At 54.9% G+C, this 55,536-nt stretch carries 60 protein-coding genes, 3 tRNA genes and 2 pseudogenes (2 of these 65 cut by a window edge); 35 read left to right on the top strand and 30 right to left on the bottom strand.

Features of this window, described 5'->3' with window-relative positions; all coding sequences use genetic code 11:
• Window positions 1-464: the end of an MFS transporter gene (locus tag SK54_RS10650; RefSeq protein ID WP_017384426.1), read on the top strand. It extends 955 nt beyond the left edge of the window; only the last 464 of its 1,419 coding nucleotides appear in the window; its start codon lies beyond the left edge, outside the window; its stop codon occupies window positions 462-464.
• Between the two features lie 42 nt (window positions 465-506).
• Here SK54_RS10650 and SK54_RS10645 read toward each other — a convergent pair whose 3' ends face one another.
• Window positions 507-1,145, bottom strand: coding sequence for an RpiB/LacA/LacB family sugar-phosphate isomerase (locus tag SK54_RS10645; protein ID WP_003859680.1), 639 nt, complete (start codon window positions 1,143-1,145; stop codon window positions 507-509).
• Between the two features lie 245 nt (window positions 1,146-1,390).
• Between SK54_RS10645 and yecR the strand changes: the two genes are divergently transcribed.
• Window positions 1,391-1,729: a YecR family lipoprotein gene (gene yecR / locus SK54_RS10640; RefSeq protein ID WP_047365526.1), complete on the top strand. Its 339-nt coding sequence runs from the start codon at window positions 1,391-1,393 to the stop codon at window positions 1,727-1,729.
• A gap of 200 nt (window positions 1,730-1,929) precedes the next feature.
• Window positions 1,930-2,427 carry a non-heme ferritin gene (gene ftnA, locus SK54_RS10635; protein WP_003859676.1) on the top strand — a complete coding sequence of 166 codons (498 nt, stop codon included), beginning with the start codon at window positions 1,930-1,932 and terminating at the stop codon, window positions 2,425-2,427.
• Window positions 2,428-2,463: 36 nt separating this feature from the next.
• Here the strand turns inward: ftnA and SK54_RS10630 are convergent, their stop codons facing one another.
• Window positions 2,464-2,700, bottom strand: coding sequence for a YecH family metal-binding protein (locus SK54_RS10630; RefSeq protein WP_015570248.1), 237 nt, complete (start codon window positions 2,698-2,700; stop codon window positions 2,464-2,466).
• Between the two features lie 191 nt (window positions 2,701-2,891).
• Here SK54_RS10630 and tyrP point away from each other — a divergent pair, with 191 nt between their 5' ends.
• Entirely contained in the window at window positions 2,892-4,103 is a 1,212-nt protein-coding gene (tyrP, locus tag SK54_RS10625) for a tyrosine transporter TyrP (RefSeq protein ID WP_026080699.1), read from the top strand.
• A 316-nt stretch (window positions 4,104-4,419) separates the two neighbouring features.
• Here tyrP and SK54_RS10620 read toward each other — a convergent pair whose 3' ends face one another.
• Window positions 4,420-5,088, bottom strand: a complete 669-nt coding sequence (locus SK54_RS10620) for a YecA/YgfB family protein (RefSeq protein WP_003859671.1) — start codon at window positions 5,086-5,088, stop codon at window positions 4,420-4,422.
• Window positions 5,089-5,499: 411 nt separating this feature from the next.
• On the opposite strand from SK54_RS10620, the gene SK54_RS10615 reads away from it, so the two are divergent.
• The 6 genes from SK54_RS10615 (at window position 5,500) to SK54_RS10590 (ending at window position 11,111) form a co-directional block, all read left to right on the top strand.
• Entirely contained in the window at window positions 5,500-6,621 is a 1,122-nt protein-coding gene (locus tag SK54_RS10615) for a branched-chain amino acid ABC transporter substrate-binding protein (RefSeq protein WP_017693225.1), read from the top strand.
• A gap of 68 nt (window positions 6,622-6,689) precedes the next feature.
• Window positions 6,690-7,604: an ABC transporter permease subunit gene (locus SK54_RS10610; RefSeq protein ID WP_017693224.1), complete on the top strand. Its 915-nt coding sequence runs from the start codon at window positions 6,690-6,692 to the stop codon at window positions 7,602-7,604.
• A gap of 11 nt (window positions 7,605-7,615) precedes the next feature.
• Window positions 7,616-8,890 (top strand): high-affinity branched-chain amino acid ABC transporter permease LivM, encoded by a 1,275-nt coding sequence (gene livM / locus SK54_RS10605; protein ID WP_017693223.1) that lies wholly within the window; start codon window positions 7,616-7,618, stop codon window positions 8,888-8,890.
• Window positions 8,887-9,762: an ABC transporter ATP-binding protein gene (locus SK54_RS10600; RefSeq protein WP_015570244.1), complete on the top strand. Its 876-nt coding sequence runs from the start codon at window positions 8,887-8,889 to the stop codon at window positions 9,760-9,762. The genes livM and SK54_RS10600 overlap by 4 nt, the downstream gene beginning before the upstream one ends.
• Entirely contained in the window at window positions 9,759-10,475 is a 717-nt protein-coding gene (locus SK54_RS10595) for an ABC transporter ATP-binding protein (protein ID WP_017384431.1), read from the top strand. Before SK54_RS10600 ends, SK54_RS10595 begins: the two co-directional genes overlap by 4 nt.
• A gap of 165 nt (window positions 10,476-10,640) precedes the next feature.
• Complete coding sequence (locus SK54_RS10590) at window positions 10,641-11,111, top strand: hypothetical protein (RefSeq protein WP_048247149.1); 471 nt, start codon at window positions 10,641-10,643, stop codon at window positions 11,109-11,111.
• 5 nt (window positions 11,112-11,116) lie between these two features.
• Here SK54_RS10590 and SK54_RS10585 read toward each other — a convergent pair whose 3' ends face one another.
• From SK54_RS10585 to uvrY, 7 genes are all read right to left on the bottom strand, one after another.
• Window positions 11,117-12,043, bottom strand: coding sequence for a LysR substrate-binding domain-containing protein (locus SK54_RS10585; protein ID WP_048247146.1), 927 nt, complete (start codon window positions 12,041-12,043; stop codon window positions 11,117-11,119).
• Window positions 12,044-12,293: 250 nt separating this feature from the next.
• Window positions 12,294-12,380 (bottom strand) — tRNA-Leu (locus SK54_RS10580).
• Window positions 12,381-12,391: 11 nt separating this feature from the next.
• Window positions 12,392-12,465 (bottom strand) — tRNA-Cys (locus tag SK54_RS10575).
• A gap of 51 nt (window positions 12,466-12,516) precedes the next feature.
• A tRNA-Gly gene (locus tag SK54_RS10570) sits at window positions 12,517-12,592 on the bottom strand.
• A gap of 163 nt (window positions 12,593-12,755) precedes the next feature.
• Window positions 12,756-13,304 carry a CDP-diacylglycerol--glycerol-3-phosphate 3-phosphatidyltransferase gene (pgsA, locus tag SK54_RS10565; protein WP_003859652.1) on the bottom strand — a complete coding sequence of 183 codons (549 nt, stop codon included), beginning with the start codon at window positions 13,302-13,304 and terminating at the stop codon, window positions 12,756-12,758.
• 56 nt (window positions 13,305-13,360) lie between these two features.
• Complete coding sequence (gene uvrC, locus SK54_RS10560; protein ID WP_017384477.1) at window positions 13,361-15,193, bottom strand: excinuclease ABC subunit UvrC; 1,833 nt, start codon at window positions 15,191-15,193, stop codon at window positions 13,361-13,363.
• Entirely contained in the window at window positions 15,190-15,846 is a 657-nt protein-coding gene (gene uvrY / locus SK54_RS10555; RefSeq protein ID WP_017384478.1) for a UvrY/SirA/GacA family response regulator transcription factor, read from the bottom strand. The genes uvrC and uvrY overlap by 4 nt, the downstream gene beginning before the upstream one ends.
• Window positions 15,847-16,310: 464 nt before the next feature.
• Between uvrY and SK54_RS10550 the strand changes: the two genes are divergently transcribed.
• The gene (locus tag SK54_RS10550; RefSeq protein ID WP_003859644.1) at window positions 16,311-16,535 is read left to right on the top strand and encodes a DUF2594 family protein; all 225 of its coding nucleotides are present in this window, start codon (window positions 16,311-16,313) and stop codon (window positions 16,533-16,535) included.
• 64 nt (window positions 16,536-16,599) lie between these two features.
• Here the strand turns inward: SK54_RS10550 and sdiA are convergent, their stop codons facing one another.
• The 8 genes from sdiA to SK54_RS10510 form a co-directional block, all read right to left on the bottom strand.
• Window positions 16,600-17,322, bottom strand: coding sequence for a transcriptional regulator SdiA (sdiA, locus tag SK54_RS10545; RefSeq protein ID WP_017384479.1), 723 nt, complete (start codon window positions 17,320-17,322; stop codon window positions 16,600-16,602).
• A 223-nt stretch (window positions 17,323-17,545) separates the two neighbouring features.
• Window positions 17,546-18,298, bottom strand: coding sequence for an L-cystine ABC transporter ATP-binding protein TcyN (gene tcyN, locus SK54_RS10540; protein ID WP_003859634.1), 753 nt, complete (start codon window positions 18,296-18,298; stop codon window positions 17,546-17,548).
• Window positions 18,295-18,963, bottom strand: a complete 669-nt coding sequence (tcyL, locus tag SK54_RS10535) for a cystine ABC transporter permease (protein ID WP_003859632.1) — start codon at window positions 18,961-18,963, stop codon at window positions 18,295-18,297. The genes tcyN and tcyL overlap by 4 nt, the downstream gene beginning before the upstream one ends.
• A 21-nt stretch (window positions 18,964-18,984) precedes the next feature.
• Complete coding sequence (gene dcyD, locus SK54_RS10530; RefSeq protein WP_045338572.1) at window positions 18,985-19,971, bottom strand: D-cysteine desulfhydrase; 987 nt, start codon at window positions 19,969-19,971, stop codon at window positions 18,985-18,987.
• A 103-nt stretch (window positions 19,972-20,074) separates the two neighbouring features.
• On the bottom strand, window positions 20,075-20,875 hold the full coding sequence (gene tcyJ, locus SK54_RS10525; RefSeq protein ID WP_032669598.1) for a cystine ABC transporter substrate-binding protein: 801 nt from the start codon (window positions 20,873-20,875) through the stop codon (window positions 20,075-20,077).
• 86 nt (window positions 20,876-20,961) lie between these two features.
• Window positions 20,962-21,513 (bottom strand): flagella biosynthesis regulatory protein FliZ, encoded by a 552-nt coding sequence (gene fliZ / locus SK54_RS10520; RefSeq protein WP_015570235.1) that lies wholly within the window; start codon window positions 21,511-21,513, stop codon window positions 20,962-20,964.
• Window positions 21,514-21,567: 54 nt separating this feature from the next.
• On the bottom strand, window positions 21,568-22,287 hold the full coding sequence (locus SK54_RS10515; protein WP_003859623.1) for an RNA polymerase sigma factor FliA: 720 nt from the start codon (window positions 22,285-22,287) through the stop codon (window positions 21,568-21,570).
• 163 nt (window positions 22,288-22,450) lie between these two features.
• A complete protein-coding gene (locus SK54_RS10510; RefSeq protein WP_017693219.1) occupies window positions 22,451-23,797 on the bottom strand; it encodes a FliC/FljB family flagellin in 1,347 nt (448 codons plus the stop codon).
• A 269-nt stretch (window positions 23,798-24,066) separates the two neighbouring features.
• Between SK54_RS10510 and fliD the strand changes: the two genes are divergently transcribed.
• The 4 genes from fliD (at window position 24,067) to amyA (ending at window position 27,877) form a co-directional block, all read left to right on the top strand.
• Complete coding sequence (gene fliD, locus SK54_RS10505) at window positions 24,067-25,479, top strand: flagellar filament capping protein FliD (RefSeq protein WP_017693218.1); 1,413 nt, start codon at window positions 24,067-24,069, stop codon at window positions 25,477-25,479.
• 30 nt (window positions 25,480-25,509) lie between these two features.
• The gene (gene fliS / locus SK54_RS10500) at window positions 25,510-25,920 is read left to right on the top strand and encodes a flagellar export chaperone FliS (protein WP_003859616.1); all 411 of its coding nucleotides are present in this window, start codon (window positions 25,510-25,512) and stop codon (window positions 25,918-25,920) included.
• Entirely contained in the window at window positions 25,920-26,291 is a 372-nt protein-coding gene (gene fliT / locus SK54_RS10495; protein WP_006811148.1) for a flagella biosynthesis regulatory protein FliT, read from the top strand. The genes fliS and fliT overlap by 1 nt, the downstream gene beginning before the upstream one ends.
• 98 nt (window positions 26,292-26,389) lie before the next feature.
• Window positions 26,390-27,877 (top strand): alpha-amylase, encoded by a 1,488-nt coding sequence (gene amyA / locus SK54_RS10490; RefSeq protein ID WP_003859614.1) that lies wholly within the window; start codon window positions 26,390-26,392, stop codon window positions 27,875-27,877.
• Between the two features lie 102 nt (window positions 27,878-27,979).
• On the opposite strand, the gene yedD is transcribed toward amyA, so the two are convergent.
• Both yedD and fliE read right to left on the bottom strand, forming a co-directional pair.
• Complete coding sequence (yedD, locus tag SK54_RS10485) at window positions 27,980-28,393, bottom strand: lipoprotein YedD (protein ID WP_048247144.1); 414 nt, start codon at window positions 28,391-28,393, stop codon at window positions 27,980-27,982.
• 75 nt (window positions 28,394-28,468) lie between these two features.
• On the bottom strand, window positions 28,469-28,783 hold the full coding sequence (fliE, locus tag SK54_RS10480) for a flagellar hook-basal body complex protein FliE (RefSeq protein ID WP_003859612.1): 315 nt from the start codon (window positions 28,781-28,783) through the stop codon (window positions 28,469-28,471).
• A 228-nt stretch (window positions 28,784-29,011) separates the two neighbouring features.
• Here fliE and fliF point away from each other — a divergent pair, with 228 nt between their 5' ends.
• The 14 genes and pseudogenes from fliF to rcsA all read left to right on the top strand — a co-directional run bounded on the left by fliF (window position 29,012) and on the right by rcsA (window position 40,534).
• A complete protein-coding gene (gene fliF / locus SK54_RS10475; protein WP_048247139.1) occupies window positions 29,012-30,694 on the top strand; it encodes a flagellar basal-body MS-ring/collar protein FliF in 1,683 nt (560 codons plus the stop codon).
• The gene (gene fliG, locus SK54_RS10470) at window positions 30,687-31,685 is read left to right on the top strand and encodes a flagellar motor switch protein FliG (RefSeq protein WP_003859608.1); all 999 of its coding nucleotides are present in this window, start codon (window positions 30,687-30,689) and stop codon (window positions 31,683-31,685) included. The genes fliF and fliG overlap by 8 nt, the downstream gene beginning before the upstream one ends.
• A complete protein-coding gene (gene fliH / locus SK54_RS10465; RefSeq protein ID WP_045333365.1) occupies window positions 31,678-32,385 on the top strand; it encodes a flagellar assembly protein FliH in 708 nt (235 codons plus the stop codon). The genes fliG and fliH overlap by 8 nt, the downstream gene beginning before the upstream one ends.
• Window positions 32,385-33,755, top strand: a complete 1,371-nt coding sequence (gene fliI / locus SK54_RS10460) for a flagellar protein export ATPase FliI (protein WP_017693144.1) — start codon at window positions 32,385-32,387, stop codon at window positions 33,753-33,755. The genes fliH and fliI overlap by 1 nt, the downstream gene beginning before the upstream one ends.
• A 21-nt stretch (window positions 33,756-33,776) precedes the next feature.
• Window positions 33,777-34,220 (top strand): flagellar export protein FliJ, encoded by a 444-nt coding sequence (fliJ, locus tag SK54_RS10455; protein ID WP_006811155.1) that lies wholly within the window; start codon window positions 33,777-33,779, stop codon window positions 34,218-34,220.
• Complete coding sequence (fliK, locus tag SK54_RS10450) at window positions 34,217-35,431, top strand: flagellar hook length control protein FliK (protein WP_048247135.1); 1,215 nt, start codon at window positions 34,217-34,219, stop codon at window positions 35,429-35,431. Before fliJ ends, fliK begins: the two co-directional genes overlap by 4 nt.
• A gap of 106 nt (window positions 35,432-35,537) precedes the next feature.
• Window positions 35,538-36,008: a flagellar basal body-associated protein FliL gene (fliL, locus tag SK54_RS10445; protein ID WP_003859598.1), complete on the top strand. Its 471-nt coding sequence runs from the start codon at window positions 35,538-35,540 to the stop codon at window positions 36,006-36,008.
• A 4-nt stretch (window positions 36,009-36,012) separates the two neighbouring features.
• Window positions 36,013-37,017, top strand: coding sequence for a flagellar motor switch protein FliM (fliM, locus tag SK54_RS10440; RefSeq protein WP_003859594.1), 1,005 nt, complete (start codon window positions 36,013-36,015; stop codon window positions 37,015-37,017).
• Window positions 37,014-37,427: a flagellar motor switch protein FliN gene (gene fliN, locus SK54_RS10435; protein WP_003859592.1), complete on the top strand. Its 414-nt coding sequence runs from the start codon at window positions 37,014-37,016 to the stop codon at window positions 37,425-37,427. Before fliM ends, fliN begins: the two co-directional genes overlap by 4 nt.
• A 2-nt stretch (window positions 37,428-37,429) precedes the next feature.
• A complete protein-coding gene (gene fliO / locus SK54_RS10430; protein WP_017693142.1) occupies window positions 37,430-37,804 on the top strand; it encodes a flagellar biosynthetic protein FliO in 375 nt (124 codons plus the stop codon).
• Window positions 37,804-38,541, top strand: coding sequence for a flagellar type III secretion system pore protein FliP (gene fliP / locus SK54_RS10425; RefSeq protein WP_015572437.1), 738 nt, complete (start codon window positions 37,804-37,806; stop codon window positions 38,539-38,541). Before fliO ends, fliP begins: the two co-directional genes overlap by 1 nt.
• Window positions 38,542-38,551: 10 nt before the next feature.
• Window positions 38,552-38,821 carry a flagellar biosynthesis protein FliQ gene (gene fliQ / locus SK54_RS10420; protein WP_003859587.1) on the top strand — a complete coding sequence of 90 codons (270 nt, stop codon included), beginning with the start codon at window positions 38,552-38,554 and terminating at the stop codon, window positions 38,819-38,821.
• Window positions 38,822-38,827: 6 nt separating this feature from the next.
• Window positions 38,828-39,620 (top strand): annotated as a pseudogene (gene fliR, locus SK54_RS10415) (flagellar biosynthetic protein FliR); the annotation flags it as partial.
• A 290-nt stretch (window positions 39,621-39,910) separates the two neighbouring features.
• A complete protein-coding gene (gene rcsA, locus SK54_RS10410) occupies window positions 39,911-40,534 on the top strand; it encodes a transcriptional regulator RcsA (RefSeq protein WP_017383340.1) in 624 nt (207 codons plus the stop codon).
• A 99-nt stretch (window positions 40,535-40,633) separates the two neighbouring features.
• Here the strand turns inward: rcsA and dsrB are convergent, their stop codons facing one another.
• Window positions 40,634-40,822: a protein DsrB gene (gene dsrB / locus SK54_RS10405; RefSeq protein ID WP_003859583.1), complete on the bottom strand. Its 189-nt coding sequence runs from the start codon at window positions 40,820-40,822 to the stop codon at window positions 40,634-40,636.
• 128 nt (window positions 40,823-40,950) lie between these two features.
• Here dsrB and yodD point away from each other — a divergent pair, with 128 nt between their 5' ends.
• The gene (gene yodD, locus SK54_RS10400; RefSeq protein ID WP_017383339.1) at window positions 40,951-41,178 is read left to right on the top strand and encodes a YodD family peroxide/acid resistance protein; all 228 of its coding nucleotides are present in this window, start codon (window positions 40,951-40,953) and stop codon (window positions 41,176-41,178) included.
• A gap of 294 nt (window positions 41,179-41,472) precedes the next feature.
• Window positions 41,473-42,273 carry a mannosyl-3-phosphoglycerate phosphatase-related protein gene (locus tag SK54_RS10395; protein ID WP_048247133.1) on the top strand — a complete coding sequence of 267 codons (801 nt, stop codon included), beginning with the start codon at window positions 41,473-41,475 and terminating at the stop codon, window positions 42,271-42,273.
• Here SK54_RS10395 and dgcQ read toward each other — a convergent pair.
• The 3 genes and pseudogenes from dgcQ to SK54_RS10380 all read right to left on the bottom strand — a co-directional run bounded on the left by dgcQ (window position 42,258) and on the right by SK54_RS10380 (window position 45,214).
• Window positions 42,258-43,958 (bottom strand): annotated as a pseudogene (dgcQ, locus tag SK54_RS10390) (cellulose biosynthesis regulator diguanylate cyclase DgcQ). The gene SK54_RS10395 and the pseudogene dgcQ overlap by 16 nt on opposite strands.
• Before the next feature lie 84 nt (window positions 43,959-44,042).
• On the bottom strand, window positions 44,043-44,225 hold the full coding sequence (locus SK54_RS10385; RefSeq protein WP_003859574.1) for a YodC family protein: 183 nt from the start codon (window positions 44,223-44,225) through the stop codon (window positions 44,043-44,045).
• A 77-nt stretch (window positions 44,226-44,302) separates the two neighbouring features.
• Window positions 44,303-45,214, bottom strand: coding sequence for a DUF808 domain-containing protein (locus tag SK54_RS10380; RefSeq protein ID WP_017383336.1), 912 nt, complete (start codon window positions 45,212-45,214; stop codon window positions 44,303-44,305).
• A gap of 178 nt (window positions 45,215-45,392) precedes the next feature.
• Here SK54_RS10380 and yedA point away from each other — a divergent pair, with 178 nt between their 5' ends.
• A complete protein-coding gene (yedA, locus tag SK54_RS10375) occupies window positions 45,393-46,307 on the top strand; it encodes a drug/metabolite exporter YedA (RefSeq protein ID WP_017693141.1) in 915 nt (304 codons plus the stop codon).
• Here the strand turns inward: yedA and SK54_RS10370 are convergent.
• The 3 genes from SK54_RS10370 to SK54_RS10360 are packed head-to-tail and all read right to left on the bottom strand — an operon-like array spanning window position 46,279 to window position 48,929.
• Complete coding sequence (locus SK54_RS10370; protein WP_017383335.1) at window positions 46,279-46,770, bottom strand: very short patch repair endonuclease; 492 nt, start codon at window positions 46,768-46,770, stop codon at window positions 46,279-46,281. The two genes, yedA and SK54_RS10370, sit on opposite strands and share 29 nt — an antisense overlap.
• Window positions 46,751-48,184, bottom strand: a complete 1,434-nt coding sequence (locus tag SK54_RS10365) for a DNA cytosine methyltransferase (RefSeq protein WP_096947182.1) — start codon at window positions 48,182-48,184, stop codon at window positions 46,751-46,753. Before SK54_RS10365 ends, SK54_RS10370 begins: the two co-directional genes overlap by 20 nt.
• A gap of 43 nt (window positions 48,185-48,227) precedes the next feature.
• Window positions 48,228-48,929 carry a phosphohydrolase gene (locus SK54_RS10360; protein ID WP_017693138.1) on the bottom strand — a complete coding sequence of 234 codons (702 nt, stop codon included), beginning with the start codon at window positions 48,927-48,929 and terminating at the stop codon, window positions 48,228-48,230.
• Between the two features lie 284 nt (window positions 48,930-49,213).
• Between SK54_RS10360 and ompC the strand changes: the two genes are divergently transcribed.
• Window positions 49,214-50,377, top strand: a complete 1,164-nt coding sequence (ompC, locus tag SK54_RS10355; protein ID WP_017693137.1) for a porin OmpC — start codon at window positions 49,214-49,216, stop codon at window positions 50,375-50,377.
• A 55-nt stretch (window positions 50,378-50,432) separates the two neighbouring features.
• Here ompC and SK54_RS10350 read toward each other — a convergent pair whose 3' ends face one another.
• Complete coding sequence (locus SK54_RS10350; RefSeq protein ID WP_047735592.1) at window positions 50,433-51,296, bottom strand: N-acetylmuramic acid 6-phosphate etherase; 864 nt, start codon at window positions 51,294-51,296, stop codon at window positions 50,433-50,435.
• Window positions 51,297-51,449: 153 nt separating this feature from the next.
• On the opposite strand from SK54_RS10350, the gene SK54_RS10345 reads away from it, so the two are divergent.
• Both SK54_RS10345 and dcuR read left to right on the top strand, forming a co-directional pair.
• Window positions 51,450-53,066, top strand: a complete 1,617-nt coding sequence (locus SK54_RS10345; protein ID WP_023294962.1) for a sensor histidine kinase — start codon at window positions 51,450-51,452, stop codon at window positions 53,064-53,066.
• Complete coding sequence (gene dcuR, locus SK54_RS10340) at window positions 53,063-53,782, top strand: two-component system response regulator DcuR (protein ID WP_003859556.1); 720 nt, start codon at window positions 53,063-53,065, stop codon at window positions 53,780-53,782. The genes SK54_RS10345 and dcuR overlap by 4 nt, the downstream gene beginning before the upstream one ends.
• Here the strand turns inward: dcuR and SK54_RS10335 are convergent.
• The gene (locus tag SK54_RS10335; RefSeq protein WP_017383329.1) at window positions 53,763-54,725 is read right to left on the bottom strand and encodes an FAD:protein FMN transferase; all 963 of its coding nucleotides are present in this window, start codon (window positions 54,723-54,725) and stop codon (window positions 53,763-53,765) included. The two genes, dcuR and SK54_RS10335, sit on opposite strands and share 20 nt — an antisense overlap.
• Window positions 54,726-54,783: 58 nt before the next feature.
• Window positions 54,784-55,536, bottom strand: partial view of a flavocytochrome c gene (locus SK54_RS10330; RefSeq protein WP_048247131.1) — the 3' end only. It continues 2,028 nt past the right edge of the window; 753 of the gene's 2,781 nt are visible here — the last part of the coding sequence; its start codon lies off the right edge, out of view; the stop codon is at window positions 54,784-54,786.

Genomic DNA, 55,536 nt, shown 5'->3' with positions numbered 1-55,536 from the left:
TTAAACCGGCGACGACGCCGCTTATCCGCAGCCTGGGGTTTAAGCGGCTGTTGCTGATTAACGGTGCGTTGAATGTCCTGGCGTTGCTGGCCTGCGCGTTTCTTACGCCGCAGACGCCCGCGTGGCTCATCATGCTGATCCTTTATCTGGGCGGCGTTTTCCGTTCGATTCAGTTTACAGCCATCAGTACGCTGGCTTTTGCGGATGTGCCATCGGCGCAGATGAGCTATGCCAATACCCTGTTTTCAACCGCAACGCAGCTTGCCGTGGGGCTTGGGATCACGCTCGGGGCGATTGGTATTCGTATCGGGGAAAAAGTCAGTGAGGCGATGGGGATTGCCGGTATGCCGGGAATGAGCTTCCGGCTGGCATTTGTGGCAATCGCGCTGATCTGCCTGGTGGGAATGGTTGACACGCTGCGTCTGACCAAAGATGCGGGCAGCGCGGTCTCATCGAAAAAGTAACGCTATCTGCCGGGCAGGCAACGCACCGCCCGGCAAAGTAAATCAGCCAACAATACCGCGCACGAAGGCTTCAATCTCTTTGTCCTGGCAGTTCTCGAAGAAGCACTGCTGGAAGCGCTGGCCTGATACGGCGGTTTTAACCAGCTCAGGATCGATTGCTCGCAGGGTATCCAGATAGTTTTCTTTCACCACCGCCGCTTTCACCTGGTTCAGAATCCCGGCGTTACGCACCTGCGGCTCTTTACGCTCTGGTGGATAGCCTTCGCCATTGCGTCCGGTAAACGCTTTCTCAAAGATAAAGCGTACGTTCAGTTCTGCCCCCCAGCCGAAGCCCTTCGCAAACGGCAGAGAAAGCGCGTTACCGTTGTTGATTTGCGCAAACAGGAAAGCATCCGCAGGATCGATGCAGTAACCGCAAATCACACCCGGATGGATGTTCAGGGACATCAGCGCGCCCTGCCCGGTACCGCAGCCGGTAACAACAAAATCAACGGCTTTAGCGTTAAGCAGAATGCTCGCCATGATGCCCAGGTGAATATAGGTGAGATGATGATCGTTCTCATCACTCATACCGACGTTATAGACCGGAAAACCTTTCTCATCAGCAACGGCTTTCAGCTCATTAAGGATGATGGGATTCTTAGCGGCCTGGCTGTTTTCCATCATCAGTGCAATTTTCATCTTGTCTCTCCTGAATGCATGGCGGGCGATCCCGCTGTGGATACCTTTTCAACTTAACCTTACTATCAAACAAACGCACTTTCAAATTAAGTGAAAACTTGTTTTAAAAAACAAAGATGCGCTCACAATTTCGCGCGGTGGCCCGGCTCGTTGCACAGTGAGAGGGCAGATCCTCCGGCTATTCCAGCCATTGCGTACCATCGCGTTGGTTACAATGGCGTATTTCCCGTCACGCAGAGTGAACCATGAAACGTGTAATCATAGCCGGAACGATCCTGTTGCTCGCCGGGTGCAGTATCAACCGTCAGGCAGAAGTCAGCAGTACGGATGCCCCAAACGGAATTGTGCGCCTCGACTATGGCCAGGCCATGCTGCAAAACGCCTGGTCTGATGACTATGTTAATAACGGTACGGCAACCAAAGCCTGCCAACACATGGGCTATGCCACCGCGTCAGCCTACGGGCAGCCGATTAAAACCTGCACCCTGATCAGCGGCTCACTCTGTCTGAACGAAAGTGTGACCATTCAGTATAAATGTCAGGGATATGCCGTTACCGCTTCCAGTCAGAATCCGTGGTATTAACCGCTACTGCCAGTCATACTGGCAGTTTATTTAATAAGAACTAAAACAATTCTCATTAATAAATATAAAGGGCGGCAATGCGTTTTATTCCCATTCGTATTTTTAATAAAGAAATATTTATTTTACTTTTTGCAAATAATTAAATAACAAATTATAGTGTCGCTCATCGTGAACCAGAATTAATAAACCGGAGCTGCACCATGTTAAAAACTGAAATGATCGACAAGCTCAATGCGCAAATGAATCTTGAGCTTTTTTCTTCCCTGCTTTATCAGCAGATGAGCGCCTGGTGCAGCTATCACAGCTTTGAAGGGGCGGCCGCCTTCCTGCGTCGTCATGCCCAGGAAGAGATGACGCACATGCAGCGTCTGTTTGATTACCTGACGGACACCGGCAGCCTGCCGCGCATTGATAACGTGGCATCGCCTTTTGCCGAATACGGCTCTCTTGATGAGTTGTTCCGCGCCACCTATGAGCATGAACAGCTGATCACCCAGAAAATTAATGAACTGGCTCATGCCGCCATGACCAGCCAGGATTATCCAACCTTTAATTTCCTTCAGTGGTATGTGGCTGAACAGCACGAAGAAGAGAAGCTGTTTAAATCCGTGCTGGATAAATTATCTCTGGCAGGTAAATCCGGTGAAGGTCTGTACTTCATTGATAAAGAGCTGTCGACGCTCGATACCCAGAATTAACAGAAAAGCGGTGCTGAGTTTTCAGCACCGCATTATTTAATGGCGGCAGATTTTACTTTCGTGAGTGGAAAATCCGTCTGCTGCTAGAATGAATTTTCCGCGCGCCGCCAGAAACGCCACCAGCTCCGCGGCCGTCATCTCCGAAGCTGAACAGGTATGGAAACGCGCCGCTTCGCCAAAGCGGGCATGTATCGCCTCAACCAGACTCTCCTCCGTATAGCGCTCACCTGACTCAATCATCATATTCAGCACGTCGTGTCCGTGAATTGACATGGTTACCTCTCGCAAATAAAAAGCAGACTAAACGTTCCCTCCACGGCACGCTTTGCGCTGGCTCAGGTTACCCTTTTCTTTTTGTAAATTAATCATTACACCCCATGTAACGGTGATTTGACGAGATGGTGCTTTTCCCTTACTCTGCGCCGCAGAATGAGTCGCGGTATGGAAGCGTTGTAGAGGAAAGCGTGAAGAACAGAACTCTGGGAAGTATTTTTATCGTCGCCGGAACGACAATTGGCGCAGGAATGTTGGCCATGCCGTTGGCTGCCGCCGGCGTCGGGTTTGGGGTTACCGTAGTGCTGCTTGGCGGTCTGTGGGCCCTGATGTGTTACACCGCGCTATTATTGCTGGAGGTTTATCAGCATGTCCCTGCCGATACTGGCTTAGGCTCCCTGGCTGCACGCTATCTTGGACGCTACGGGCAGTGGATCACCGGTTTCAGCATGATGTTCCTGATGTACGCCCTGACTGCCGCTTACATCAGCGGCGCCGGGGAGCTGATTGCGTCAAGTATCAATGACGGCTTCGGTGCGTCGCTTTCACCGGAAACAGGTGCCATTGTCTTTACGTTGATCGGTGGCGGCGTAGTTTGCGCGGGCACATCGCTGGTCGATCTGTTTAACCGTTTTTTGTTCAGCGCCAAAATTCTCTTCCTGATTGTGATGCTGGTGCTGCTGGCACCGCATGTGCACAAGGTTAACCTGCTCTCCCTCCCGCTGGAGAAAGGTCTGGCGCTTTCGGCCATCCCGGTTATTTTCACCTCCTTCGGTTTTCACGGCAGCGTGCCGAGCATCGTGAGCTATATGAACGGTGATATTCGCAAGCTGCGCCGCGTCTTTGTTATCGGCAGCGCCATTCCGTTGATTGCTTACCTGTTCTGGCAGCTGGTGACGCTGGGCAGTATTGATTCCAATACCTTTATCGGACTGATGGCAGAGCATTCTGGTCTGAATGGATTCCTGGTTGCCCTGCGTAACGTGGTGGCCTCTTCACACGTGGAGCTGGCGGTACATCTGTTTGCAGACCTGGCGCTGGCAACGTCCTTCCTCGGCGTAGCGCTTGGCCTGTTTGACTATATGGCGGATCTGTTCCAGCGTCGCAATACCGTTGCGGGACGCTTACAGACGGGGGCGATGACCTTCCTGCCGCCGCTGGCCTTCGCGCTCTTTTACCCGCGCGGGTTTGTGATGGCGCTGGGGTATGCTGGCGTGGCGTTATCGGTACTGGCCCTGCTGCTGCCTTCCCTGCTGGCGTGGAAGAGCCGCCAGCAACATCCGCAGCAGGGGTATCGCGTAGCGGGCGGTACGCCAATGCTGTGCGCGGTGTTTGGTTGTGGGGTGGTGATTATTCTGGTGCAGGTGCTGATTGCAGCGGGGATGCTGCCGGAAGTGGGATAACTTATTTATACAGGTCCTGAGGTACTGTTCCGTTCACCTTAAGATCAACAGAATATAATTTTTTCACAGCATGTGAACGGGATAAGGGGGCCGCCGCGGCCCCCTTATCAATCCCCGCGGCCCCGCGGAAAATCGGTGCTTCGCACTGCGCTCACCTCCCGACCATCTGCCTGCGGTCGGCTCAACTCGACATCCTGTCTCGATTCGCCTCTGGCCGCCATCCATGGCGTCCAGCCCTTGTCATCTGGTCTCCGGTTCGCCGATTTTAGCGGGGACTCAACACCCGTGCCCCATTCAGGCCACAGTAATAATTGATTTAATGCAGGCAGCAGCTTTTAAACTTCTTCCCACTCCCGCACGGGCACGGATCGTTACGCCCCACCTTCGACCCGTTCACGATCGGCTTTTTCGCTTCCGGCTGCTGCGGGTTAGCCACCCAGTAGTTATACAAACGCAGCGCCGCAGGCTGAATGCTTTCGATGCTGGCCATGTACTCCTCTTCGGTCAGCGCATCCAGCTTCTCGCTGTTCTCTTCCGTCCCGTGCAGGGCAATCACCGCCAGGTCCGCTTCCAGCGCTTCCGGAAGGGATGACCAGTCCGTCAGCGCCACGCCGCGCATGTAGCCATAGCACCACTCTTCCACCACGGTATAGCTCTGACCGTCAACGTCGTTATAGCCAAACAGCGGTTCAAACTGATCCGGGTATTCGCTCAAACGCTCGGCAATATCGTTCATGTGCTTAAAGCAGAGATCGATAAAACGGTTCATCTCACGATCGTTTTTCCAGCGCGGAATATATTTCTCACCACCCCAGACCGCCACCAGCCAGGTGTCGGGCTCCACCACAACGGGACCGGAAAGTACTGCGGTAAGCATGCCGTCCAGTTCGGACACGTCAATCACGGATGCATCGTCGTGACCGTAAGAGATTAATGTCTCTTCCAGCCACGCCATCTCGCTTTCATTTAATGGGCCTTCAGCCATTGCTGATACTCCTGATAAAAAAAACGATCCTGACATATATCGCCGCGCGTGCCTATCTGAAGTTTAGGTCTTTATTGCTGCAAAAACGTGCAAATCGTGACCGTTGCACAACTTATGGGCTTTGTTGTTAAGGAGATGTGATCTCCGCTGTAAATTCATCTCATCCCGCAAAGACGCATAAAACGGCGCTCTATACTCAACGTGTTGTGACCCGGTCAAGGGATTAACCATTCTGGCAACCTTTTTGCTTAATGTTCTGCGCGCTTCGCGGTGCGTGGGATCCTCGCCGTATTAAGCATGAGATTGCTTCTAAAGTGCATTTTGTTCTCGCTCTTGTTTTTGGATTTACGATGCCATCAGGCGTTCGGGTTTATACCTGGTGCAAAAACCTCTTTGCTAAGGAACATAATAATGTCGCTGAAATTTACCAAAACTCCCCTCTCCCTGGTGCTGGCCGGTTGTCTGGTGACGGCCTTTTCCGCGCAGGCCGATATCGTCATCGGCGTGGCCGGGCCGTTCACAGGCCCGAACGCAACCTACGGCGATCAATACTGGCATGGCGCTACGCAGGCGGCGGAAGACATTAACGCCGCCGGTGGGATCAACGGTGAGAAAATCAAACTGGTTCAGGGCGACGACGCCTGCGAGCCCAAACAGGCCGTCGCCGTTGCCAACCGCTTAGTCGATCAGGATAAGGTGAAAGCGGTCGTCGGCCACTTCTGCTCCTCGTCGACCATGCCCGCCTCCGAGGTCTACAGCGATGCAGGGATCCTCTCCATCACCCCCGGCTCAACGAACCCGCTTATTACCGAACGTGGCATGAGCGATATATTTCGCATGTGCGGACGTGACGACCAGCAGGGCCAGGTCGCCAGCGATTTCATTCTTGATAAGCTGAAAGCCAAACGGGTGGTCATCATCCACGATAAAGACACCTACGGTCAGGGGCTGGCGGACGCCACTAAAGCGGCGCTGGCGAAACGCGGCGTGAAGGAGGTGATGTACGAAGGGTTATCCCGCGGGGAGAAAGACTTTAACGCGCTGGTGACCAAAATCGGCGCACAAAAACCGGACGTGGTGTTCTTCGGGGGCTGTCACCCGGAAGCGGGCCCGCTGGTTCGCCAGATGCGTGAACAGGGCGTGCAGGCGAAGTTCTTCTCGGGAGACTGTATCGTCAATGAAGAGATGGTCACCGCCGCCGGTGGGGCGCAGTACACCAACGGTATTTACATGACCTTTGGTAAAGATCCGCGCCAGATCCCGGACGGAAAAGCCGTCATCGAGAAATTCCGCGCCGGTAAATTTGAACCCGAGGGATACACCCTCTACGCCTACGCGTCTGTGCAGGCTATCGCGGCGGCATTCAAGGCCACAAAAGGGACGGATTCCGCAAAAGCCAGCGAGTGGCTGAAGGCCAACCCTGTCGACACGGTGATGGGTAAAAAAGCCTGGGACAGCAAAGGTGACCTCAAAGTCTCTGACTACGTGGTCTATCAGTGGGATGACAAAGGCAAATATAAAGAAGTGCCATAACGGGACGGAATCTGCTCAGCGCCGGCAGGTCTGACTGTCGGCGTAACCCTTTATTCAGGTGCGCGACCATGAGTACATTCTTCCTGCAACAATTAATTAATGGCTTAACGCTGGGTTCGGTCTACGGTCTTATCGCCATCGGCTACACCATGGTGTACGGCATCATCGGTATGATCAATTTCGCCCACGGCGAAGTGTATATGATCTCCGCCTATCTCTCGGCCATTGGCCTGGCCCTGCTGGCGTTTTTTGGACTCCACTCCTTTCCGCTGCTGATCCTGGGGACGCTGGTTTTCACCATCGTGATCACCGGCGTTTATGGCTGGACGATTGAGCGCATCGCCTATAAGCCGCTACGCAACTCGACGCGTCTGGCACCGCTGATTTCGGCCATCGGGATGTCGTTGATACTGCAAAACTACGTCCAGCTCAGCCAGGGCCCGCGCCAGCAGGGCGTGCCCACCATGCTTGATGGCGTGCTGCGTTTTCACCTCGGCGAAGGGTTTGTCCAGATAACCTATACCAAAGTCTTTATTCTCATCGCCTCGTTCGCGGGCATGCTGGTGCTGACCTGGATTATCAACCGTACCCGCTTAGGACGCATGTGCCGTGCGGTACAGCAGGATCGTAAGATGGCCTCCATCCTGGGTATCAACACCGACAGAATTATTTCGCTGGTGTTTGTTATCGGCGCAGCCATGGCCGGGCTGGCGGGCGTGCTAATCACCATGAATTACGGCACCTTTGATTTTTACGTCGGGTTTGTTATCGGCATCAAGGCCTTTACGGCGGCGGTGCTGGGCGGCATCGGCTCTCTGCCCGGTGCGATGCTTGGCGGGCTGATTCTGGGCGTCGCAGAAGCGCAATTCTCCGGGATGGTGAACTCGGATTATAAAGACGTGTTCTCGTTTGGATTGCTGGTCTTAATTCTGATCTTTCGTCCTCAGGGGCTGCTGGGCCGCCCCGTCGTGGCTAAAGTGTAAGGAACAACGCGATGACCTCTGACGGTTTTTCCCTGAAGCGCTGCATTCTGGACTCGATTTTTTCCGGAATGATCGCCCTGATTATTTTCGGCCCGATTGCGGGCGTGATACTGGATGGTTACAGCTTTACCTTTGACGGCCAGCGGCTGGCGTGGATTGTAGGCACGGTGATGGTGGGACGCTTTTTACTGAGCGCCTTTTCAGCTACGGCGGCCGGAAAACGTTTACAGGCGCGGTTTGAATCCGACAATGCGGGCGTGTATGTCCGGCCACCGGCATATAAAAGCCGCATGCGCTGGATCATTCCGCTGATTGTCACACTGGCGATCTGCTTCCCGTTTGTGGCCACTAAATACGTTCTGACGGTTGCCATTCTCGGACTGATCTACGTCCTGCTCGGTCTTGGGCTGAACATTGTTGTTGGCCTGGCAGGGCTGCTGGATCTGGGTTATGTCGCCTTCTATGCCATCGGCGCTTACGGGCTGGCGCTCGGGTATCAGTACCTGGGGCTTGGGTTCTGGAGCATGCTGCCGCTGGCGGCGCTAATGGCCGCGGGCGCGGGCGCCCTGCTCGGCTTTCCGGTGCTGCGCATGCACGGGGATTATCTCGCCATCGTCACGCTCGGGTTTGGCGAGATCATCCGCCTGGTGCTGAACAACTGGCTCACCTTCACCGGCGGGCCTAACGGCGTTTCAGCCCCTGCCCCGACCTTTTTTGGTCTGGAGTTTGGCCGACGCGCCAAAGAAGGCGGCGTCCCCTTCCACGAGTTCTTCGGCCTGACCTATAACCCCAACTTGAAGTTTATCTTCATCTATGCGGTGCTGTTCCTGGTAGTCATGCTGGTGCTGTACATTAAACACCGGCTGACCCGAATGCCCATTGGACGGGCGTGGGAAGCGCTCCGTGAGGATGAGATTGCCTGCCGTTCAATGGGGCTGAATCACGTTCTGGTCAAACTCTCGGCCTTCACCCTGGGCGCATCGACGGCAGGTATCGCCGGAGTGTTTTTTGCCACCTACCAGGGGTTTGTTAACCCGACCTCTTTCACCTTTTTTGAATCGGCCCTGATCCTCGCCATTGTGGTCCTGGGCGGGATGGGCTCCACCGTCGGCGTCGTACTGGCCGCCTTTGTGCTGACCGTCACGCCGGAACTGCTGCGCAGCTTTGCGGAATATCGCGTGCTGCTGTTTGGCATGCTGATGGTGGTGATGATGATCTGGCGTCCTCGCGGTCTGATCCGCATCAACCGCAGCGGATTTGCCGTGCGTAAAGGAGTGGCGCCATGAACGCAACGATTTTACGTGTAGAACATCTGATGATGCACTTCGGCGGGATCAAGGCCTTAAACGACGTCAATCTTGAGGTGCAGCGCGGCTCCATTACCGCACTCATTGGGCCTAACGGCGCGGGAAAAACGACCGTCTTTAACTGCCTGACCGGTTTCTACCGGGCCTCCGGCGGCAACATTCTGTTCAATGCACGAAATAAAACCACCAATGTCATTCAGGTGCTCGGCCAGAAATTCCAGCCGGGCGACTGGCTCAACCCGGCGCAGCTTGGTCAACGCCTGTTCTATAAGATGTTTGGCGGCACGCATCTGGTGAACCGCGCGGGTCTTGCGCGCACGTTTCAGAACATCCGCCTGTTCCGCGAGATGTCCGTTGTGGAAAACCTGCTGGTGGCACAGCACATGCGCGTCAACCGCAATCTGCTGGCGGGGGTGCTGAACACCCCTGCGTATCGTCGCTCAGAGAACGATGCGCTGGACCGGGCGTTTTACTGGCTGGAGGTGGTGGATCTGGTGGATTGCGCGAACCGTCTGGCCGGGGAAATGTCCTATGGCCAGCAACGACGCCTCGAAATCGCCCGCGCCATGTGTACCGGCCCGGAGATGATTTGTCTCGATGAACCTGCTGCCGGCCTGAACCCGGTGGAAACGCACAAGCTGAGTGAGATCATCCGGTTCCTGCGCGACCACCATGACATCACGGTTTTGCTGATCGAGCATGATATGGGGATGGTGATGGGCATTTCAGATGACATCATTGTGCTCGATCATGGCGATGTGATTGCCAGAGGTAAACCGGCTGAGATCCAGCACAATGAAAAAGTGATTGCCGCGTATCTGGGCACCGACGAAAGCGAGGTAAATCTGTGAGCGAACCGATGCTTCAGTTTCAGGATGTGGATGTTTTCTACGGGGTGATCCAGGCGTTGAAGCAGGTTTCGCTTGAGGTTAACAAAGGGGAAACCGTGGCCCTGATTGGCGCTAACGGCGCGGGGAAGTCAACATTACTGATGTCTGTCTTTGGTCAGCCCCGGATCCGCAACGGGCAGATCCTCTTCTGCGGCGAGGATATCAGCCACAAATCCACCCACTATGTTGCCACCGGTGGCATCGCGCAGGCACCTGAGGGACGACGCATTTTCCCGGATATGTCTGTAGAAGAGAACCTGCTGATGGGGACAATCCCCGTCGGCAATCAGCATGCAGCGGAAGATATGCAAAGCATGTTCGACCTCTTCCCCCGCCTCAAGGAGCGACGTAACCAGCGGGCGATGACGCTCTCCGGCGGTGAACAGCAGATGCTGGCTATCGCCCGCGCGCTGATGAGCCGTCCTAAACTTCTGCTGCTGGATGAACCCAGCCTCGGCCTCGCGCCAATCGTGGTTAAACAGATTTTCCAGACGCTGCGCGAACTGGCCCGTAACGGAATGACGATTTTTCTGGTCGAGCAGAATGCGCACCACGCGCTGAAGTTGTCCGACCGCGGCTATGTGATGGTTAACGGGCAGATTCGGTTAAGCGGCAGCGGCGAGGCGTTGCTGAAGGATCCGGAGGTGAGAAAGGCGTATCTGGGTGGCGTGTGAAACGAAAAGGCTATAGTGAGAAAAACTCACAGTGATTGCGATTATTAATCGTTTTTCAAAAACGTACGCCTTCCAATATTATCCTCTCGACCTACCCGGACGGTGGGCCAATTAAAACATTCAGGCGCAAACTGAATAGTCATAATGTGAGGAACCGGGGCAAACATGACACTTGATGCTTTATTTCAGTTAATGAAAATTATATCGCCATCTGAAACCCCATCAGGTGGCGATTTAGCGAATTTTATGACCATGCTTATCTCCACCAAAAATCATTCTGACGCCCTGTTACCGTTTTCGCAGCGCGCGTATATGCTTTCAGTTGCCTATCGCGATCCCCAAAAAGCAGCTGCGTTGCTTTCATCCTGTCAGCCCGAAGCAGGCAACCCTCTCCCGCTGCTCAACTTCTCTGGCTGGCCGGACGTGCGTTACGCCACTTCTGGTGAATTACAGACGCCGGAGTCTGAGGACTATTTTAACAAGATTTCGTCTGCCGCCACGCTATTACGCGCGGCAATTATTGACGCTGAACAGCAGAAAAACACGCCAGCATTTTATATTCTGGATAAGGTGCTCAGCCTGAACAGCGCTTTACCAGAACGCTATAAAAAGATGGCAAACATCTCTTACTCATAACGGTATTAATACACCCGGCTTTCATCGTATTCCAGATAAAGAATATCCAGAGCCGGAACGACCGGGGTATGGTTTTGCAGCCAGGCCAGAAGATGTTGAATGCTCTCTCTTTTGAGTGAATTTTTTGGCCAGACGAGGTAGTAGCCATCCCCGGTCGCGATAGCTTCCCTGAAAGGCAGGCCCAGCAGGCCACTTTTCAGGGCATCAAGCGTGAGATGCAGGTCGGCGATAGCGATGCCGTGCCCGTTCATCGCGGCGATACTCCCCTGTTCAAGGGTATCGAACACCATACCGCTGCTCATATCGAGCCCCGGGAACAATCCTGTTCTTCGCAGCCAGCGTCGCCAGTCCCGTCTGTCCGGTGAAGGATGGATCAGATCGCATTGCGGAAGCCGCTGCCGGGCCGGTTCGATAAGTGATGGGGTACAAACCGGGATAAGCCATTCATGAAAAAGCAGCTGGCTTTCCGTTGTGTCACCAAAACGCCCATTGCCGAGAAGAATGGCGCAGTCGTAGGGCTCAAGATTGAAATCAACGGTATCAATGTCCATCCAGACGCTGGCAATCTCAACCTGTGGTTTTGCATGGTTGTTGCGAAAAGATCGCAGCACGTCGAGAAGCCATCTCATGGTCAGGGTACTGGGTGCTTTAAGCCGCAGCAGGTGATTTTCACTGCGAAATGCCCGGCAGGCCCATTCAATGCTCGTGAAGCTTTCGTTCAGCTGTCCGGCAAGCACTCGCCCGGCTTCAGTGACCTCCACGCGAGGACCTTGCCTTCTGAAAAGCTCGCAGTCGAACCACAGTTCAAGGGTACGAACATGTCTGCTGACCGCGCCCGGCGTAATATTGAGCGTTTCAGCGGCTTTACTGAAGGAGTTCAACCGCGCAGCAACTTCAAAGGCACGCAGTGCATACAATGGCGGTAAAGACATAGCGTCCCTTAAATGAGGTAATGGCATGGGGGATCAGGATCGCAAACCTGCAAATTTTCACACTGCAAATCGCGCCCGCTACACGATAGCATAATGGGTATCTGTTTAATTCCGTTGAAAAGGATCGTTGTTTTATTACGTGAGGGTCAGAAATGAAGGTTATTGATTAGCAGAATGGCAGGCACAAAAAAACCACCTTTCGGTGGTTTCACGACACTGCTTATTGCTTTGATTATTCTGCTTTTTCCCATGGTAGCCGGAGTGGGACTTGAACCCACACAGCGCGAACGCCGAGGGATTTTAAATCCCTTGTGTCTACCGATTCCACCATCCGGCCAGGGAAGAAAGTGGAGGCGCGTTCCGGAGTCGAACCGGACTAGACGGATTTGCAATCCGCTACATAACCGCTTTGCTAACGCGCCTTAAATCTGTTGTCTTTCGACCTGCACCCGCAAACTGCCGATGCACTAATCTGGAGCGGGAAACGAGACTCGAACTCGCGACCCCGACCTTGGCAAGGTCGTGCTCTACCAACTGAGCTATTCCCGCATGTCATCAAGTAACTATTTAACTACTTCCTAACCACTTGATTTCATTGTCGTCCGGCTAACTGTGCCGCCGTTCGATGCGTTGCATTCTACTGATATGACGTTTTGAGTCAACGTTATTTTTTGCATCTCAGGATCGTTTGCTGAAAATTAAGCCGAAACGATCACTGTTCAAGCAAATCACCGCGCGCAGCGTTCAAATATTGCAGCATTGACCACAGCGTCAGCACCGCCGCAACCCACAGCAGACCAATGCCGGCCCACTCTACCCAGGCATTGGGACGCCACAGCATCCATACCAGCGCCGCCATCTGTGCGGTGGTTTTGACTTTACCGATCCAGGACACCGCCACGCTGCTGCGTTTACCCAGCTCCGCCATCCACTCGCGCAGGGCAGAGATAATAATCTCACGGCCAATCATGGTCGCGGCAGGCAGCGTCACCCACCATGTATGATAATGTTCCGCCACCAGCACCATCGCGATTGCTACCATCACCTTATCCGCAACCGGATCGAGGAACGCGCCAAAGCGGGTGCTCTGGTTCCAGCGACGCGCCAGATAACCGTCAAACCAGTCCGTCACGGCAGCAATCAGGAAAATAAGCGCACAGGCAAAAGGCGCCCAGACGACCGGCAGGTAAAATGCCAGGACGAAGAACGGAATGAGCACAACGCGAAAGAGAGTGAGCAACGTAGGGATATTAAATCGCATGATGACGGTAACTGTCTGTTGTCAGTAAAATTTAGCTCTATGTTGCTACAGAGCCCTCAATGTTTCAACGAGTAGTAGATCTTTTCTGCCAGCCCTTGCGAAATACCCGGCACTTTTGCAATTTCTTCCATACTGGCGTTGAGTAATCCTTGCAATCCGCCCATATACTTCAACAGCATCTGGCGACGTTTTGGCCCGACGCCTTCAATCGTCTCAAGGGTACTGGTATTTTTCACTTTCGCCCGTTTTTTACGGTGCCCGCTGATGGCATGATCGTGCGACTCATCGCGGATATGCTGGATCACATGCAGCGCAGGGGAATCTGGCGGCAGGCTAAAGCCCTCGCCTTCCGGCTCAAAGAACAGCGTTTCCAGGCCAGCCTTACGATCTGCCCCTTTCGCTACCCCCAGCAGCAGCGGATGGTTCTTATCCCACTCCACGTCGAGCGATTCAAATACCGCCTTCGCCTGCCCCAACTGCCCTTTCCCGCCGTCGATAAGGATAACGTCCGGGATTTTGCTCTCTTCAATCGCTTTACCATAGCGACGGCGAAGCACCTGGTTCATGGCGGCATAATCGTCACCGGGCGTAATGCCGGTGATGTTATAGCGACGATACTCTGCCCGCAGCGGACCATTGGCATCAAAGACCACACACGACGCCACGGTCTGCTCACCCATCGTATGGCTGATGTCGAAGCATTCCATGCGTTTCACTTCCGGCAGCTTGAGCAGCGTAGCAAGCGCGGTTAAACGCTGGCTGACAGTCGACTGCTGGGAAAGTTTAGTGGTCAGCGCCGTGGCGGCATTAGTTCGCGCCAGCTTCAGATAGCGCGCGCGATCGCCGCGCGGTTTCGTCTGGACATTCACCCGGCGGCCTGCCAGCTCTGAAAGCGACTCCGCCAGCAGGGTTTTATCGTCGAGCGTGAAGTCGAGCAGGATCTCCGAGGGCAGCGTACGCATCTGGCTGCCCTGCAAATAAAACTGACCGACGAAGGTCTCCACCACTTCACCCAGCTCAGTGCCGCCCGGCACTTTCGGGAAGTAGCTGCGGCTGCCGAGCACTTTACCCTGACGAATAAACAGCACATGAACGCAGGCCAGACCGGCATCAAAGGCTACGCCGATAACATCGAGGTCGTCGCCCGTATTGGAAACAAACTGCTTCTCAGTCACCCTGCGCACCGCCTGAATCTGGTCGCGGATGCGTGCGGCCTCCTCAAATTCCAGCGCCGCGCTGGCTTTTTCCATACGGGCAATCAGTTGCGTCAGCACCTGATCGTCTTTCCCGGCTAAAAACAGGCGGACATATTCCACCTGCTGCGCGTACTCTTCTTCGCTCACCAGCCCTTCAACGCACGGCCCCAGGCAGCGGCCAATCTGATATTGCAGGCATGGCCGCGAACGGTTGCGATAAACACTGTTTTCGCACTGGCGAACAGGAAAGATTTTTTGCAAAAGCGCCAGCGTTTCCCGCACGGCATAACCGTTCGGGAAGGGGCCGAAATATTCACCTTTTGCATGCTTAGCGCCACGATGCATCGCCAGCCGCGGGTGCGTGTCGCCGCTCAGAAAGATAAACGGATAGGACTTGTCATCGCGCAGCAGAACGTTGTAGCGCGGCTGATACAACTTAATGTAGTTGTGCTCAAGGAGCAGCGCTTCCGTTTCCGTATGCGTTACGGTGACATCAATGTTGTGTATAAGTGCGACCAGCGCTTCGGTTTTACGGGAGGCAAGGTTGCTGCGGAAATAGCTGGAAAGGCGTTTCTTCAGATCTTTCGCCTTACCGACATAGATAACCGTACCGCCAGCATCGTACATACGATAGACGCCTGGCTGGCTGGTGACGGTTTTCAGAAATGCTTTTGAATCGAACGCTTCACTCACTGACTTATTAACGACTCCGCATTGCACAAACCATGGCGAATGGCCAGGTGAGTCAGTTCGACATCACCGTGAATGTTCAATTTACTGAACATTCGATAGCGATAGCTGTTGACCGTTTTCGGGCTGAGATTCAGCTGCTCTGAGATCTCATTCACCTTCTGACCTTTAGTGATCATCAGCATAATCTGCAATTCGCGCTCAGACAAACTGGCAAACGGAGATTCCGTTTTTTCCGGTTCAATCTGACTCAGAGCCATCTGTTGAGCAATATCAGAAGCGATGTAGCGCTGCCCGGCGTGTACGGTGCGGATCGCATTGACAACTTCCTGCGGCGCGGCGCCTTTACTGAGATACCCGGCAGCACCCGCCTGCATAACCCTGGCAGGCAGCGGATTTTCGGTATGGACGGTCAGCATGATAACTTTGGTATCAACGAACATGCGCGCGATTTTGCGCGTGGCTTCAAGCCCGCCAATACCGGGCATGTTCATATCCATCAGCACCACGTCTGCGGAGTTAGCGCGACACCATTTGACGGCATCTTCGCCACAGCACGCCTCGCCGGCAACTTTAATACCCTTTATATCTTCAAGAATGCGTCGTATCCCTGCGCGCACCAGTTCGTGGTCATCAACAAGAAGGACGTTGATCAAAGGAAATGTCTCCAGAATAGGGATAACGCTACTGACTGCTAATTGGGTTTATATTAACGGTTTTCCATGCAAGATTAAAACGCTAAAAAATCGGCTATTCGATTCTGGTCTCGTTTTTGGAAATTAAGCTGTACAGTAAGTGGAAAGAAAACCCTTGCCCGCCGGGCTTTTACCGCTATTTTTTAGCATCGACATTCGAAAAGTTACTAAAACAGTTGTTAACTCAAACGAAAAAGAGCGCGCGATTTTTTGTAACAACAATTAACGAATGGCGAACCGGGGATAAACATTTAATTGTCGCTAACATATTGGACAGGGTACCTTCATAATCCGCGCCGCCCAATAATCACTGCGCGATAAGTATAAAAAACAACCACTGCATTTTTTGCCGTAGCTTGTGGTATACTCCGCCGCCTTAACTTTCATCGTCGCGCTCATGCGCTGTTTTATAATGAGGAAAATAAATGAGCACACCTGAATTTGCCACTGCCGAGAATAACCAGGAACTGGCACAGGAAGTAAACTGCCTGAAGTCGCTGCTGACGCTTATGCTACAGGCGATGGGCCAGGCTGATGCTGGTCGTGTGATCATTAAAATGGAAAAACAGATCGCGCAGATGGAAGACCAGGCGGAATCCGCTGTTTTTGCCAATACGGTTAAGCAAATTAAACAAGCCTACCGCCAGTAACAAAAACGGCTGGATGCAAAGCATTCAGCCGTTTTCTCGTCTGACACGCAGAACGTGATATCAGTCAGATAAGCCCCGTCGCCGCGGCATAACACGCTATCTGGATCTTATTCGGTGCGTTGAATTTCTTCTGCATATTCTTTTGATGGAAATTGACGGTATTTTCCGAGATGGAGAGAATGATGGCGATTTCTGCCGACGTCTTCCCTTCTGCGGTCCACTTCAGAATTTCCCGCTCACGCTTGCTGAATTTCATTTCAGGCGGCATCACCGTCTCATGTTCAAAGCGTAACAGTGTGGTGAGCGCCATCTGGACGAGCATTTGTAAACGCAGCTCAACTTCTTCACTGGATATCGAGTGTGCCTGTAAGCTGGTACATGACACGGAGAGGAAACCGAGCGCATGATTTGGCATCATCAGACACTGCGTTATTCCCTTGCGTAATCCGTGGTCCCGCGCGCCGTCCCATAATTGCTGGGCATCCGTGAATAATTCATCCGTCCAGGGCAAATGTCCCTGAATGAAATTCTCCGGCTTCAGCACCGGGTCAATGGCGAAATAATTCTCGGACTGATATTGCGCCATCCATTGTTGCGGATAACTGGAATGGACGGAGGTTCGCGGGCGGGTAAATGGCACAGGGTGTCGAACACAAAGCGCATAATAATCGAATTCAAGCGCCTGCGTTTGTCGCTGAAGTTCCTGATATACCTCTTCGGCACAGGTCATTTCCTGAAACCGGAGGAAGCATTCCCGTCGCCAGGTGAAAAAGTCTATATCCCTCATACTTACTGAATGAAGCCTCTGATAAAGATAATCATTATTATGGTGAATATAACCTAACACATAAAGCATGATTATTTATATAAAATATCGGCCACAGGCAGATTATCTTTAATTTGGCGATGGCTTATCCACATCAGTCGGAATAAAAAAGCAACAGAACGGAGTTTAAGGGAGGATAATTTGCTCCAGAAGCGGCATCTGGAGCAAATTGAACGCTAAAATGCTACTGCATTAAGAATTTTTCAAGGAACTGACGGGTTCGGGGCTGCTGCGGATTGGCAAACAGCGCTTTAGCCGGCCCCTGCTCAACTATTCTCCCCTGATCCATGAAAATAGCCCGATCGGCAACGTCGCGAGCGAAGCTCATTTCATGCGTCACAATCACCATCGTGCGTTTCTCCTGCGCCAGCTGTCGGATCGTGTTCAGTACTTCCCCGACCAGCTCAGGATCGAGCGCGGACGTGGGTTCGTCAAACAGGATCACATCCGGGCGCATCGCCAGCGCGCGCGCAATGGCGACACGCTGCTGCTGCCCGCCAGATAAGCGACGCGGATAGCTCGTCTCCTTCCCTGCCAGCCCAACCTTCGCCAGCAGCTCGCGGGCGCGGACCGTCGCGTCTTCCTTAGGTTCCCCCTTGACGATGACCGGCCCTTCAATAATGTTTTCCAGCACCGTGCGGTGCGGAAAGAGATTAAAGCTCTGGAACACGAAGCCGACATGCTGGCGCAGGCGGCGAATCAGCCCTTTTTGCTGGCTGATGGGTTTCCCGGTATCAATGGTGATATCACCCACGCGGATCGTCCCGCCTTCGGGCTGCTCCAGTAAATTGATGCTGCGCAGCAGCGTGGTTTTGCCTGACCCGCTCGGGCCGATAATTGCTACCACTTCGCCCTGCTCAACCTCAAGATCAATGCCATGCAGCACCGTTTGTCCATGGAATTTTTTCACCAGGTTTTTGACGTCAATTGCACTCATTTTGGATCACGCTCCTGGCGGTTAAGCTGGTTTTCAAAATAGTTTTGCAGAGCGGACAGTACCGTCGCCATCACCCAGTAAATCAGCGAGGCCGCCAGATACATGGTAAACACTTCCAGCGTGCGCGAGGTGATCAGCTGCGCCTGACGGAACAGCTCCGGCACCTGAATGGTCGCCGCAAGCGAGGTGTCTTTCACCAGGCTGATAAAGCTGTTGCTCAGCGGCGGCAGCGCCACGCGCGCCGCCTGGGGCAGGATCGCCCGGCGCAGCGTCTGCCACGGGGTCATCCCGATACTGGCCGCCGCTTCCCACTGTCCTTTATCGATGGAGGAGATCGCCGCACGCAGCGTTTCAGAGGTGTACGCCGCGGTATTCAGCGACAGGCCTATCATCGCCGCCGGGATCGGATCCAGCTCAATACCGAACTGTGGCAGACCGTAGTAAATCATAAACAGCTGGGCGATAAGCGGCGTTCCGCGGAACACGGAGATGTAAAACCGCGCCAGCCACCGCACCGGCCAGATGTTCGACATGCGCATCAGTGCCAGCACAAACCCGAGCACCAGCCCGAAGAACATCCCGCCGATACTGAGCTGTAAAGTAAACACCGCGCCCTTAAGCAAGAACGGCAGCGAATCAATAACCAGTTGAATACTTTCTTGCATTATTATTTTTCTACCTGATTTTTAGACATGAGGATGATAGGCAAACAGCGCAGGCGCCCCGCCAGTATGAACAAACAAAATGGGTCCTTCATCCTTAAAGCGCTTGCGGGCGATGCCGTCGATCAGGCCCGCCATTGCCTTGCCGGTATAGACCGGGTCGAGCAGAATACCTTCGAGACGGGCCAGCAGCTTAACGGCCTCCATCCCTTCATCATTGGGGGTGCCATAGCCCGGCGCGAAATAGTCCTCCCACAGCAATATCTCCGCCTTCGCCTGAAGCGCAAGCTGTTCAGCCACCGCCTGTTGCAGGGTGACGACTTTCGGCTTCTGGTCCGCAACGCTTCTGGAAACCGTCACGCCAATCAGCTCGACCTCCGGCATCAGTTGCTCAAGCCCGACCGCTAAACCAGCATGGGTCCCCGCACTGCCGGACGCCACCACCACCGAGGATAAACTCACCGCGCCTTCGCACTGCTGAGCGATTTCCAGCGCGCTCTCAACATAGCCGAGGGCACCCAGCGCATTCGAGCCGCCAACCGGGATCACGTACGGACGAAAACCCTGCGCTTCCAGACGCGTCGCCAGCTCGTCGAGCTGTGCAGCCGGGTCGGTCAACGCGTCGACCATTTCAACCTGCACGTTGAACAGATCCAGCAGCAAACGGTTACCGTTAGTCAGGTAATTCTCTGCCTGCGTCCCGATCGGGTTCTCCAGCAGGGCAACGCAGTGGAGTCCCAGCTTCGCCGCCACTGCCGCCGTCTGGCGAACGTGGTTAGACTGAATTGCCCCGGCGGTGATCAGCGTGTCCGCGCCTTCGCGCAGGGCATCGGCGGCGAGAAATTCCAGCTTGCGCAGCTTATTTCCGCCCATCGCCATGGGCGTCACATCGTCACGCTTAATGAAAATATCGCGCCCCAGGTAGTCAGAAAATCGCGGCAGATACTCCAGCGGCGTGGGTGCGCCGATAAATTCCAGACGGGGAAAGCGCGTTAAATTCTGTAGTGACATGGTTCCTCCGGTCACGCAAACAATTGTTATTTCATTATGCACGCAGACGCGCGAGAAATAAAAAAGGCGCTTTTAAAAGCGCCTTTTTTTGTCAGTCAGAGACTTATTTCGTCACGTCTGCGCCGAACCACTTCTCAGAAAGCGCCTTCAGGCTGCCGTCTTTCTGCATCTCAGCAATGGCGCCGTCGATGGCTTTCAGCAGATCCTCGTTACCTTTACGCACCGCCACGCCGGACTCCTGACGGGAGAACGCATCACCCGCGACAGCCAGGGTATTGTTGGTTTTCTTCACCAGATCCAGCGCTGCCAGGCGGTCAACCAGAATGGCGTCAATACGGCCTACGCGTAGATCCTGGTATTTCGTCGGGTCATCATCGTAGGTACGGATGTCCACGCCCTGCACGTTCTGGCGCAGCCACTCTTCGTAGTTGGTGCCCAGACCGACGCCGACTTTCTTACCTTTCAGATCCGATGCGGATTTGATACTGCCTTCGTTACCTTTCTTCACCAGCGCCTGAATACCGGACACGGTGTACGGCGTGGAGAAGTCATACTTCTTCTTACGCTCGTCAGAAATGGTTACCTGGTTAATCACCACGTCAATACGTTTGGAATCCAGTGACGCCAACATCCCGTCCCATTTGGTGGGTTTCAGGGAGGCTTTAACGCCGAGGTGTTTCGCCAGCTCCTGCGCAAACTCCACTTCAAAACCGGTCAGTTTACCGTCGTCGCCCTGGAAGCTGAACGGAGGATAGGTTCCTTCCAGCCCAACCAGCAGCGTGCCGCGCTCTTTAACTTTGTTGAGCAGATTCTCTGCCGCGAACGTTTTCACACTCATCCCCGCGACCAGCGCAACGGCCATCATCCCCATCAGCGCCTGACGACCCAGAAGTGCTAATTTCATAAGTACCCCGATACAGTGGAATTTTTGAGTAGTGTAGAGAAATCGCCTGCAACGTCAAAGGCGGCTGCGCTACATCTTATTCTTTTTTAATATATATCAGAAGTTGTTCCGGCGCGGACTTTCTGCTTTATGACGCCCGGCATCTGGACTTTATATTGCGCGTACTTTCGCAGCGCGATGCGGTAATTATTGGTACTGGTGGCGGGCAACCAGGGTTCCAGATTTTCATCCAGGTATCCGGTCGTCAGCAGATCGCGGGAGATATTTTGCATGGTCAAATGCTGACCCAGGCGGCGCAGGCGAACCACGTATTCACGCACGGTGCCGTGACTCATCTCCGTTTGTTCAAACAGGAATTGCTTGAAGCCGATAATATCGAAGAAGTCGCTTTGCTCTTTGCAATGGAGATCGCCACAGAAACGGCAAAGCGCTACCCACTCTTTTTGCTCTTCAAGCCAGGCGGCTTCATCCATCAGCGTGTCGAGGCGGGAAATCGCAATCTTGTTCACGATTTCACCGCGACGAACCAGCGTGATGCGGTCGAGTAATTTTTTACAGTGGGCGCAATGCGTCTGGCTGTGTTTAAAGTCTTTCAGGTAGCGGCTTAAAGGCCGTCTTTTAGATTGCTGCACCGTCATGATAACTCCTGGTTGTCAATACGTTGTGCGGCATTTCCAAGGCGAATGACTCACCTATAACTTACCCAGTTTTGTGCGCAGGCGTTTAATGGCCTGGCTGTGCAGCTGGCTCACCCGAGACTCGCCCACCTCCAGCACGGCGCCAATCTCTTTGAGATTGAGCTCTTCCTGGTAATAGAGGGTTAACACCAGTTGCTCCCGTTCCGGTAAAGCTTCGATCGCTTCCATCACGCGCTGGCGTAAATTCCCTTCCAGTAAATGGTGTAACGGGTTTTCTTGCTGGTGTTCATCGGTCACCAGCTCGATGCTATCGCCATGCTCTTCGCGCCACTCATCATAAGAGAAGAGTTGGCTGTTATTGGTATCGAGCAACATCTGGCGATACTCTTCAACAGGAATGCCCAGACGCTCCGCTACTTCGGTTTCCGTCGCGTTGCGCCCCAGCTCCTGTTCCAGCTGCCCCATCGCATGCGCCACTTCGCGCGCGTTGCGGCGTACGCTGCGCGGCACCCAGTCGCGGCTGCGCAGCTCGTCCAGCATCGCACCACGAATACGCTGCACTGCGTAAGTCGTAAATGCCGTTCCTTGCAGAGCGTCGTACCGGTCAACTGCATTCAATAACCCGATACCGCCCGCCTGTAGCAGATCGTCCAGTTCCACGCTCGCCGGCAAACGCACCTGGAGGCGCAATGCTTCGTGACGCACCAGCGGAACATAACGCTGCCACAGCGAGTGTTTATCCATTACACCTTCAGCGGTATAGAGTGAATTCACGATAAACAGCCCTGCGTTAGTTGAGTTATCGGCATGATTATCCGATTCTGGAGGGGTTTTAATCGGGTGAATAGTGGGTGAAATGAGGGGTTATTTGGGGGGTTACGCGTAAATGCGGACAGAAAAAACCCCGCCGAAGCGGGGTTTAAGCGTAATCAGGCGATTAGCCTTGCAGCAGAGACAGAACCTGCTGAGGAACCTGGTTAGCTTTGGACAGCACGGAGTTACCGGCCTGCTGAACGATCTGCGCTTTAGACATGTTGGACACTTCGGTCGCATAGTCGGCGTCCTGAATACGGGACTGCGCTTCAGACAGGTTGGTGGTGGTGTTGTTCAGGTTGGTTACGGCAGAGCTCAGACGGTTCTGGACCGCACCCAGTGAAGAACGGAATTTGTCTACGGACGCGATAGCTTTGTCCAGCAGAGCCAGTGGATCGTTGGTAGATGCGCCAGCAAACTCACCTGTAGCGGTCACATTAGTAGTACCGTCAGACTTAGTACCAGTGCTCAGATTGATAGATACTGCTTCTACAGTAGTACCAGTTGTGGTCGGGGTACCCAGAGTTGCATCACCGCCGTTGTTGACCAGTACGTCAGTACCTGCATCAAAGTTTTTGCCCTGAACAGATACAAAACCAGTTGGGTTACCAGAAGCACTGGTGCCAACCTGTACCAATTGGCCAGCCTGAGTTGCGGTGTCAATGCCATTAGCAACATCACTATAAGTAATATTTGCTTTGTTTAAAGTTACTTTGCCAGTTGCATCTACAGTTGCCGCATAGGTTTTGTCGCCATTTTGTACAACATACTGGTCAGTCAGATTACCGTCTTTATCTTTCAGGTTATGGAGAGAAAGATTAGACGTATCAGTCAGTTTCAAATCAGATTTGACTGTCGCATCGAAGGAGATTTCAACAGGCGGGTTACCTGCTGTTGCACTTGGCAACTGAGTAATTGCATCACCAACAGATACAGAACTTTTAGAAACGGAGAATCCATTCAGACCCAGTGTAGAAGAGTCAATCTTCTGAAGGTCAATGTTGATAGTTTGGCCATCGTTCGCGCCAACCTGGATCGCCATAGAACCGTTTTTAGCCAGCACGTTCACGCCGTTGAACTGAGTCTGACCAGATACGCGGTCGATTTCAGACAGACGGGATTTGATTTCGTCCTGGATTGAAGACAGGTCAGAATCGGAGTTGGTGCCAGTCTGAGACTGAACGGTCAGCTCACGGATACGCTGAAGGTTGTTGTTGATTTCAGACAGCGCGCCTTCAGTGGTCTGCGCCAGAGAGATACCGTCGTTAGCGTTACGTGCAGCCTGAGTCAGGCCTTTGATGTTAGAGGTGAAGCGGTTAGCGATAGCCTGGCCCGCAGCGTCATCTTTCGCGCTGTTGATACGCAGACCAGAAGACAGACGCTCGATAGAAGAAGACAGAGCGGACTGGTTCTTGTTGATGTTGTTCTGAGTGATCAGCGAGAGGCTGTTGGTATTAATGACTTGTGCCATGATTTCGATTCCTGTTGTTCATCAAATCTGTTTGGTTAGATTTGGGTTTCCACCCTTCGGCTTCATCGCCGTCAAAGGTGTTATCGTCTGGTCCAAACCAACCTTTAGATATTTTTTCAGGATCGCGTTAATTTTTTTAGCCACGGAAAAGCTCTTCTCTATTACCGTTATTCCCGCCATTAAAAAAAAGAAATTAACCGTAAACTTTCCCCCATTAAGGCCGATAACCCCACTATTCGTTCTACGTGTCGATAGATTAAGGAATAAATATGGCAAGTATTTCATCATTGGGGATTGGTTCGGGTCTTAAGTTAGCAGACATTCTGGATAGTCTGACCACGGCCGAAAAAGCACAGCTGACGCCAATTTCCAAACAACAGACATCGTATACCGCCAAGCTGAGCGCTTACGGCACGTTGAAAAGTTCACTGGAAGCGTTTCAGACCGCCAACACCGCGCTGAATAAAGCCGACCTGTTTACAGCGACCAGCACGTCGAGCAGTACCACGGCATTCAGCGCCACCACTACCGGCAGCGCGATTGCCGGTAAATACACCATCAGCGTGTCGCAGCTGGCGCAGGCGCAAACCCTGACGACCAAAAACGCGCAGCCGGATACCAAAACGGCCATTGCCACGGCTGACAGCAAGATCACCTTTACCGCCGGTAACGGTAAAGATCCGGTGACCGTCGATATCAGCGCGGCAAACTCCTCGCTGACCGGCATTCGCGATGCGATTAACAAAGCTGACGCCGGCGTGACCGCCAGTATTATTAACGTCGGTAATGGTCAGTACCGTCTGTCCATCACCTCCACCGAAACCGGGGCGGACAACGCGGTCAGCATCAGCGTGAGCGGCGACAGCGCCCTGCAATCCTTTATGGGTTACAACGGCACCAGCACCGACGCCAGCAACGGCATGACAGAAAGCGTCACCGCGCAGAACGCCAAGCTGAAGGTGAATAACGTCGATATCGAAAACAGCAGCAACACCATCAGCGATGCGCTGGAAGATATCACCCTGAACCTGAACGACGTCACCACCGGTAACCAGACGCTGACGATCGCTAAAGATACGTCGAAAGCGGAAACGGCGATGAAAGCCTGGGTGGATGCCTACAACACCCTTCAGGACAGCTTTGCATCATTAACCAAATATACGGCGGTTGATGCGGGTACAGATGCGCAGGACTCCAGCAACGGTGCCCTGCTCGGGGACAGCACGCTGCGTACTATTCAGACGCAGCTGAAAACCATGCTGGGCAACTCCGTCGGCGGAACCGCCTATAAAACGCTGTCTCAGGTCGGCATTACTTCAGATCCAAGCACGGGCAAGCTGGAGCTGGACAGCGACAAGCTGAAAAAAGCGCTGACGGATAACCCGTCTGCCGTGAAAGATTTGGTTGTGGGTGACGGTAAAACCACCGGGATCACTACCACCATGGCCACCCATCTGACTGACTGGCTTTCCAGTAAAGGCATTATCCAGGCGGCCAAAGATGGCGTCAGCAAAACGCTGAACAAGTTAACGGATCAATATAACGCCGTGAGCGAACGTATTGACGCGAGAGTGGCGCAGTACAAAGCCCAGTTTACCCAGCTGGACGTACTGATGACCTCGCTGAACAACACCAGCAGCTACCTGACGCAGCAGTTCGAAAATACGTCCAGCAACAAGTAGTAAACGCTAATCAGACCCGAGGGGGATAACATGTACGGCGCAAAAGGCACGCAAGCCTACGCAAAGATAGAAGTTGAAAGCGCGGTGATGAGCGCCAGCCAGCAGCAGCTGGTTATCATGCTATTTGATGGAGCCCTCAGCGCGCTGGTACGCGCGCGTCTGTTCCTGGCAGACGGTAATATCCCGGCAAAAGGGCTGGCGCTCTCAAAAGCCATCAACATTATCGAAAACGGGCTGAAGGTTGGCCTGGTGGAAAATAACGGTGATGAGCTTACGCAAAACCTGATTGCCCTTTATGCCTATATGGTACGTCGCCTCCTGCACGCCAATGTGAATAACGACGCCAGCGCCATCGAAGAGGTGGAAAACTTGCTGCGCAATATCGCTGACGGGTGGAAGGAGGTTGCCGGTACGCCACAACTGATGCAGGACGCCGTCTAATGAGTAACGCACCGCAACTTTATGCCCTTTATCAGCAACTCCTTGAGCAGAGCCAGTTGATGTTGCGACTGGCCCGGCAGGGACTATGGGATGATCTGATCATCTGTGAAACCGACTATGTTAATGCGGTGCACTCACTGGCTCGTCTCACTCAGGAAAGTGAACCTTCGATGCAGATTCAGGAGCAGCTTCGCCCGACGCTGCGGGTGATCCTGGACAACGAAGGCCAGGTAAAAACGTTGCTGCAAGCCAGAATGGATGAACTGGCGAAGCTGGTTGGGCAATCCTCCATCCAGAAAACCGTTCTCTCCACCTACGGTAACCAGGGCGGTCATGTCCTGGTTCCGCAAAGTAATAGCGATATTAATTAGCCATTTAACTGGCGGGCAAACGTTAACCGTTTCGTTCGCCAGGCATTTCTGCCAAACCTGCTCCATACTTGAGTTTCGCGACCTCATGGAGATGGTGCATGCGCAACCCAACACTTTTACAATGTTTTCACTGGTACTACCCCACCGGCGGTGAACTGTGGCGAGAAGTCACGGCATTAGCCCCCAACCTGAACGAAATCGGCATCAATATGGTCTGGTTACCGCCGGCATACAAAGGGGCATCCGGCGGCTATTCCGTCGGGTATGACTCTTATGACCTTTTCGACCTCGGTGAGTTTGACCAGAAAGGCAGCGTCGCCACCAAATACGGCGATAAAGCCCAGCTGCTGGAGGCCATCAACGCCTTAAAAAGCAACCAGATTGCGGTGCTTCTGGACGTGGTGGTCAACCATAAAATGGGGGCCGATGAAAAGGAACCCGTCCGCGTGCAGCGTGTGGATGCTCAGGATCGCACCCAAATCAGCGATGAGATCATCGAATGCGAAGCCTGGACGCGTTACACCTTCCCCGTTCGGGCCGGGCAGTATTCGCAATTCATCTGGGATTACAAATGCTTCAGCGGTATCGACCACATTGAAAACCCCAATGAGGACGGTATCTTCAAAATCGTGAACGACTACACCGGCGAAGGCTGGAACGATCAGGTCGACGACGAGATGGGCAATTTCGATTACCTGATGGGTGAAAATATTGATTTTCGCAACCATGCGGTGACGGAGGAGATCAAATACTGGGCGCGCTGGGTGATGGAGCAAACCCACTGCGACGGCTTCCGCCTGGACGCGGTAAAACACATCCCGGCCTGGTTCTATAAAGAGTGGATTGAGCACGTCCAGGAGGTGGCCCCGCAGCCGCTGTTTATTGTGGCGGAATACTGGTCTCACGAAGTGGATAAATTGCAGCACTACATCAATCAGGTGGACGGCAAAACCATGCTGTTTGATGCGCCGCTGCAAATGAAATTTCACGAAGCGTCACGCCAGGGACGCGACTACGATATGAGCCAGATTTTCACCGGTACGCTAGTGGAAGCCGATCCGTTCCATGCCGTGACCCTGGTAGCCAACCACGATACCCAACCCTTGCAGGCGCTGGAAGCCCCGGTTGAAGCCTGGTTCAAACCGCTGGCCTACGCGCTCATCCTGCTGCGTGAAAACGGCGTGCCGAGCGTGTTCTATCCGGATCTTTTTGGCGCCAGCTATGACGACACCGGCGGGGATGGCGAGACGTATCACATCGATATGCCGGTGATTGAACAGCTCCACGAGCTGATCCTCGCCCGGCAGCGTTTTGCCCACGGCGTGCAGACGCTGTTTTTCGATCATCCAAACTGCATTGCGTTCAGCCGCAGCGGGACTGAGGAGCACCCGGGCTGTGTGGTGGTGCTGTCGAATGGTGATGACGGCGAGAAGACCATCTGCCTCGGGGAAAATTACGGCAATAAGACCTGGCGTGATTTTTTAGGCAACCGCGAGGAAACCGTGACCACGGCGGCGGATGGCGAAGGGACGTTCTTCTGTAACGGGGGAAGCGTCAGCGTCTGGGTGATTGAGGACGCGCTGTAGTGCTGGGAAAGTGCGGCCTGATGCCCTCACCCCGACCCTCTCCCACCGGGAGAGGGAGCAAACCCTAAAAACGGCAATATGATTGCCGTTTTGCTTTTACCGCTACGGAAGCTTACTCTCCAGCGGATTCTTACTCAGGTAATCTGCGCATTCCACTGTTGGACGGTCAACCTTGTACAGTTCCATACCGTCATACTCCAGCGCCGCCCCATTACGCTCCAGCGGATAGACATCCAGCTTACGGGTCACGTTGTAATAATCATCTGAACGCAGCATGATCTTACCCGGCACCGCGATAACGCGCTGCCACTGACGGCAATCCAGCGTATCCCCCTCTGGCGTCACCACCAGCGTGGCGATCGCTTCCGGGCTCACCATCGCGCTCTGCGGCCCTTTCGACTGCCAGTAACCTGCCAGTTGCGAAGGTACCGGGTGCTTAATCACTTCCTGATAGTTATCTACCTGAACACATCCCGCTAACGTCAGCATCGCAGCCACAATTGCTACTTTTTTCATCATCTTTCCTGCATGCGAAGAAAAAAATATTGTGGCATTAAAGCCATCAGGCTGCCAGCGTAAGATGGGTATTGATTAAACCTGCATCCCCATCACTTCCTGGTATGCCGACACCAGCTTGTTACGCACCTGCAACCCCATCTGCAATGACACCGACGCTTTTTGCAGATCGGCCATCACATCGTTGAGCGCCACGCCGGGTTCGCCAAGGGTAAATCTCTCAGCCTGGGTACGGGCCGCGTTTTGCTTGTCGCTGATCCGGTCCAGCGCCGCATGCAGTTGACCGGCGAAGCTAACGCCCGGCGGCTGGTCAGCCACGCTCTGATTACGGGCGGTCATCGCCGTTGCCTGTAACTGACTGAGTACCCCTTCAATGCCCTGTATAGCCATGACTCTCCCCTGGATGGTTTTTTACGAGGTCAAGACTAACAGCTTGTCAATAAGATAATGGCGGTAAATAGCGTTAAAAAACCAGGTTATTTGACGCATAGAAAATCCCGAATCATCAAATAATGGCAGGGCCATCAGTATGGAACTTTTGTCGTGTTTGCCGACCCGGGAGTCAGTTTTGTTTCTCTACACGAATAACGTAAACCACCAGGATTTAAGAGGTGCGCAATGAGTGCGACAGCAGCATCGACAGCGCCACAGAATAAATCACTCGAGTGGATGAACCGCCTTCGCGCCAACCCTAAGATCCCGTTGATTGTGGCAGGCGCTGCCGCCATTGCGATCGTTGTCGCGATGGTCTTATGGGCAAAAAGCCCGGATTACCGCACGCTCTACAGCAACCTTTCTGACCAGGATGGCGGTGCCATCGTCACCCAGTTAACCCAGATGAACATCCCGTATCGCTTTGCCGATAACGGTGGTGCGCTTGAAGTACCGGCAGATAAAGTGCACGAGCTTCGCCTGCGTCTCGCCCAGCAGGGGCTGCCAAAAGGCGGCGCGGTTGGTTTTGAGCTGCTGGATCAGGAAAAATTCGGCATCAGTCAGTTCAGCGAGCAGGTTAACTATCAGCGCGCACTGGAAGGTGAGCTGGCCCGTACGATTGAAACTTTAGGCCCGGTGAAAAGTGCCCGTGTGCACCTGGCGATGCCTAAGCCGTCCCTGTTTGTCCGTGAACAAAAGTCCCCTTCGGCCTCTGTGACCGTTAACCTCGAACCTGGCCGTGCGCTGGATGAAGGGCAGATCAGCGCCGTCACGCACCTGGTCTCCAGTGCGGTGGCCGGCCTGCCGCCGGGTAACGTTACGCTGGTGGATCAGAGTGGTCATCTGCTGACGCAGTCCAACACCGCAGGGCGCGATCTCAACGACGCTCAGCTGAAATACGCCGCGGATGTGGAAGGCCGTCTCCAGCGTCGCATCGAAGCGATTCTGGGCCCGGTGGTCGGCAGCAGCAACGTACACGCGCAGGTCACAGCGCAGATTGATTTCTCGAATAAAGAACAGACCGAAGAGCAGTACGCCCCGAACGGGGATGCCTCCCGCGCCGTGTTACGCTCGCGTCAGATCAATGAGACGGAACAGGTCGGCGGACAGTATCCTGGCGGTGTGCCGGGCGCGCTCTCTAACCAGCCTGCGCCTGCCAACGCCGCGCCAATCTCCACCCCGCCGGCAAACCCGCAGAACGGTCAGCAAACGAATCAGCAGACGACCTCGACCGCGAACAGTACCGGCCCGCGTAACAGCAGCCGTAACGAAACGACCAACTACGAAGTCGACCGGACTATCCGCCATACCAAACTGAACACGGGCGATATTCAGCGTCTCTCTGTTGCCGTGGTGGTGAACTACAAAACGCTGCCGGACGGTAAACCGCTGCCGCTCACGGCGGAGCAGATGAAGCAGATCGAAGATTTAACCCGCGAAGCGATGGGCTTCTCTGAAAAACGTGGCGATACCCTCAACGTTGTGAACTCACCGTTCAACCCGGTGGATGAGACCGGTGGCGAACTGCCGTTCTGGCAACAGCAGGCGTTCTTCGATCAGCTGATGTCCGCAGGCCGCTGGCTGCTGGTGCTGATTGTCGCGTGGCTGCTGTGGCGTAAGGGCGTTCGTTCTCAGCTACAGCGCCGTGCTGAAGCCGAGAAAGCCGCGCTGGAACAGAAGAACGCGCGTCCGGACGAGGAAGAAGCGGTTGAAGTTCGTCTCAGCAAAGATGAACAGATGCAGCAGCGCCGTGCTAACCAGCGTATGGGCGCAGAGGTGATGAGCCAGCGCATTCGCGAAATGTCAGATAACGATCCGCGCGTCGTCGCGCTGGTCATCCGCGGTTGGATGGGTAACGAACATGAGTAATACGCTTACAGGCACCGATAAGAGCGTCATCCTGCTGATGACCATTGGCGAAGATCGCGCGGCAGAGGTGTTTAAACACCTCTCCCAGCGAGAAGTGCAGATCCTCAGCGCGGCGATGGCCAACGTGCGCCAGATCTCCAACAAGCAGCTGACCGAAGTACTGGCGGAGTTTGAGCAGGAAGCCGAGCAGTTTGCCGCGCTCAACGTCAACGCCAACGAATACCTGCGCTCCGTGCTGGTTAAGGCGCTGGGCGAAGAGCGCGCCGCCAGCCTGCTGGAAGATATTCTCGAAACGCGCGACACCGCCAGCGGGATCGAAACGCTCAACTTTATGGAGCCGCAAAGCGCCGCCGATCTTATTCGCGACGAGCACCCGCAGATTATCGCCACCATTCTGGTCCACCTCAAACGGGGTCAGGCAGCCGATATTCTGGCGCTGTTCGACGAGCGCCTGCGCCACGACGTGATGCTGCGTATCGCCACCTTCGGCGGCGTCCAGCCAGCCGCGCTGGCGGAGCTGACCGAAGTGCTGAACAACCTGCTCGACGGCCAGAACCTCAAGCGCAGCAAAATGGGTGGCGTGAGAACGGCAGCGGAAATCATCAACCTGATGAAAACGCAGCAGGAAGAGGCGGTTATTACGGCGGTACGCGAGTTCGACGGCGAGCTGGCGCAGAAAATTATCGACGAGATGTTCCTGTTCGAAAACCTGGTCGAAGTGGACGACCGCAGTATCCAGCGCCTGCTTCAGGAGGTGGACTCCGAATCGCTGCTTATTGCCCTCAAAGGCGCCGAGCAGCCGCTGCGCGAGAAATTCCTGCGCAACATGTCCCAGCGTGCGGCCGATATCCTGCGCGACGACCTGGCCAACCGTGGCCCGGTGCGTTTGTCTCAGGTGGAAAACGAACAGAAAGCGATCCTGCTTATTGTTCGTCGTCTGGCAGAAACCGGCGAGATGGTGATTGGCAGCGGAGACGACACCTATGTCTGATGAACTGTCGTGGAAGCGCTGGACGCCTGACGACCTCTCCCCTCCCACCGCAGAGTTCACCCCTGCCGTTGTGTCGTCCGACGAGGGCGACGCCGGGGCGGGCATACCCGAGCTGAGTGAAGAGGAACAGCGCGCCCAGATGCTGGCCCAGATGCAAATGCAGGCGCACGAGCAGGGCTTCAACGCCGGGATGAACGAAGGCCGTCAGACCGGGCACGCACAGGGTTATCAGGAAGGGCTGGCGAAAGGTTTAGAGCAGGGCATCGAGCAGGCGCGCCAGCAGCAGGCGCCGCTGCATGCCCGCATGCAGCAGCTGGTGAGCGAGTTTCAGCACACGCTGGATGCGCTCGACAGCGTGATTGCCTCGCGCCTGATGCAGATGGCGCTGGAGGCGGCCCGTCAGGTGATCGGCCAGACGCCGGTAGTGGATAACGCCGCGCTGATTAAGCAGATCCAGGCCCTGCTCCAGCAGGAGCCGCTGTTCAGCGGCAAACCGCAGCTGCGCGTTCATCCTGATGATTTGCAGCGCGTGGAAGAGAGCCTCGGCGCGACGCTGAGCCTGCACGGCTGGCGGCTGCGCGGCGATCCGTCGCTCCATCACGGAGGCTGTAAGGTCTCGGCGGATGAGGGCGATCTGGATGCCAGCGTCGCGACCCGCTGGCAGGAACTGTGCCGCCTGGCGGCACCGGGAGTCGTCTGATGACCGCTCGCCTTACGCGCTGGCTTAACACGCTCGATAATTTTGAAACGAAGATGGCGCAGCTGCCATCCGTTCGTCGTTATGGACGCCTGACGCGCGCCACCGGTCTGGTCCTGGAAGCCACGGGGCTGCAACTTCCGCTCGGCGCCACCTGCGTGATTGAGCGTCAGGACGGGGGGGAGACGCGTGAAGTGGAAAGCGAAGTGGTCGGGTTCAACGGTCAGCGCCTGTTTCTGATGCCCCTTGAAGAAGTGGAAGGGATTTTGCCCGGCGCCCGCGTCTACGCGAAAAACATCAGCGGTGACGGCCTGCAAAGCGGCAAACAGCTCCCGCTCGGTCCGGCGCTGCTGGGCCGCGTGCTGGACGGAAGCGGCAAACCGCTCGATGGCCTGCCCTCCCCTGATACCACCGAAACCGGCGCGCTGATCACCCAACCCTTCAACCCGCTGCAACGCACGCCAATCGAGCACGTACTGGATACCGGCGTGCGGCCGATTAACGCCCTGCTCACCGTGGGACGCGGCCAGCGTATGGGGCTGTTTGCCGGCTCCGGCGTGGGTAAATCGGTCCTGCTCGGCATGATGGCGCGTTATACCCAGGCGGACGTTATCGTGGTAGGCCTGATTGGTGAGCGTGGTCGCGAAGTCAAAGATTTCATCGAAAACATTCTGGGTGCGGAGGGCCGCGCCCGCTCGGTGGTGATCGCCGCGCCTGCGGACGTGTCGCCGCTACTGCGTATGCAGGGTGCCGCCTACGCCACGCGTATTGCGGAAGATTTCCGCGACCGGGGCCAGCACGTGCTGCTGATTATGGACTCCCTGACCCGCTACGCGATGGCGCAGCGTGAGATTGCGCTGGCCATCGGCGAGCCGCCCGCGACCAAAGGCTACCCGCCGTCGGTCTTCGCCAAGCTCCCGGCGTTGGTTGAGCGCGCGGGGAACGGCATCAGCGGCGGCGGCTCCATCACCGCGTTCTATACGGTACTGACCGAAGGCGATGACCAGCAGGACCCGATTGCCGACTCCGCGCGCGCGATCCTCGACGGCCATATCGTGCTGTCGCGCCGTCTGGCCGAAGCCGGGCACTACCCGGCAATTGATATTGAAGCCTCGATCAGCCGTGCGATGACGGCCTTGATCACCGAGCAACACTACGCCCGCGTGCGTAACTTCAAACAACTGCTCTCCAGCTTCCAGCGCAACCGCGATCTGGTAAGCGTCGGGGCGTACGCCAAAGGCAGCGACCCGATGCTCGATAAAGCGATTGCCCTGTGGCCGCAGCTGGAGGCATTTCTGCAACAAGGTATTTTTGAACGCGCCGACTGGGAAGATTCCCTCCAGGCACTGGAGCTGATTTTCCCGCAGGTGTAACACAGGTGGAGGGCGAAGGTCATGGCGCAGAACAGCGCGTTATCAACGCTGAAAGATCTGGCTGAAAAAGAAGTTGATGATGCCGCATTGCAGCTTGGCGCAATGCGACGCGGGTGCCAGCAGGCTGAAGAACAGTTGAAGATGTTAATCGACTATCAGCATGAATATCGCACCAACCTTAACACCGACATGACGCAGGGCATTGGTAGCCAGCGCTGGATTAACTATCAGCAGTTTATCCAGACGCTGGAAAAGGCGATTGAACAGCATCGCCAGCAGCTCAACCAGTGGACGCAAAAAGTCGATACCGCGCTGAATTTCTGGCGCGAGAAAAAACAGCGGTTGCAGGCCTGGCAAACCTTACAGGACCGGCAGATTGCAGCTTCGACCCTGGCGGAAAACCGTCTGGATCAGAAAAAAATGGATGAGTTTGCCCAGCGCGCATCAATGAGGAAACCAGAATGATCACACTGCAACAACTGCTGATGACCGACAGCGACCCGTCCGGCGGCACGCTGACCGGGAAAGGCGCTGAGGGCGCGCGAGATTTTCTCTCTCTGCTGGCGGGCGCGTTGACCGAAACCACCGGCAAAGGCAAAGATGCCCCGCTGACGCTGGCGGACCTGAAAGCGGCGGGCAGCAAGCTGTCGACAGCGGCAAAGGAAAAAAACGGTGATACCACGCTCCAGGCCAAAATCGCCGAGCTGCTCTCCCGTCAGGAGACCCTGACTGGTGAAGATACCGCCGTCTCCCTGCAAAGCCTCGTCTCCGGCCTGAAACCCGCCGCGAATACGGATGCGCTGAAGGCGCTGACCCAGCCGGAGGCGAAAACAAACAGCGAGACCACGACTGAAGAAGAGGAGCTGGCCGGGTTAAGCGCGCTGATGGCGATGTTACCGCACCAGCAGACCACCATCCCGGTAGCGACGCAGCCTGCGAGCACCGGGGAGATCGCCCCCCGTGCCGCCCTCCCCTCTGCGCTAGCCCAGACGGACAACGGCCAGCATCAGCCGCTTAGCCATGCGTTAACGGGTAAGGAAAAAATGCCGGTTCAGGACAGCGACACATCGCTGCCCGCCACGGCAGCCGTTACGCCAGCCGTCGCCGCCGTCGCGGAGAAGCAGGACGTAGCGAGCGCGGCGTCGTCCGCCGCCAGCCCAACCGCGACGCTGGCGCCGATCGTCAGTCACCTGGCGCCATCCCAGCCTGCCGCTACCGTTGCGACAGCGCCGGTGTTAAGCCAGCCGCTGGGCACGCACGAATGGCAGCAGAATCTGAGCCAGCACATCACCTTGTTCACAAAGCAGGGACAGCAGACCGCAGAGCTGCGTCTGCACCCGGAGGATCTGGGTCAGGTGCAAATTTCGCTTAAGCTGGATGACAACCAGGCGCAGTTGCAGATGGTTTCGCCCCACAGCCACGTCCGCGCGGCGCTGGAAGCGGCCCTGCCGATCCTGCGCACGCAGCTTGCGGAAAACGGCATTCAGCTTTCCCAAAGCAGCGTCAGCAGCGAGGGCTTTGCCGGGCAACAGCAGTCCTCATCCGGGCAGCAACAGCACGCTTCGCGTTCCGGCCAGCATGGCGGGTTTAACGATGAGAGCGAAGAGTTATTGCCTGCCCCTGCCGCCCTGCAATCCGCCGCGCGCGGCAGCCGTGCCGTAGACATCTTTGCCTAAACGCCAGAGGTAACGTGATTATCCCCGTCTTTTCCACGCTTTGACCTAAGCCGGACACGGGATAATCACCGTATTAAGCTGTACCGAAACAGGAAGCTCGTATCAGATGACAGACTCCGCTATCACCAAAAAAAGCAAGCGTTCCATCTGGATCCCGCTGCTGGTGTTGATTACCCTCGCGGCCTGCGCCACCGCAGGCTACAGTTACTGGCGTATGCAGCAAGAACCCTCCAGCGCGGCCGCCAAAGCTGAAGCGCCGCCTCCACCGGCGCCGGTCTTCTACCCGCTGGATACGTTCACCGTGAACCTGGGCGATGCGGATCGCGTGCTTTACGTGGGTATTACGCTGCGTCTGAAAGATGAAGCGACCCGTGCACGTCTGAACGACTACCTGCCAGAAGTGCGTAGCCGTCTGCTGCTGCTGTTTTCTCGTCAGGATGCCTCAGCGCTCGCCACCGATGTGGGCAAGCAAAAGCTGGTCGATGCCATTAAACAGACGCTGGCGACCCCGCTGGTAAACGGCCAACCTAAGCAGGAAGTCACTGACGTTCTGTATACAGCCTTCATTCTGCGGTAACGACATGGGCGACAGTATTCTTTCTCAGGCAGAAATCGATGCGCTGCTCAACGGCGACAGCGATAAAAGTGACGAACCGAAACCGGGTCTGACCGGCGACGATAATATTCGTCCCTACGATCCCAATACCCAGCGTCGCGTGGTGCGCGAGCGTTTACAGGCGCTGGAGATCATCAACGAACGTTTCGCACGTCAATTCCGTATGGGGTTGTTTAACCTGCTGCGTCGTAGCCCGGATATCACCGTCGGTGCGATCCGCATTCAGCCGTATCATGAGTTTGCCCGCAACCTGCCGGTGCCAACCAACCTTAACCTGATCCATCTGAAACCGCTGCGCGGTACCGGCCTGGTTGTGTTCTCGCCAAGCCTGGTGTTCATCGCGGTGGATAACCTGTTCGGTGGCGATGGCCGTTTCCCGACCAAAGTGGAAGGCCGCGAGTTTACCCATACCGAACAGCGTGTGATTAACCGCATGCTGAAGCTGGCGCTGGAATCCTACAGCGACGCGTGGAAAGCGATTAACCCGCTGGAAGTGGAGTACGTGCGTTCCGAGATGCAGGTGAAGTTTACCAACATCACCACCTCCCCGAATGACATCGTCGTGAACACCCCGTTCCACGTCGAGATCGGCAACCTGACGGGCGAGTTCAACATCTGCCTGCCGTTCAGCATGATTGAACCGCTGCGCGAACTGCTGGTGAACCCGCCGCTGGAGAACTCACGTCACGAAGATCAGAACTGGCGTGAAAACCTGGTGCGTCAGGTGCAGCATTCGCAGCTGGAGCTGGTGGCCAACTTCGCCGACATCTCCATGCGGTTATCGCAGATCCTGAAATTACAACCCGGCGACGTTTTGCCGATAGATAAACCTGACCGCATTATTGCCCATGTGGATGGCGTACCCGTGCTGACAAGCCAGTACGGCACGATTAACGGCCAGTATGCGTTACGCGTTGAGCACTTGATCAACCCGATTTTGAATTCGCTGAATGAGGAACAGCCCAAATGAGTGACATGAACAATCCGTCCGATGAAAACAGCGGAGCACTGGACGATCTGTGGGCTGACGCGTTAAACGAGCAGAAAACGACGCCGACGAAAAGCGCGGCAGACGCGGTCTTTCAGCAGTTAGGCGGCGGCGACGTCAGCGGCACGTTGCAGGACATCGACCTGATTATGGACATTCCGGTCAAGCTGACCGTTGAGCTGGGTCGCACCCGCATGACCATTAAAGAGCTGCTGCGCCTGACGCAGGGTTCCGTGGTGGCGCTTGACGGTTTAGCGGGTGAGCCGCTGGATATTCTGATCAACGGCTACCTGATTGCACAGGGCGAAGTAGTGGTGGTGGCCGATAAATACGGCGTACGTATCACCGACATCATTACCCCTTCCGAACGCATGCGTCGTCTGAGTCGTTAAGTATGAAAACCCAGGCAACACTGTCCGCGCCCTCCGCCGTACCCGGCTCACCGCTGCTCCAGGTGAGCGGCGCGCTGTTCGGTATTATTGCCTTTATCCTTATCGCCGCCTGGCTGGCAAAGCGTTTCGGTCTGGCGGGGAAAACGGCCGGTACCCGCGGGTTGAAGGTCAGCGCCAGCACCCCGCTAGGACCGCGCGAGCGCGTGGTCATTGTGGAGGTGGAAGATGCACGACTGGTGCTGGGCGTGACCGCCTCCAGCATTAACGTCCTTCACACGCTCCCCCCTGCGCCTGTCACGGTGGAGGCTAACGCCCAGGCCACTGCGGATTTCCAGTCCGTAATGAAGAGTTTGCTCAAGCGTCCCGGGAGATCCTGATGCGCCGTTTGTTATTCCTTACGCTGACAGGCCTGGGCCTGTTCGCGCCCTCTGTGTATGCGCAACTGCCGGGGCTGGTTTCCACGCCGCTGGCGAACGGGGGACAAAGCTGGTCCCTGTCCGTGCAGACGCTGGTATTCATCACCTCGCTGACCTTTATTCCGGCGATCCTGCTAATGATGACCAGCTTCACCCGCATCATCATTGTGTTTGGCCTGCTGCGCAACGCGCTCGGCACGCCGTCCGCGCCGCCCAATCAGGTGCTGCTGGGTTTAGCCCTGTTCCTGACCTTTTTCATTATGTCGCCGGTGATCGACAAGATTTACACCGAGGCTTATCAGCCGTTCAGCGAAGATAAAATTTCCATGCAGGTTGCCCTGGAAAAGGGGGCACAGCCATTACGTGAATTTATGCTTCGCCAGACGCGCGAAGCGGATCTGGCCCTGTTTGCCCGTCTCGCTAACACCGGTGAGTTACAGGGACCGGAAGCGGTGCCGATGCGCATTCTGCTCCCGGCGTATGTGACCAGTGAGCTGAAAACGGCATTCCAGATTGGCTTCACCATTTTCATTCCGTTCCTGATTATTGACCTGGTGATCGCCAGCGTCCTGATGGCGCTCGGGATGATGATGGTCCCGCCCGCAACCATTGCCCTGCCCTTTAAGATCATGCTGTTCGTGCTGGTCGACGGCTGGCAGCTGCTGGTCAGCTCGCTGGCGCAGAGTTTCTACAGTTGAGGAGCGCGCAATGACGCCTGAGTCGGTCATGATGATGGGCACGGAGGCGATGAAAGTCGCGATTGCCGTCGCCGCGCCCCTGCTGCTGGTTGCGCTGGTCACCGGTCTGATTATCAGTATTCTCCAGGCCGCCACGCAGATTAACGAAATGACCCTGTCGTTCATCCCGAAGATCATTGCCGTATTCGTGGCGATTATCGTTGCCGGGCCATGGATGCTCAATTTGCTGCTGGACTATATGCGCAACCTGTTCACCAATCTGCCTTACATCATCGGCTGACGGACGATGCTGCATTTCACCAGCGATCAGTTTGTTCAGTGGCTCGGGATCTATTTCTGGCCGATGCTGCGCATCATGGCGCTGATCTCCACCGCCCCCATACTCAGTGAAAAGTCGGTGCCTAAACGCGTCAAAATTGGGCTGGGCATCGTTATCACGATTATCGTTGCCCCTACCCTGCCGGCGGTGGATATCCCGATCTTTTCCCCGAATGCGATCTGGATTGCCCTGCAACAGGTGATGATTGGCGTGGCGGTCGGGTTTACGATGCAGCTCGCCTTCGCCGCGGTACGAACGGCGGGTGAACTTATCGGTTTGCAGATGGGCCTGTCTTTCGCGACGTTCGTTGACCCGGGCAGCCATCTGAATATGCCCGTGCTGGCGCGTATTATCGACCTGCTGGCGATGCTGTTGTTTCTCTCGTTCAACGGCCACCTGTGGCTCATCTCGATGCTGGTGGACACCTTCCACACGCTGCCGATTGGCGACAACCCGGTAAACAGCAACGCGTTTCTGGCGCTGGTGCGGGCTGCCGGGCTGATCTTCCTCAACGGGCTGATGCTGGCGCTGCCGATCATTACCCTGCTGCTCACCGTTAACCTCGCATTAGGTTTACTCAACCGAATGGCTCCGCAGCTGTCGGTATTCGTCATCGGCTTTCCGGTGACTTTGACGGTTGGCCTTTTATTAATGTCATTATTGATGCCACTTATCGCCCCCTTCTGCGAGCATTTATTCAGCGAGATATTCAATCTGTTAGCGGATATTGTCAGCGAACTTCCACGCAAATAATAACCCCCAGTGTTTGCAATGTCTTTCTGAGGATATTCCTAAAAATAATCTCGAAAAACATCTACCAGGATATATCTGACGCGGTTTAAATGTTTCTAACCACCTCACAATACTTAATATTTACTTTACTTTAAGATGATTCCTGGCAAATTATACGTAACTTTACGGGATAGTGAGTTCGCCTGAAAGTCTTTGTCATGCTCACAGGTTTTATTAGATTTTTTCCATCCCGTATGGCTGTTTATGAGCTCTCAGGCAGGTGGTGAATTATCGTTACGCATTGAGTGAGGGTATGCCATGTCAACGATCATTATGGATTTATGCAGCTACACCCGGCTAGGGTTAACCGGGTACTTAGCAAGCAGAGGGGTAAGAAAGAGAGACATCAACGATGCACACACCGTTGAAGAACTCGCAGCCGCTTGTGACGCCCACAAGCCCGGCGTGGTGTTTATTAATGAGGACTGTTTCATTCACGACCCCGCTAACAGTCAGCACATTAAGCAGATCATTAATCAGCATCCTAAGACCCTGTTTATTGTTTTTATGGCGATCGCCAATATTCATTTCGATGAGTATTTGTTGGTGCGTAAAAACTTATTAATCAGTTCGAAATCGATTAAACCAGAGTCACTTGATGACATTCTGGGCGATTATTTGAATAAAGAAGTTAAGAATGTAGGGGCGGTTAACTTACCCACCCTATCATTAAGCAGAACTGAATCAAGTATGCTAAGAATGTGGATGGCTGGACAAGGGACAATTCAGATCTCAGACCAGATGAATATCAAGGCAAAAACAGTATCGTCACACAAAGGAAATATTAAAAGGAAAATTAAAACGCATAATAAGCAAGTGATATACCATGTCGTACGCCTGACAGATAATGTGACGAATGGGATTTTCGTTAATATGCGCTAATTTGCACGGCCATGTTGTACCCTACCTTGATCTCTGGCCTGGCCAGAGATTTTGCTTTTCAGTAGCCGGGGCCGGGGAGAAGATGCCCCCGACGCCGCCCTATTCCGCCGTTTCCACAAAGATCCCATCCGGGTGCCCCAGTTCGTTGAAGAACCAGATGCCGAGCGGGTAATCTTCCAGCGACACCAGATACATTGTGCCTTCATTAAACTCTTCTATAGCCAGCACCACGCCCGGGCGGCGCGGCCCACCGTCCGTTTTGACGGTTACCCGATCGTTGACCTTCATACATTCCTCCTGTGGTTTTGAGCCAGTGTAGAACAAATTGCATTGCCTGGCATCGCCACCTGGCGCGAATGGCGTTTTTGTGTGCGGTCTATACTTAACTGTTGAGACGATTAAATGAGGAACCCGCCATGAAGACCGACAAAGAGTACAGCGACACCATTAAGCGTGAGGTTGAAGTGGATGTCGATGCCCTGCTTGCCGCCATCAATGAAATCAGTGAGTCCGAAGTTCATCGCGCGGAGGATAATTCCGACCGTGTCGTGGTCAATGGTAGGGATTACCATACCTACCGTGAACTGGCTGAAGCATTCGAGCTGGATATCCATGACTTTAGCGTCTCGGAGACGAACCGCTAAGGCGAAAAAAATCCCGGTCATGGGGATGACCGGGATCAAACTTGCTTATGCAAGAAGCACTTGTAAATTCGTTACACCAGGAAATCTGATGCAGGTAAGACATTATCCCCAACGGAATAGTCTTACAAGCATATATTCTCTTAGCGAATATTATATTTTATACATGTGAATTTTGGTTATGAGTATAAACATGCGCCGCGTGTGGGTTTGTCGGGATCGTTTCCACTTCAACGGCGCGTCAATGCCTGTTTTTTTAAGATTTATCTTAGGTGAAATCATCACCCGGGAGACGTTATGCCTTCGTTTGAGGAGACTCTGCTTGTTTTTACCGACCTCGACGGCACGCTGTTGGATTTTCACACACTCGACTGGCAGCCTGCGGCCCCCTGGCTGGAAAAGTTAATGGATGAACAGGTACCGGTCATTCTGTGCAGCAGCAAAACCGCGTCCGAGATGGATGACATCCAGCAGGAGCTGGGGCTTGGCGGGTTGCCCTATATTGCGGAAAACGGCGCGGTGATCCAGCCTGACGTACGGTGGGAAAACGCCGCACGGTTCATCTCAGAAAAGAAGCATGACGATATCCGGCAGTGTATTGCCCGGGTACGTCAGAAAATGCATCTTAAATTCACCACCTTCGATGACGTGGATGAGCGCGTGGTCGCCGGATGGACTGGGCTGAGTCGTCCCCGCTCAGTGCTTGCGCGTAAACACGAGGCTTCCGTGACGCTGATCTGGCGTGACAGTGATGAACAAATGGAACGCTTTGCCGCCGAACTCGCCCGGCAGGGGCTGAAGATCGTCCAGGGAGCACGCTTCTGGCATATCCTGGACACCTGCTGCGGCAAAGACGCGGCGGTTCACTGGCTTGTGGACCAGTATCGCCTGCACGAGGGTTCCGAACCGACGACGCTGGGCCTGGGCGACGGCCCGAATGATGCCCCGCTGCTGGACAGCGTAGGCTTTGCCGTCGTGGTGAAAGGCTTCAACCGGGAGGGCGTCAGCCTTAAGAACAACGATCCCGCCCGGGTTTATCACACTCAGCACACTGGGCCGACCGGCTGGTGCGAGGGGCTTGATTACTTTTTGACGTGATCCTGCCAGATGACCCGGTTACGCCCGCGCTGTTTCGCCTCATACAGACGCGCATCGGCGGTGGATTGCAGATTTTCGAAGTGATAATTGCCCTTCTCCTGCGCGCCAGAGACGCCAAACGACGCACTTACGCGCAGGGTGGTACTTTTCTTAATCAGGATCTCTTTGCTGTCGATACGCTCGCGGATCTGCTCTGCGACGTCCGCCGCCTCTTCAAGCGTCATGCCCGGTAGCACCACACAGAACTCTTCGCCCCCGACGCGTCCGGCAATATCTTTAGTCCGGAGGGTGCTGGCAATCAGACCCGCGGCATGGGACAACACCTTATCACCCGCCTGATGCCCGAACCGATCATTGATGCTCTTGAAGCAATCAAGATCGATCTGAATGACCGAGAAAGGCAGCGACTGCTGTTCACACTGCTTCGCCAGCATTTTCGCCTGCTCGAACAGCGACCCACGATTATTCAGCCGGGTCAGAGGGTCGTGCCAGGCCTACCATTGCAGCGAGTTCTGCATCGAATACATATTACTGACCATGCGCCGGATCACCAGCCATGAGATAAGCAGCATCGCGGTGAACAGCGCCCAAAGCAATGCCAGCACAATGCTGATGCTGCCGAAATCACCGCGCACCCCTTCATCCAGGGTGTGCACGCGCAGGACGATGCCATCAAAATGGTCGAGACGCTCCCAGCTCACAAAACGACTCCCCAGGCGAATGCCGCCTTCGGAATCCGATTCTATCGCGTGCGCTATCTGCGCTAATTCGCGCGCGTCAAAATGATTAACGTCCGCAGCCGGTGATTCAGACGTTGCAAGCTGAGTAAGCCGACTGTCATACAGTTGGTATTCCCCTTCCGGGTTATCGCCCACGGCTTCCACCAGCAGGCGACGCAGGGTGGCAAAGGTGAAATCCATCGCCACCACGCCATACCAGACGTGATTGTAATAAACCGGCACGCTGGCGGTGATCAGCGGCTTTTTGCCGACAAAGGTCGAAGGCGGCGAGATAAACCAGCGCACGGCACGCGCACGGTTTTCACGCTCGGACTGTTGGGTAAACCAGGGCTGAGTGACCAGATGGTAATAGCGCTGCACGATATCGCTGGAATTTCCCGGCGTATCCGTTTCCAGAAAGAATCCGGCGCGAGAGACATAAATCACGCGCTCTTCGTTGCGGGAAGGGCTGGATGCCAGACGCAGCAAATACCCCACTTCAAGCGCGGCGGACAGTTCATTATCAAGGTACTCATCATCACGGTTCAGAAGGGTCGTCTTTTCAACGAAGGCATCCGAAACACCGTTGATCGGTAACGTGCGCTGTTTATCAACCGCAATTTGCCAGCTGGGGGACGTGCGCAAATGCGCAAAACGCTTTACCGCATCATGCAGCACGCCAAACGCCAGCGGCGTTTCCAGCGCATCACGCATGCTGTGGCGAAAAAACAATATCTTATCGACGCTGAACTGAAGCTGTCTGTCCAGCGCACTGGCAACCGTTTCCAGATGGTTACGCTGGCTGGAGATATAAGCATCTTCCAGTACCACAACCTCGCGCCAGGTCAGGAGGGTGGAAAAGATCAGGACAACGATAAAACAGAAGTTAACAATCAAACGGGGATTGCTACGCTTATGCAGCCACTGCAAAAAAGATTGTTTTACAACAAAGGTATCGTGCTGCACACACACTCCCTGATTGTCGCTCACCATCCGATATGATAAGTCTTCTGCCAGTAAAAACGCCCGGCAAGGCCGGGCGTTGTGTGATTAAGCCTTGTCGCGTTTTTGCCTTTTATTAGCAGGCTGAAGCTCGTCTTCGCGAAAAGCCTCCCGCTTAATGCCGTATCCATCATGCCACCGACACTCCACCATTCCGCTGGAATACCCGGTGACGATCATACCTGGACCACCATTTTTGGGCTTAACTTCATCACTGATCAAAAAGACCATACCTGCCTCCTGTATCAGGGTGAAACGTTTTCAATTTAGACGAGGAATGGTCTTTTTGCATCCGGGGTCAGCAATAATTAATGCGATTTCCCGCGTACTTTTTCAACCAGCTTAACAACGGCTACCACAATCAGACCGACGATAAAGCCCAGTACGAGGTTAAGCAGTGTGGGCAGGATCGCAGCAACTACCGCTCCCTGGCCTGACGCAAAATGTTCAATCATGTGATGCAGCGAAGCAACACCGTGCACGATAATTCCGCCGCCGACCAGGAACATCGCCAGGGTTCCCACCACCGACAAGGTTTTCATCAGCCACGGCGCCAGCACCAGCAGGCTTTTCCCAATGCCGCGCGCAATTGCGCTGGATTTTTTTTCCAGCCAGAAGCCGATATCGTCCAGCTTGACGATCAGCCCGACCAGGCCATAAACCCCTATCGTCACGAGGATCGCAATGCCGGACAGGATCAGCACCTGGTTCATCAGAGGGGCATCTGAGACGATCCCCAGCGTAATCGCCACAATCTCGGCCGAGAGGATAAAGTCCGTGCGGATCGCACCTTTGACCTTATCGCGTTCAAACGTTTTTGGATCCTGTGCGGCCAGCGCTTCCAGACGCTGCTGGCGCATTTCCGGGGTGTCTTTCTCTTTGCGTGCAGCGAACATATGCAACACTTTTTCGGCACCCTCGAAGCACAGGAACGCCCCGCCAATCATCAGCAGGGGCGTAATGGCCCAGGGTATAAAGGCGCTAATCAGCAGCGCCAGCGGAACGAGGATCACCTTGTTAATAAAGGACCCTTTCGCAACGCCCCACACCACCGGCAACTCACGGTTCGCCCGCACGCCGCTGACCTGCTGCGCGTTAAGCGACAAATCATCTCCCAGTACCCCGGCGGTCTTTTTCGCCGCCAGTTTTCCCATAACCGAAATGTCATCCAGCAAGGTGGCGATGTCGTCCAGTAATGTTAATAAGCTACTTCCTGCCAAAATCTCTTTCCTTCTTTTTTTGCTAATTAAGTGAATAGTATGGAACAAAACTCACCGCCCGGAAACTGGCACCTCGCGTCAACAAAAATTTCACATCAACAACACAATTAAAGCACTCGCCAGGCTGATAGTTTTGGCGTTAACTATGAGCGAACTTTTTATTTCGTCGTGAGGGACTATGCGTTTCCGGCATTTATTACCGCTCATTGGAGCACTCTTTTCCCTGTATATCATCTGGGGGTCCACCTATTTTGTCATTCGTGTAGGCGTGGAAAGCTGGCCCCCGCTGATGATGGCCGGTATTCGTTTCCTTACGGCCGGCGTGCTGCTGATGGCGTTTTTATTGCTGCGCGGCCACAGACTACCGCCGCGGCGTCCCCTGCTTAACGCCGCCCTGATTGGCCTGCTGCTGCTGGCGGTGGGCAATGGCGCGGTAACCGTCGCCGAACACCAGAACGTGCCGTCGGGCATCGCCGCAGTGGTCGTCGCAACCGTGCCGCTGTTTACGCTCTGCTTTAGTCGCCTCTTCGGGATCCGCACCCGTAAGCTCGAATGGCTGGGCATCGCGATTGGGCTTGTGGGTATCATCCTGCTGAACAGCGGCGGTAACCTGAGCGGGAACCCCTGGGCTGCCGTTCTGATCATGATCGGCTCCATGAGCTGGGCCTTCGGCTCGGTCTACGGTTCACGCATCGAGCTGCCCTCCGGGATGATGGCAGGTGCGATTGAGATGCTCGCGGCGGGCATTGTGCTGCTGATGGCCTCCGCGTTGACGGGTGAAAAACTGACGGCGATGCCAGACCTTTCAGGTTTCCTGGCCGTCGGGTATCTGGCGCTGTTTGGCTCCATTATCGCCATCAACGCCTATATGTACCTGATTCGCAACGTCTCACCGGCGGTTGCCACCAGCTACGCCTACGTTAACCCGGTGGTTGCCGTGCTGCTGGGTACCGGTTTTGCGGGCGAAGTGCTGTCGACGATTGAATGGCTGGCGCTGGGTGTGATTGTCTTTGCCGTGGTACTGGTCACGCTGGGTAAATATTTGCTGCCCGCGAAACCGATTGTCACGAGGTGTGAGGTGGAGAAACCGTGATCGGGTGAATGCCCTGGGTATCGATCTGCGCGGCCTGACCGCCGCCGCAGATCCACTCTTCCAGCCGCTCCGTCAGTTCCACGTCATTCAGCTTCATTCTTCCGCGCAGCGCGCACTCCCAGACAATCAGCACCCGCCAGCCCTGAGCGTAAAGCTGAGAAACATCGCGTTTATCACGCTCGACGTTTCTGCCAATCTTCTCCAGCCAGAAGTCGGTGCGTGTCGCCGGGACTTTAAACAGATAGCAGTCGTGATGATGCCAGAAACAGCCGTGGGTAAAGATGATGCACTGGTACGCGTCGATGACAAAATCAGGACGCCCGGCAAGCGTGGCATCCTGAACCCTGAATTCAAACCCGGCGGCGGTCAGAAGGCCCGCGATCCGTTTTTCAATCGCGGTATCACGCGTGCCGATGGCACGCATGTTTTTACTGCGCGTGGCCTTATTGTGAACGTCCGCCATCGACGGCCTCGCTCTGACGAAGCTGAACGGCCTTGCTGATGCGTGAGGCCAGCAGTTTAGCTACCGCGGCAAAGGCTGGCACCACCACCGAGTTGCCAAACTGACGATAGGCCTGGGTATCCGACACCGGGATGCGAAAACTGTAGCCCTGCGGCGTCTCAAAGCCCATTAAGCGGGCGCACTCGCGCGGCGTTAAGCGCCGCGGTCGGTGCTGTTGGTTCTGGGGATCGTCAAAATCTTTTTCGCCCAGCGCCTTATCCCAGCCGCGATCGATAAGAATTTCCGCACCATCTTTGTAATAGCGCGCCGACAGCGTACGCGTCACGCTGTCAGGATTAAGCGGATTGACCATGCCAAACCCAAAGCCATTGCCTTTGGCCTGATGCTTTTTGGCATAGCGATAGAGGTATTTCCACAGCACCGGGGTCAGAATGAATTTCGCATCGACGGCGGGCTCCAGCAGATCGGCCACCGTCGGGCGGCGCGCCGGATACAGCGAGGGCAAATCACGCAGCGTAAAATCGCCTTTCAGATTGAGATCGCGGCGGAAGCCCACCAGCACGATGCGTTCGCGGTGCTGCGGCAGGAAGTGTTTGCCGTCGATAATTTTCGGATCGTCCGGCCCCATGTCCTCTGCATCCGCCACGTCGTAACCCAGTTCATCCAGCGTTTGCATGATAATGCGGAAGGTTTTGCCGCCGTCATGACTCTTTAAATTCTTGACGTTCTCCAGCACAAAAATTGCCGGGCGGCGGGCATCAATAATCCGGGCAACGTCAAAGAACAGTGTGCCCTGCGTATCGCAGGCAAAGCCGTGTGCGCGTCCCAGCGCGTTCTTCTTCGACACGCCAGCCAGCGAGAACGGCTGGCACGGAAAACCTGCCAGCAGCACGTCGTGCGCCGGAATGGTATTGCGAATGTGTTCGGCGGCCTCTTCATCGCTGACGCCGGTTTTGTGGCTCAGCGTGACATCACGAATATCCGCGTTGAACTGGTGCGCGTCGGGATCGCAATACCAGTTGGCTTTATAGGTACGGACGGCATGTTTATTCCATTCACTGGTGAACACACACTGCCCGCCAATAGCTTCAAAGCCATGGCGAATGCCGCCGATACCGGCAAAGAGATCGATAAAGCGAAAGGCATAATTTGGATGCGCAGCAGGCGGACGCGGCAGCAGGTTGCGCAGATAGCGGAACTCACCGTCGCTCAGGCGGTGCCCTGCCCTGTCGCTTATCAGCAGCCGCTTGAGTATCGCCGGGCTCCAGTGGCTCTCGCCATGGGCCACCAGCTGGTTTGCCAGCGTTTTAGCATCATACATTTCCAGCAGCTGACGCAGGAGTGCCTGCACGGCTGCCGTTGATTTCTCAACCCGCTCAGGCGCGGGCACAGTCACTGATCGATTTTCCTGCATTCTCTTAACCGGACAATAAAGACAGAAAACAGAGTACCACAGTTCAGGATCGCACACTGCGACGGAAATGGGTCAATATCTGGCTGTCGGTTCCGAGGTAATCGCCCTGTAATTCGGCACTCAGCTTCGCCATAAACTGGATCAGGAAATCGGCATTGTGACGCGCAAGTTCGCGCCCCCGCGCGGTTTGCATGGTGTCAGGCAGGCGCAGGAGTTTGGTCTGAAAGTGGTCGAGCGCGAAGGCTTTATCATCCAACTCTCGTGTTCCGGCGAACGGGTCGTCGGCATCAAACAGCGCGGCGCCCAGCGCACCGGAGACGGCAAAGACGCGCGCCAGGCCGATAGCGCCTAACGCCTCCAGCCGGTCGGCATCCTGCACAATTTTGGCCTCCAGGCTTTGCGGCGCGATACCGGCACTGAAGCTGTGCGCTTCAATAGCATGCTCAACGGCTGCATAACGATCCGGCGGAAAATCAGGAAAGTCGCGACTGAGGATCTCGCGCGTTTTTCGCGCTGCCAGCCGCGAGGAGTGGCTACGTTCCGGGTGATTTTTCGGCAGGCTGACAATGTCATGGAAGTAGCATGCGGTCAGCACAACCAGCGGATCGCTATCCTCGTCAGCCATAATACCCTGCGCCGTCATCCAGACGCGGTGAAAATGGGCGATATCGTGCGCCGCATCATCAGTAAAATGATTTTCGTCGAGCCAGCGCTCAAAACGGTGTTGCCACTGCGCAAGTTCCATCATCCTGTCCTGTTGCTCAAAAGTGAGTGAATTATAATACACCCGAATTAAAATCCTTTATAAATAGAATTACGAAATACTTAATAATAATTACCCGCTATATTTTCAATGAATTAATTCACGTGAAAAATAAAGAGATAAAAAGAAATATTTTGTAATATTTTTACCACTTTAATTACATTTATTTTTGAACCTAAATAATAATCCATAGAATAGTATCAGCCATGTAGTTACGGAGGGTAATTACATATATTCAGACAATTTATATTTAAAGGGAATATATAATGAAAAGAAAAGTTCTGGCAATTCTCGTACCCGCGTTATTAATGGCTGGCGCAGTAAATGCGGCGGAAATGTATAACAAGAATGGCAACAAAGTTGACCTGTACGGTAAGGTTGATGCGCGTCATACCTTCTCCGACAACCCAGGCGACGACGGCGATGAAACCTATGTACAGGTGGGTTTCAAAGGCGAAACGCAGATCACGAACGACCTGACAGGCTATGGCCAGTGGGAATATAAAACCTACGCTAACGACACCGAAGGCGCAGGGGATAAATCTTTCAACCGTCTGGCATTCGCTGGCCTGAAATATGGCGACTACGGCTCATTTGATTACGGCCGTAATTACGGCGTCGTGTATGACGTTGAAGCCTGGACCGATATGCTGCCGGTATTTGGTGGAGATTCTTACACCTGGACGGATAACTATATGGTTGGCCGTACTAACGGTGTGGCGACCTACCGTAACAATGATTTCTTTGGTCTGGTCGATGGCCTGAACTTTGCGCTGCAATATCAGGGAAATAATGAAGGTGGACCAAACGAAAATCAGGAAGGCACCAAAAACGGCCATGATGACGTTCGTTTCCAGAACGGCGACGGCTTCGGTATGTCTACCACCTATGACTTCGATTTCGGCCTGACGCTGGGTGCGGCTTATTCTTCCTCTGACCGTACTAACGACCAGGTCGCTTACGGCGCTGGCACCTATAACCGCTTCAGCAAATATGCTGGCGGTGAACGTGCGGAAGCGTGGACAATCGGTGCTAAATACGATGCTAATGATGTCTACCTGGCCATGATGTATGCGGAAACCCGTAACATGACTCCGTACGGCAACGATGGCATCGCCAACAAAACACAGAACTTTGAAGCCGTAGCGCAGTACCAGTTTGACTTCGGTCTGCGTCCATCCCTGGCGTGGGTCTATTCTAAAGGCATCGATTTGGGCGGTAACGATTATCACCCAGGCAATGGCTATGACTATGTAGACCAGGATCTGGTTAACTACATCGACGTGGGCATGACCTACAGCTTCAACAAAAACTTCTCCACCTACGTTGATTATAAAATCAACCTGCTGGACGAAGATGATGCCTTCTACAATGACAACGGTATTTCTACCGATGACATCGTTGGCGTAGGCATGACCTACCAGTTCTAATCCCCATCAATATTAAAGCCCGCGATGCGGGCTTTTTTTATTTGACGCTGAAATATTACGGCGCTTCCTGCAAGGCCAGGCGAACAAACCCGTTATTCTGCGCCAGCAATTCGTGCGCTTTCCAGGCATCCAGCCCCGTCAGCACCATCAGTACCGCCGTTTTGCACTGGTGGTTGCAGCTTTCCAGCGCGGCCTTCGCCTGCGCCCGGCTACATCCCCCCGCTTCCATCACAATGGCAATTTGTCGTTCGGCCCATCTGGTATTGCTTGCCTCCAGATCAACGCGCAGGTTGCTGTACACCCGTCCGGAACGTACCGCCAGACCGGTGGTGATCATATGCAGGATCATGCTTTGCGCAATGCCTGCTTTAGCGTTGGTATACCCGGCCACCACGTCCGCGCCCAGTTCGGGGGCAATGACCATGCTCGCCAGCTGCGCCGCTTCACTTTGCGCATCCTCCGTAATGATCGCAACCGTTGAGCCCAGAGACCACGCATGACGCATCGCGCCCCATACCCATGGGGTTTTGCCGCTGACGGACAGCGCCAGCATCATGTCATGCTCGCCAAATTCTATCGTCTGAAGGTCGGCAACGCCGCGCGCGTAGCTACCGGCGTGATCGCCTGCTGTCATCACAATGACGGGATGTTTTCCCGGCGCAAACGCTTCTGCCGCCTGTTCAGCCACGCGTCCGGACGCGCCCGCGCCGGTCAGTACCAGACGTCCGCCGTGGCTAAGCGTCGCCGCCGCGTTATCCACCACGCGGGCCAGCATACTTAAGTGAGGGGTAAGTGCAGAAGAGATTTGCGCGTCATCCTGGTGTATGACGTTAAGCATATCCAGCGTCGATAATCTGTCGATGTTCGTGGTGCTGGCGTGCCGTCTTTCCCTGGCCGTACCGGTAAGCATAATGCTCATAAACTGCCTCCTTATTATGAGTACCCTCACACTATAAAGTGTTTTATATAGGTCACCTGAGAGGAGGCTCACGAAACGCCTCTCTTTACATGGCTTTATGAAACGCCCGTCATCAGCGATAATTAGCCCTTTCTTATTCATCGCGGAGTGTTAATGAGCGATTTGCAGCCCTTCCCCCCGACGCGCAAGCGCCCTATGAAGCTGAATACGCTGGTTACGCTGATGGTGTGCGCGATTATCGGCTCGGTGCTGCTGGTGGTCTTCGCGCTGTACTCTGTGCAGATCACCCGCGCCACGCGTGATGACGTGAAAGATACCGCGCTGGGTATCGCCAGGACGCTGGCCGACAGCCCGGAGATCAAGCGTGGCCTGATGGAATCGCCGCAGGCTGGCATCATCCAGCCGATTGCCGAGGCGGTGACGAAGCGCAACGACCTGCTGTTTACCGTGGTCACCGACCTGCGTGGGATCCGCTATTCCCATCCAAACGAAGCGCTGTTAGGTTTGCATTTTATTGGCGACGATCTGACGCCCGCCCTGGAAGGGAAAGAGAATGTCTCCGTTAACCGCGGCGCGCTCGCGGAAGCGCTGCGCGTCTTTACGCCAGTGTATGACGACCAGCACGACCAGATCGGCGTGGTGGTGGTGGGTATTTCGCTGAATAAAGTTGAAGATCAGATTGCCCGCGGGCGGCTCAACGCCGTGTGGACCATCTTATTCAGCGTTCTGATGAGCTCAGTGGCGATATGGGGTCTGGTCCGGGTTCTGAAACGTATCCTCTTTGGGCTGGAGCCTTACGAAATCTCAGCCCTCTTTGAGCAGCGCCAGGCCATGTTGCAGTCCCTGCGCGAAGGCGTGATGGCCGTGGATATGCACGGGCGCGTGACGATGATTAACCACACCGCCAGAGAAATATTACTCCTGACCTCGGGCCAGCACTCCGAAAGCAGCAGTGAACCGCTTCTGGCCAGCCTGCGCGAAGTATCCAGGACCGGCATTGCCCGTCAGGATCAGGAGATCGGCTGTAACGGGCGGCTGCTGCTGTGCAACATGGTCCCCGTGAAAAGCCAGAATCAGGTGATCGGGGCGATCAGCACGTTCCGCGATAAGACCGAAATCAGCCAGTTAATGCAGCGTATCGATGGCATGGTCAGCTACGTTGATGCCCTGCGCGCTCATACGCACGAGTTTATGAACAAGCTGCACGTGATCCTCGGCCTGCTGCACATGAAGCGCTACGATAAGCTGGAGGAGTACATCATCCAGACCGCGCAAAATTATCAGACGGATATCGGCGCAATACAGCGCAAAGTTAAATCGCCGGTCATCGCGGGCTTCCTGCTGGGTAAAATTAACCGCGCTAAAGAGGCCGGAGTGACCCTGACGCTGGCGGAGGAGAGTCAGCTTCCCGACACCGCCAATGAAGAGCAGGTTGCGGTGCTGATCACCGTGCTGGGCAATTTAATCGAAAATGCCCTGGATGCGATGGAAGGCCAGCCGGAAGGCGAGATCGGCCTGCTGCTGCATTATCAGAACGGCTGGCTGAGCGGTGAGGTCAGCGATGACGGTCCCGGCATTGATCCCGAGCGGCTGGAGGCTATTTTTACAAAAGGCTACTCAACAAAAGGTGAAAACCGCGGCGTTGGGCTGTTCCTTGCTCGTCAGCAGATCCAGAATCTGGGCGGAGATATTACCGTCGAGTCGGAGCCTGGCGTATTTACCCAATTTTTTGTTCAGATCCCCTGGGATAGCGAGAGGAATATCGCGTGATAAATGTGTTAATTGTCGATGATGACGCCATGGTAGCCGACCTCAACCGTCTGTATGTTAACCGCGTTGAGGGTTTTAGCTGCTGCGGCGTCGCTTCCACGCTCAACCAGGCCGAGGCGTTGATCGCCAACCCAGGCCAGCCGATCGATCTGGTGCTGCTGGATGTCTATATGCAGCAGGATAACGGGCTGGATCTGCTGCCCATCATCCGCGCATCGGGCCGCCCGATTGACGTCATCATGATCTCGTCGGCCTCCGACGCCGCAACGATCCAGACCTCAATGCACTATGGCGTGGTGGATTACCTGATTAAACCGTTCCAGTTCCCGCGTTTTGAAGAGGCGCTGAACGGCTGGAAGGCAAAGCGCAGCCTGATGGGATCGCATCAGTATTATGAACAGGCCGACGTCGACAGGCTGATCCACGGCGGCGCGCCGGAGCTGGCCGACAGCAAAAAATTACCGAAAGGCCTAACGCCGCAGACGCTGCGCACCATTTGCCAGTGGATCGACAGCCATCCGGAGATAGAATTTTCCACCGACGATCTGGCGAATGCGGTCAACATTTCCCGCGTCTCCTGCCGCAAATACCTGATCTGGCTGGCGCAAATTAATATCCTGTTCACCAGCATTCACTACGGCGCTACCGGCCGGCCGGTATATCGCTACCGTTTGCAGCCGGAACAGGTCGGCCTACTCAAACAGTACTGCCAGTAATTCGGTAGCTGTCGTCCAGAAGGGTAAAACGGAAGTGGTGCATCGAGGAGATCACCACTTCTTTTGTTTTGGTGACAAAGATGGCTTCAATATCGGGGCGCGAACGCAGCGCGGCGCAGCCCTTTTCCACGCCCATGCCGTAGATCAGCGTGGTCCAGATATCGCCGTCGAGGGAGTCTGGCGAAATAATCGTCACGCTGTCCAGTTCGTTATCCAGCGGGTAGCCGGTGCGTGGGTCAAGTATGTGGTGATAACGTTTGCCGTTCAGCTCGAAGTAGCGCTCATAGGTGCCTGACGTCACCACCGACCGGTTTTCGACCGTCATGGCACCAATCAGCGCGTCACCGGCGAACGGTTTTTTCAGGCCGACGCGCCAGCCGCCCTCCGGCGAGCCTAACGTCTGGACGTTGCCGCCAAGGTTGATCAGCCCAAGTTCAACGCCCTCTTTATGCAGGTAATCCCGTACCCTGTCGGCGATATAGCCTTTAGCAATGGCCCCCAGATCGATCTCCATTCCCTGGCGAGTAAGGAACACGCTGCTGTTGGCTTCATCCAGCACCACGTCCGCAGGATGCGTGATGCCCAGCAAGGCGGCGATCTCGTCCGCGGGCGGTACAGCGTCCCCCTTAAAGCCAATTTTCCAGCGCTTCACCAGCGGGCCGATCGCCAGGTTAAAGGCGCTGTCTTTAAGCAGGCTGGCCGCTTTCGCGCAGCGGATCAGCTCGAACACCGGGCGACTGACGGCAACCGGATGCTGACCGGCCGCATGGTTGATGTCCATTACCTGAGAGTGCGCTCGGTTAACGGTGAGCAGATCTTCGTACTGTTTGATCAGGCGAAACACGCGAGAGGCAAGCGCTTCGTCATGGGAAAAGAGTTTCAGGAGGATGGGCGATCCCATCAGAACGGCGGAGTAGCTGTAAACGCGATGGCTATCAGGCATTTCATGAGTCCTCAGATGTAGCCCCGGCAGGCACCGCGCCGCCGGGGAAACAGGAGCCTTACCGTGTTTTCGAACGCATAGCCGCCTGATGTCCTGCAAGCGTACCAAAAATAATGATATCTGCCACCGCGTTACCGCCGATGCGGTTACCGCCATGGATGCCCCCGACAACCTCACCCGCAGCAAACGCTCCCGGCAATACGTTGTGGTTGCTGTCCAGCACGCAGGTTTCTGTGTTAATGGTCACGCCGCCCATGGTGTGGTGAACGCCCGGTGCAATCTGAATGGCGTAGAACGGCCCTTCGTTGATTGGCGCACGCAGCGCGGTGGTGCGACCGAAATCATCGTCGTGCTGTTTCTCCACAAAGCCGTTGTAACGTTCCAGTGTTGCCAGGAACTGGTGGTGATCCATCCCCAGCTCTTCCGCCAGGGCTTTTGGCGAGCTGGCGCTGGTAACAAACCCTTTTGCGATGTACTCATCCGCGGCTTTGTTTTTGGCGCGAACATGCTCGTCAAAGACGATGTAAGCGTATTTCTCCGGCAGCGCGATGATCTGCGCCGAGACTTTGTCGCGGGTCGACATTTCGTTATAGAAGCGGTTGCCCTGCTGGTTTACCAGAATCGCCCCGCCGCCGCGGATGGATTCGGAAATCAGATACGACGTTTTCTGCTCAACGGTTGGGTGGATCTGAATTTCGCCCATATCCACGGTGCCCGCACCGATACGCTCCAGCAGCGCGATGCCGCCCCCGGTCGCCCCTTTGTGGTTGGTGGTAACGAACCCTGCCAGATCCGGACGGTATTTCACCAC

The organism is Enterobacter sp. MGH120, assembly GCF_001037725.1.
GTDB classification, from domain to species: domain Bacteria; phylum Pseudomonadota; class Gammaproteobacteria; order Enterobacterales; family Enterobacteriaceae; genus Enterobacter; species Enterobacter hormaechei_C.
The sequence above is the reverse complement of the archived record's forward strand: the minus strand, read 5'-3'. Positions and strand labels throughout refer to the sequence as shown.

Excerpts from the sequence above, each read along its gene's own strand:
- fliK (WP_048247135.1), top strand. The coding sequence starts at position 34,217 with ATGATCACACTGCAACAACTGCTGATGACCGACAGCGACCCGTCCGGC.
- fliI (WP_017693144.1), top strand. The coding sequence starts at position 32,385 with ATGACCGCTCGCCTTACGCGCTGGCTTAACACGCTCGATAATTTTGAA.
- SK54_RS10385 (WP_003859574.1), bottom strand. The coding sequence starts at position 44,225 with ATGGTCTTTTTGATCAGTGATGAAGTTAAGCCCAAAAATGGTGGTCCA.
- fliN (WP_003859592.1), top strand. The coding sequence starts at position 37,014 with ATGAGTGACATGAACAATCCGTCCGATGAAAACAGCGGAGCACTGGAC.
- yodD (WP_017383339.1), top strand. The coding sequence starts at position 40,951 with ATGAAGACCGACAAAGAGTACAGCGACACCATTAAGCGTGAGGTTGAA.
- livM (WP_017693223.1), top strand. The coding sequence starts at position 7,616 with ATGACCTCTGACGGTTTTTCCCTGAAGCGCTGCATTCTGGACTCGATT.
- SK54_RS10620 (WP_003859671.1), bottom strand. The coding sequence starts at position 5,088 with ATGGCTGAAGGCCCATTAAATGAAAGCGAGATGGCGTGGCTGGAAGAG.
- sdiA (WP_017384479.1), bottom strand. The coding sequence starts at position 17,322 with ATGAGGGATATAGACTTTTTCACCTGGCGACGGGAATGCTTCCTCCGG.
- fliO (WP_017693142.1), top strand. The coding sequence starts at position 37,430 with ATGAAAACCCAGGCAACACTGTCCGCGCCCTCCGCCGTACCCGGCTCA.
- SK54_RS10510 (WP_017693219.1), bottom strand. The coding sequence starts at position 23,797 with ATGGCACAAGTCATTAATACCAACAGCCTCTCGCTGATCACTCAGAAC.
- yecR (WP_047365526.1), top strand. The coding sequence starts at position 1,391 with ATGAAACGTGTAATCATAGCCGGAACGATCCTGTTGCTCGCCGGGTGC.
- SK54_RS10395 (WP_048247133.1), top strand. The coding sequence starts at position 41,473 with ATGCCTTCGTTTGAGGAGACTCTGCTTGTTTTTACCGACCTCGACGGC.
- SK54_RS10585 (WP_048247146.1), bottom strand. The coding sequence starts at position 12,043 with ATGTCTTTACCGCCATTGTATGCACTGCGTGCCTTTGAAGTTGCTGCG.
- yedA (WP_017693141.1), top strand. The coding sequence starts at position 45,393 with ATGCGTTTCCGGCATTTATTACCGCTCATTGGAGCACTCTTTTCCCTG.
- ompC (WP_017693137.1), top strand. The coding sequence starts at position 49,214 with ATGAAAAGAAAAGTTCTGGCAATTCTCGTACCCGCGTTATTAATGGCT.
- SK54_RS10645 (WP_003859680.1), bottom strand. The coding sequence starts at position 1,145 with ATGAAAATTGCACTGATGATGGAAAACAGCCAGGCCGCTAAGAATCCC.
- fliZ (WP_015570235.1), bottom strand. The coding sequence starts at position 21,513 with ATGACGGTGCAGCAATCTAAAAGACGGCCTTTAAGCCGCTACCTGAAA.
- fliQ (WP_003859587.1), top strand. The coding sequence starts at position 38,552 with ATGACGCCTGAGTCGGTCATGATGATGGGCACGGAGGCGATGAAAGTC.
- SK54_RS10345 (WP_023294962.1), top strand. The coding sequence starts at position 51,450 with ATGAGCGATTTGCAGCCCTTCCCCCCGACGCGCAAGCGCCCTATGAAG.
- SK54_RS10335 (WP_017383329.1), bottom strand. The coding sequence starts at position 54,725 with ATGCCTGATAGCCATCGCGTTTACAGCTACTCCGCCGTTCTGATGGGA.
- pgsA (WP_003859652.1), bottom strand. The coding sequence starts at position 13,304 with ATGCGATTTAATATCCCTACGTTGCTCACTCTCTTTCGCGTTGTGCTC.
- fliL (WP_003859598.1), top strand. The coding sequence starts at position 35,538 with ATGACAGACTCCGCTATCACCAAAAAAAGCAAGCGTTCCATCTGGATC.
- SK54_RS10365 (WP_096947182.1), bottom strand. The coding sequence starts at position 48,184 with ATGCAGGAAAATCGATCAGTGACTGTGCCCGCGCCTGAGCGGGTTGAG.
- tcyJ (WP_032669598.1), bottom strand. The coding sequence starts at position 20,875 with ATGAAATTAGCACTTCTGGGTCGTCAGGCGCTGATGGGGATGATGGCC.
- SK54_RS10600 (WP_015570244.1), top strand. The coding sequence starts at position 8,887 with ATGAACGCAACGATTTTACGTGTAGAACATCTGATGATGCACTTCGGC.
- dcyD (WP_045338572.1), bottom strand. The coding sequence starts at position 19,971 with ATGTCACTACAGAATTTAACGCGCTTTCCCCGTCTGGAATTTATCGGC.
- fliS (WP_003859616.1), top strand. The coding sequence starts at position 25,510 with ATGTACGGCGCAAAAGGCACGCAAGCCTACGCAAAGATAGAAGTTGAA.
- SK54_RS10615 (WP_017693225.1), top strand. The coding sequence starts at position 5,500 with ATGTCGCTGAAATTTACCAAAACTCCCCTCTCCCTGGTGCTGGCCGGT.
- yedD (WP_048247144.1), bottom strand. The coding sequence starts at position 28,393 with ATGAAAAAAGTAGCAATTGTGGCTGCGATGCTGACGTTAGCGGGATGT.
- fliT (WP_006811148.1), top strand. The coding sequence starts at position 25,920 with ATGAGTAACGCACCGCAACTTTATGCCCTTTATCAGCAACTCCTTGAG.
- rcsA (WP_017383340.1), top strand. The coding sequence starts at position 39,911 with ATGTCAACGATCATTATGGATTTATGCAGCTACACCCGGCTAGGGTTA.
- dsrB (WP_003859583.1), bottom strand. The coding sequence starts at position 40,822 with ATGAAGGTCAACGATCGGGTAACCGTCAAAACGGACGGTGGGCCGCGC.
- fliG (WP_003859608.1), top strand. The coding sequence starts at position 30,687 with ATGAGTAATACGCTTACAGGCACCGATAAGAGCGTCATCCTGCTGATG.
- tcyL (WP_003859632.1), bottom strand. The coding sequence starts at position 18,963 with ATGCAAGAAAGTATTCAACTGGTTATTGATTCGCTGCCGTTCTTGCTT.
- amyA (WP_003859614.1), top strand. The coding sequence starts at position 26,390 with ATGCGCAACCCAACACTTTTACAATGTTTTCACTGGTACTACCCCACC.
- fliJ (WP_006811155.1), top strand. The coding sequence starts at position 33,777 with ATGGCGCAGAACAGCGCGTTATCAACGCTGAAAGATCTGGCTGAAAAA.
- SK54_RS10370 (WP_017383335.1), bottom strand. The coding sequence starts at position 46,770 with ATGGCGGACGTTCACAATAAGGCCACGCGCAGTAAAAACATGCGTGCC.
- SK54_RS10350 (WP_047735592.1), bottom strand. The coding sequence starts at position 51,296 with ATGAGCATTATGCTTACCGGTACGGCCAGGGAAAGACGGCACGCCAGC.
- fliF (WP_048247139.1), top strand. The coding sequence starts at position 29,012 with ATGAGTGCGACAGCAGCATCGACAGCGCCACAGAATAAATCACTCGAG.
- fliH (WP_045333365.1), top strand. The coding sequence starts at position 31,678 with ATGTCTGATGAACTGTCGTGGAAGCGCTGGACGCCTGACGACCTCTCC.
- SK54_RS10590 (WP_048247149.1), top strand. The coding sequence starts at position 10,641 with ATGACACTTGATGCTTTATTTCAGTTAATGAAAATTATATCGCCATCT.
- tcyN (WP_003859634.1), bottom strand. The coding sequence starts at position 18,298 with ATGAGTGCAATTGACGTCAAAAACCTGGTGAAAAAATTCCATGGACAA.
- SK54_RS10630 (WP_015570248.1), bottom strand. The coding sequence starts at position 2,700 with ATGTCAATTCACGGACACGACGTGCTGAATATGATGATTGAGTCAGGT.
- ftnA (WP_003859676.1), top strand. The coding sequence starts at position 1,930 with ATGTTAAAAACTGAAATGATCGACAAGCTCAATGCGCAAATGAATCTT.
- fliD (WP_017693218.1), top strand. The coding sequence starts at position 24,067 with ATGGCAAGTATTTCATCATTGGGGATTGGTTCGGGTCTTAAGTTAGCA.
- fliM (WP_003859594.1), top strand. The coding sequence starts at position 36,013 with ATGGGCGACAGTATTCTTTCTCAGGCAGAAATCGATGCGCTGCTCAAC.
- SK54_RS10550 (WP_003859644.1), top strand. The coding sequence starts at position 16,311 with ATGAGCACACCTGAATTTGCCACTGCCGAGAATAACCAGGAACTGGCA.
- fliE (WP_003859612.1), bottom strand. The coding sequence starts at position 28,783 with ATGGCTATACAGGGCATTGAAGGGGTACTCAGTCAGTTACAGGCAACG.
- SK54_RS10360 (WP_017693138.1), bottom strand. The coding sequence starts at position 48,929 with ATGGAACTTGCGCAGTGGCAACACCGTTTTGAGCGCTGGCTCGACGAA.
- SK54_RS10610 (WP_017693224.1), top strand. The coding sequence starts at position 6,690 with ATGAGTACATTCTTCCTGCAACAATTAATTAATGGCTTAACGCTGGGT.
- fliP (WP_015572437.1), top strand. The coding sequence starts at position 37,804 with ATGCGCCGTTTGTTATTCCTTACGCTGACAGGCCTGGGCCTGTTCGCG.